Below are 57671 nucleotides of genomic sequence, written 5' to 3'. Positions count from 1 at the left end.
GCCGCCCAGCCCCTGGGCGAACTCCTTGATGACGGCACTCTGCTTGGCGTCGGATTCGATGTTGGTCCACCACAGCTGCCAGCCCACAAAAAGCAGGAGGATAATGCCGGCTGTGATGAGCAGTTCGCCGAGCACCTGCACTGTGCCACGCAGAATCGAAGCGCGCGCGGGCGCCGCACGGGCGGGCCTCCTAGCGGCGCGCCTCGCCTTCTCCTGCACTACCACGCGTTCTCCTCCGGGGTGGCCGCGCTGGGCGTTTGAATGCCCTGAACTACGGCTAGAATTGGCTGCTAGTAAGAATCCAGATTTGACCAAGATCGCGCAGACCGCTGGCAACTTCCTTCTTGCAGGATATCAAGCCCGCGGCGCCGAGCTTGCTCCAGTCCGCCAAGGAGAGCACGTGCCCGAGTCAAAGCCTCGCAAGAAGACTTCCAGCGCCGCGCAGCCCGCTTCCGGGGCGCAGGCGTATAAGCCCAACGCTGTTTGGTTCAAGCCGGTGATGTTCGGCCTGATGATCATCGGGCTCTTCTGGATCATCACGTTCTACATCAGCGAGGGCCGGTTTCCTGTCCAGGCCTGGGAGTCGTGGAACATCGTGGCCGGCTTCGGCATTGCCATCATCGGCTTCCTGATGACCACGCGCTGGCGTTCCTGACCTGACCGCAGGACCCGCATGACTCCCGCTGCCGCCGCCCAGCCCCTAAACGAGGGTGTGGACGGAACAGTCCTGGGCGACGACGGCCTCGCCCGTCCGCCGTGGGCCGCCGTGGATCCGCTGTTGCGCGAGTACTACGACTCCGAATGGGGCCTGCCCGTCCGGGACGAACAAGGCCTGTACGAGCGCATCTGCCTTGAAGGCTTCCAGGCAGGTCTCTCGTGGGCAACGATCCTCCGGAAGCGCCCCGCCTTCCGTCAGGCTTTCCTCGACTTCCAGCCGGACGCTGTTGCCGCTTTTACGGAAGCGGATGTTGAGCGCCTGCTCCAGGATCCCGGCATCGTCCGCAACCGGCTCAAGATCCGTGCCGCCATCACCAACGCCCGGGCCACCATCGCGCTGCGCGAGCGGGAAGGCCTGGTTGACTTCGTGTGGCAGTTCCAGCCCCGGGCCACTCCCCAGCCGGTCACGCACGCGGAGATCCCCACGCAGTCACCGGAATCGGTGGCGCTCTCCAAGGCGCTGCGGACGCAGGGATTCTCGTTCGTTGGCCCCACCACCATGTTCGCGCTGATGGAAGCCATCGGCATGGTGGACACCCATCTTCTGGACAGCCACCGGCGCGGATCCTCAGGCGTCTGGACCGGCTGACCTGCCGCTCCGCGGGGAACTGACCGGACGCCCCGCCGGCGCCTGTTGTCCACAGCTGTTGGGAAAGTTATCCACAATGTGCATAACTTTCCCGGGGCCGGAAGCGATATCCGCCCGTGCAGGCCATGGCGCACGGGACCGGATCCAAAGCGCTCGGACGGACAGTTATTAACAGTGTGGATTGGCTGTGGATAATTCACACCGCCCGAACGGAATGTCCCAGTCAGCGGTCCCGGCGGACCGGATGGTGGCTGGTGATGGACACCCGGTTAAAGGCATTCATGGTGATCACCAGCCAGCTGACCGCCGAAAATTCATCGGCGCTGAGGTGCTGACGCGCATATCCTTCCTCAAGCTCGGTTGTCCGGTGGTCCGGCAGTTCGGTGATGCATTCTGCCAGGGCAAGGGCAGCCCGCTCCTTGTCCGTGAACAGGGCTGTCTCCCGCCACGCCGGCAGGACAGCAAGCCGCTGATGGCTCTCCCCGGCCTCCATGGCGTCCCGTACATGCATGTCGAGGCAATAGGCACAGCCGTTGATCTGGGAGATCCGCACGTTGAGCAGCTCTATGGTCTTGCGGTCAATCCCGGCCGCGTCGGCGGCTTCGCGCACTTTCAGCCCCAGACCGTTGAGAGCGCGCCATACCGCGGGGTGCTGCTTGTCGAGGTAGATGTGCTGGGTTGTTGCGGTGGCGCTCAAGGCGGTCCTCCTGGCTGGAAGCTTGTTGGGTCCGATGCTGCGTAGGAACACCCTCGCACACACACGTGTTATCCACTTACTAACACTGGACTACCCACAAGTTGTCCACAGTTGTGGATAACAATCCACAGGACGGCCCGAGCGGACCCCTCAGCTGCCCCAGTCGGGGAAACACCGAAGGTTAACTACATGTCTGTAAGTTGTTAACACTGTGAATAACCCTGTTGATACGGGCAGGCCGGATCCCCTCCTATGGGCCCCCGGCGCGGGAAATTGCCAGGATATCCACAGGTCGGGCTCAAATGGCTTGTTTTTCCACTTAACCACAGGCGCATCCCCAGGTCTTGTCCACAATTGTGGACAACAGGATGACGAAATCCGGCAAAAGGGCGGACACCCGGGAGCAGGGGCACATCGAAATCCTGAACTACACCCGTGTAAGTTACTAACAGTGTGGATAACCCCTGTGGATAACTTAGGCGCCGTCGTCATGGGCCTGACGCGGACCACGGGCTGCTCGCACGCCGGGACGCACGCAGCAAGTGAACGGGCAGCGCGGTGCGGAGGCCTCACGAGGCACAGAAAAGACCCCGGCGTCCGTTGGGACACCGGGGTCTAAGCGGTCTGTTGGAGCTGGGCCTGAGGACCCGGACGGTCAACCGGCCGTGACGCGGAGCCAGCTCGCCAGGGCCAGCAGGAGAAGGACGGCGACCAGTCCGGCCGCGTGCAGCAGGCCCTGCCGTGGGCCCCGGGGCGTGTATGCAATCACGGCAGCGCAAAGGGCGCCTGCGACGAGCCCGCCCAGGTGCGCCTGCCAGGCGATCTGGGGGACCACAAATCCGATCACGCCGTTGATGGCGATCAGGACCCACAGTTGCCGCGTATCCCCGCCGCGGTGTCGCTGTACCAGCAGCATCGCCCCGAAGAGTCCAAAGATCGCCCCCGAGGCGCCCACCACTCCGGCAAGAGGCACGCCAGGCACGTAGCCGGGGGTCAGCAAGAGATAGCCGACAGACCCTCCGATGGCAGAGATGAGATACAACGCCAGGAAGCGGACCCGGCCCAGAAGCGGTTCGAGTGCCTGGCCGAAAATCCACAGCATGTACATGTTCAGCACAATGTGGAGGATGAATCCCTGGGAGTGCAGGAACGCCGCCGTCAGCATCCGCCACGGTTCGAACTCACCGAATTCGGGAGTGGCAAAAACATTGGCGAACGCCAGGTTCTGGTAGATCCACTCGCCGGGCACCACCCATTGCAGAACGTACATCACCGCGCACAGGGCGATAATTCCAAACGTCACTATTGGTTTTCCGGTTGCCACGGCGCCGCCGTAGACAGTCTTGACCGCCGGCGTCGTGCGCTTTGTTTCGTTGACGCAGTCAACACACTGGAATCCGACGGCGGCCGCCCGCTGGCAGTCCGGGCACGCTGGGCGGCCGCAGCGCTGGCAGCGCACATAGGAGGGCCGGTCCGGGTGCCTGGGGCACACCGGAACCTGCGCGGACGGCTCGGCCGCCGGAATTCCGTAGCTCATGTGATGGGTTAGAGCTGCTCGATGTCGATGCCGTTGATGGTGACGTCCTCAACCGGGCGGTCGCCCATTCCGGTGCGGATGCCCTCGATGGCGTCGACGACCTTCTTGGAGTCCTCGTCAGCAACCTCGCCGAAGATGCTGTGCTTGCCCTGCAGCCAGTCGGTGGGGATGGTGGTGATGAAGAACTGCGAACCGTTGGTGCCCTTGCCCGCCTGGATGCCGGCGTTGGCCATGGCCAGTTTGTAGGGGGCGTTGAAGCTGAGTTCGGGGTGGATTTCGTCATCGAACTTGTAGCCGGGTCCGCCCACGCCGCGGCCCAGCGGATCGCCGGCCTGGATCATGAAGTCCTTGATGATGCGGTGGAAGATGGTGCCGTCATACAGCGGCGTGCCAGTCTTGTCCTCACCGGTCTCGGGGTGGGTCCAGGCCTGCTCCCCGGTGGCCAGGCCAACGAAGTTCTTGACCGTCTTCGGCGCATGGTTGCCGAACAGATTAACGACGATGTCGCCGAGGCTCGTGTGGATGGTTGCTTTTGCAGTTGCGATTGCAGTCATGCCGCCTATTCTTTCACGGCAGGTCAACGTGGAAGGGGCTGGACCGGCAGTTCCGCGCTGGGTGAAATCAGGTGTAAATCCGCGGGAAGAATAGCCCGTGCAGGTCAAGGCACGTAGGCTAACAACAGAACCGTCACATTAATCGGGAGGTAGTTGTGAAGAAATCGGATCGTATTGCCCGTGACCTTGAACAGTCAGTCAACAGCGCAGTTGAGAGCGCCAAGGACTGGGCATCCCCCCGCGTGGAAGCAGCAGTGGATTGGGCAGTTCCCCGCCTGCAGCATGGCCTGGACACCGCATCTCCCAAAATCCAGGAGGGGCTCAAGACCGCGGCCCACAACCTTGCCGACGGCGTCGCAACAGTGACGCCGCGCATCCAGGAGGGGCTCGCCCAGCTCGCCCCGAAAATCCACGACGCCGTTGAGGTCGCCACTCCGCGCCTGTACGAAGCGCTGGACAAGGCCACTCCCGTTATCCAGAACGCCCGGGACCGCGTGGTGGTGGAATACCTGCCGCGCCTTTCGGACCAGATCGGCCACGCGTCCGACGCCGTGCACCGCACCTTGGAAAGCGCGCCGTCCCACGTGGACGCCGTCGCCCAGCGGCTTGCCGATTCCGGCGTCGTGCATTCCCTCCAGGAGCAGGCACAGTCGGCCGGCACGCAGCTCAAGGCCGCCGCGCACGAAGCCGGTAAGGCCGTAGGGGTCCAGATCGCCCAGCCGCAGAAGCCCAAAAAGCGCGGCTGGCTGGTGTTCGGCATCATCGCCGCAGCCGTTGCCGCCGGCGTCGCCGCCTGGAAGGCCTCCAAGCCCGTGGAAGACCCGTGGAAGACCCCTTCTCCTGTCACACCTACTCCGGCGCCGGTTCCTGCCACCACCGTGAACGACGCCAAGGACACGGCCGGGGACGCAGCCAGCAAGGCTGCGGCCGCCACCGCTTCGGCCGCGGACGCCGTGGCCGGCCAGGCAGAGGATGTTGCCGCCGACGCGGAGGACGCGGCCGAGAAGGCCAAGCACGTCGCCGATGAATCGGCAGACGCAGCAGCCAAGGCGTCCACCGATGCCAAGACCGCCATCAAGAACATTGCGGCCAACATGAACGGTTCCGCGGACAAGGGCAGCAACTAGCACTTCCGGCGCCCTCGCGCCGCCCACGGAAGGGGCTCCGCCTGGTGCGGGGCCCTTTCAGTGTTTTCCCAGTGTTTGTCCGGGCTGGACCCAGTCGCTGGCGGGACGAACCCTGATCGGTGCTAAATTTGAACTGATGTCAGCCGATAAATCCTCTGGGGATGCCTTGAACGACGCAGCACAGCTGCCGCTCGTGTCCATTGTCATCCCGGCTTACAACGAGGAAAGTGTCATCCGGCAGTGTCTCATCGCTGCGGTGTACCAGTCGGTGCCGGCCCACGAAATCATCGTGGTGGACAACCTCTCCACTGACCGCACCTCCGCCATCGTGGCGCAGATGCAGCTGGAGTATCCGGAAAGTCCCATCATCCTGCTCAGCCAGGACCGGGACCAGGGCCTGATTCCCACCCGAAATTTTGGCCTAAACCATGCCACCGGCGACGTCCTGGGTCGCATTGATGCCGATTCCGTTGTCGAGCCGGACTGGGTGGAGCAGGTCCAGAAGGCCTTTTTTGATCCGTCAGTCCAGGCAGCCACCGGGCCGGTGGTCTACTACGACATGCCGATGCGGCGGTTCGGGCTCAAGGCAGACGACAAGATGCGTCAGCTGATGCTCAAGCTCGCCAAGCACCAGTACCACTTCCTGTTCGGCTCCAACATGGCCCTGCGGGCTACGGCATGGGAAACCATCCGGGACGAAACCTGCCGGGACGAGAAGGACGAGATGCACGAGGACATCGATCTCTCCCTGCACCTTGCCGACCACGAACTCAAGGTCCAGTACTGGCCCCAGATGGTGTCCGGGATGTCCGCCCGCCGGCTCGAGGATTCACCGCGGGACTACCGGTACTACGTGACCCGCTTCGACCGCACGTACAAGGCGCACAACGTCAAGAAAATGGCCCTCAAGGCACCCATGGTGGTGTTCTTCTCGGTCTACTTCCCGGCGAAGCTCCTGCGGGCCATCCACACGGTCAACACCGCCCAGTCTGTCCGCCGCGGCGGACAATAGGCCCGGTTTCCGGCTGTTGCGCGGCCTCAGTCCGTTCCGAGTTCAGCCAGACGATCCGACGGCGGTTCATCCCCACGCGCGGCGGAACCTTCGCGCCGTTTCCTGAAGCCTGACCGCTGTCCCAGAACCACGACGGCGAGGCCCACGAGGATGAGCCCCAGCCCGCCGTAGGTGCCTGCAGGCAGTGTCTCGTGCAGGAATACCGCGGCCAGCACGGCTGCGCCGGGGATCTCCAGCAGGATGATCATCGACACCAGCAGCGGGCTCATGGTGGCCAGCAGGTGATTGAAGGCTGTGTGGCCCACCAGTTGGGCACACACGGTGATGGCCAGGATCCCCACCCAGCCAACGGCGTCGAACCCCACCAGCGGCTGGCCGCTGAAGAGCGCCAGCACCGCCACAAAGGCAGCGCACATCCCGTAGCAGAGCGTGGTGTATGTTCCCGTGGTCATGGTCTGGCGGGCCTTGCCGCCGGCGAGCGTGTAGAGGCCGGCCAGGGCCCCACCGGCGACAGCCAGCAGGTCACCCAGAAGCGCGTCCGGCGAGGATCCCATGTCGAACCCGGTGATGGTGACAACACCACCAAAGGCGATCCCCAGCCCTGCCAGCACCTGCCAGCGGTGCCTGGTGCCGCGGAACAGCTGGAAGACCGCAATCCAGGCCGACTGCAGGCAGACCAGGGCGGTGGCGGCAGCCACGGAGGTGAGCTGGAGGGACGTGATGAAGCAGGCAAAGTGCAGGGCCAGGGCGACGGCGGCGAGCAGCGACCAGCTGAACTCGGGGCCGGTGATCCGGCCGAACTGCCGGGGTTCGCGGACCACGGTGGGAGTGGCCATGACGGCGGCCCCGATGGCGTTGCGCCAGAAGGCGATGGCGAGGGCACTGACGGTGGTGGCACCGAGGGTCGCGGCGATCAACGGCCCGGACGACGCCACACCCAGGACGCCCACGGCCGCAAGAAGAAAGTTCACCGTTCAACCCTACTGTCCTGCTATAACACTGTGCCGCCTTAACGACAGAATCCCGGACAGCTTTTCAGCTGTCCGGGACTCTCCTTATGGTGGAGGCACGGGGACTCGAACCCCGAACCCCCTGCTTGCAAAGCAGGTGCGCTACCAATTGCGCCATGCCCCCATAAGAAGCAACCCGTCAATCATACCCTAGAACCGTGGAGCCTTTTGCAAGCTCCCGGTCCGGGAATCCGGCCTATTCGACCTTGTCGGTCGACTGGCTCCAGACTGTTTTCCGGGCCTCGGATTCCTGTGCTTTCCTGTAGAGCAGGACGCCTGCGATCGCAGCTGCAAGTACCAGCAACTTCTTCACATGCTCCCCGTTCCGATCCTGCCTGCCGTGAAGCAAACCGAACCTTCCTTCGAACCTGCACAGGTTCCGTGGGCGTACCAGGACTTGAACCTGGGACCTCTTCGTTATCAGCGAAGCGCTCTAACCGCCTGAGCTATACGCCCCGATGCCTCATCGGGCCGAGACATGACTTTACAGCACATCCCGGCCCGATCTCAAATCGAGGCATTTCGCCGGAGAATTTCCGGTGAAATTAAGGGTTTTCAGTCGTCCGTGAGGGTGACGCCGATGCCACCAACAAGCGTTGCGGAGATGTTGTAAAGCACCGCTGACAGCATGGACAGCGCCGTCAGCAGGACAACGTTCACCACGGCGATAATCGTGGCAAAGGAAGCCACCTGGCCCAGGGATGCGACCTTCTTCAGTTCGAACCCGCCGCCTTCGGAGCCTGCCAGGGTGCCCAGGAGGCTGTCCACCTGGTCAAAGATTCCGGTGAGGTCCAGGACAGTCCAGAGGACGATGGCGGCCACCACGGTGACGATTCCCAGCGCCACCGACAGCAGGAATGCCATCTTCAGGACCGACCAGGGATCCACCTTGCTGACCAGCAGCCGTGCACGCCTGACCTTGGCCTTGGGTGCAGGCTTGACCAGGCCGGGCTGGGCCTGCGGAGACCGGCCCTGCACTGGGCGCTGGCTGTCCTGTGCTGCCGCCTGCCTGCCCTGTCCGGCACGCTGGCCGGTCTGGCCTGCCGGAACCCGATCCTGCGCAGGGCGCTGGCCGGGAACGGCCGGCCGCTGCCCCGGCGCGCCTGCAGGGGCCGGTGGGCGCTGCTGCGGACGGACGGGGGCGTTCACCCGGGGTGCGGCCGCGGGCGGCGGCGTTCCGCCGGGTACATTGCTGCTCGGCTTGGGATATGAGTCGGGATTACTCACTCGTTACCTCCGGTGTAGTCTTCGTTCGGCTCAGCGTCGCCGGAGGCGTCCTCTGACTCAACAGCCGGTGATGTTTCTGCCGTTGTTGCTGACCCTGCGGATCCCTCGGGGGACCCGGCCTCTTCAGCCAACGTTACGTCATCGTCCACGGATTCTTCGCCCTCGAGGCCGCGTTCGCTGTTCCTGGCCACTTCAATGATGCGGTCATTCTTGTCCGGCTTCGCGAAGATAACACCCATGGTGTCGCGGCCCTTGGCCGGTACGCCGGCCACGGATGAACGGACAACCTTGCCGCCTTCCATGACCACCAGAACCTCGTCCTCTTCCTGAACAATCAGGGCGCCCACGAGGTGGCCCCGTTCCTCTTGGTACTTGCCCACCTTGATGCCCAGGCCGCCGCGGCCCTGCAGGCGGTATTCCTCCACCGCGGTGCGCTTGGCATACCCGCCCTCGGTGACCACAAAGACGAACGAACCGTCCGTGACGACGTCCGCCGCCAGCAGTTCATCGTCCTCGCGGAACTTCATGCCGGTGACACCGGACGTGGCCCGGCCCATGGGACGCAGGGCATCGTCGGTGGCGGTGAAGCGGATGGACTGGCCCATGCGGGACACCAGCATGAGGTCATCCGTTTCGGAGACAAGCTGGGCGGAAACCAGCTCGTCCTCGTCACGCAGGTTGATCGCGATGACGCCGGCGGAGCGGTTGGTGTCGTAGTCCTCCAGCCGGGTCTTCTTGACCAGGCCGCGCTTGGTGGCCAGCACCAGGTAAGGGGCCTGCTGGTAGTCCCTGATGTCCAGGACCTGGGCGATGTGCTCGTCCGGCTGGAAGGCCATCAGGTTGGCGACGTGCTGGCCCTTGGCATCACGGCCGGCCTCCACCAGTTCGTACGCCTTCGCCCGGTAGACCCGGCCGAGGTTGGTGAAGAAGAGCAGCCAGTGGTGGGTGGTGGTCACGAAGAAGTGCTCCACCACGTCGTCGCCGCGGAGCTGGGCGCCCTTGATGCCCTTGCCGCCGCGCTGCTGCGACCGGTAGTTGTCGCTGCGCGTGCGCTTGACGTAACCGCCGCGGGTAATAGTGACAACCATTTCCTCTTCGGGGATCAGGTCCTCCATGGACATGTCGCCGTCGAAGCCCATCAGGATCTTGGTGCGGCGGTCATCACCGTGCTTGGCCACGATTTCGCCCAGCTCGGTGCTGATGATTTCACGCTGGCGTTCCTCGGAGGCAAGGATCGAGTTGTACTCGGCGATCAGGGCCTCAAGTTCGGAATGGCGGTCCTGGATCTTCTGGCGTTCCAGGGCTGCCAGGCGGCGCAGCTGCATGTCCAGGATGGCCCGGGCCTGCAGTTCGTCGATGTCCAGCAGCTGCATCAGTCCGTCGCGCGCGGCTTCGGTGGTGTTGGACGCACGGATGAGCGCAATGACTTCGTCCAGCGCGTCCAGTGCCTTCAGGAGGGCACGCAGGATGTGCGCCTCTTCCTCGGCTTTGCGCAGGCGGTAGCGGGTACGGCGCGCAATGACGTCCAGCTGGTGCGTTACCCAATGGCGGATGAAGGCGTCCAGGCTCAGCGTGCGCGGAACCCCGTCCACGATGGCCAGCATGTTGGCGGAGAAGTTGCTCTGCAGGTCGGTGTGCTTGTACAGGTTGTTCAGCACCACCTTGGCCACGGCGTCGCGCTTGAGCACAATGACCAGCCGCTGGCCGGTGCGGCCGGAGGTCTCGTCGCGGAGGTCCGCAATGCCGGATATCTTCCCGTCCTTGACCAGTTCGGCGATCTTGATGGCCAGATTGTCCGGGTTGGCCTGGTAGGGCAGTTCGGTGACAACCAGGCACGTACGGCCCTGGAGTTCCTCGACGTTGACCACGGCGCGCATGGTCACGGAGCCGCGGCCCGTCCGGTACGCGTCCTCAATGCCCCTGTGGCCGAGAATGGTCGCGCCGGTGGGGAAATCGGGTCCCTTGATACGGAGCAGCAGCTCTTCGAGCAGTTCCTCGCGGCTGGCCGTCGGATTGGCCAGGTACCACTGGACGCCGTCAGCTACTTCGCGGAGGTTGTGCGGCGGAATGTTGGTGGCCATGCCCACGGCAATGCCGGACGAACCGTTGACCAGCAGGTTGGGGAAACGGGCCGGCAGGATGGTGGGTTCCTGGTTCTTGCCGTCGTAGTTGTCCTGGAAGTCGACGGTTTCCTCGTCAATGTCACGGACCATCTCCATGGCCAGCTGGGACATTTTCGTTTCGGTGTACCGCGGGGCGGCGGCACCGTCATTGCCCGGCGAACCGAAGTTGCCCTGGCCCAGGGCCAGCGGGTAGCGCATGGTCCAGTCCTGGATCAGGCGGACCAGCGCATCGTAGATCGCGGTGTCGCCGTGGGGGTGGTACTGGCCCATGACCTCGCCCACCACACGGGCGCACTTGTTGAAGGACCGTTCCGGCCGGTAACCGCCGTCGAACATCGCGTACAGCACGCGGCGGTGCACGGGCTTGAGGCCATCGCGCACGTCGGGAAGGGCACGGCCCACAATAACGGCCATGGCGTAGTCCAGGTACGAGCGCTGCATTTCCGTTTGCAGGTCCACCTGCTCCACGCGGTCAACCAACACGTCGCCTTCAAGAACGGCTTCCGGAAGATCGGCGGATTCCGCCGGGTTCTCTGGTGTCTCGTCACTCATCGTTTATATTTTCCGTTTCAGGTATATGTCGGGCTTGGAATATCTACTCGGTGAACCGGTCAGATATCCAGGAACCTGACGTCCTTGGCGTTCTGCTGGATGAAGTTTCGGCGGGACTCCACGTCTTCGCCCATTAGTGTGGAGAAGGTCTGGTCCGCTGCCAGGGCATCGTCCATGGTGACCTGCAGGAGGGTCCGGTGGTCCGGGTCCATGGTGGTGTCCCACAGCTCGGTATAGTCCATCTCACCCAGGCCCTTGTAGCGCTGGATGCCGTTGTCCTTCGGGATACGGCGGCCGGCGGCCTGCCCGGACAGGAGCTTGGCATCGCGCTGCTTGTCGCTGAAGACGTAGTCGTGCGGCGCGTTGGACCACTTGATCCGGTACAGCGGGGGCTGCGCCAGGTACACGTAGCCGTTTTCGATCAGCGGGCGCATGTAGCGGAACAGCAGCGTCATGAGCAGCGTGGTGATGTGCTGGCCGTCAACGTCAGCGTCGGCCATCAGCACGATCTTGTGGTACCGGAGCTTGCTGAGGTCGAAGTCCTCGCCGATGCCGGTGCCGAACGCGGTGATCATGGACTGGACCTCGGTGTTGCCCAGGGCCTTGTCCAGCCGGGCCCGCTCCACGTTCAGGATCTTGCCGCGCAGCGGCAGGATGGCCTGGGTTTCAGGGTTGCGGCCGCGTTTGGCGGAACCGCCGGCGGAGTCGCCCTCCACGATGTACACCTCGCAGCGGGCGGGATCCTTCGAGGAACAGTCGGACAGCTTGCCGGGCATCCCGAAGGATTCCAGCGGGCTCTTGCGGCGCGCATTGTCACGGGCCTTCCGGGCGGCCATCCGGGCCTGGGCTGCGGAAATGGCCTTGCGGATGACATCTCGGGCGGGGCCGGGGTTGCGTTCCAGCCAGTCACCCAGGCCGTCGGTGACAACGCGCTGGACGAAGCCCTTGACCTCGGAGTTGCCGAGCTTGGTCTTGGTCTGGCCCTCAAACTGCGGCTCGGCCAGCTTCACGGAGATGACCGCCGTGAGGCCTTCACGGATATCGTCACCGGTGAGGTTGTCGTCCTTTTCCTTGATGATGCTCTTCTCCCGCGCGTAGCGGTTGATGAGGGAGGTCATCGCGGCGCGGAAACCCTCTTCGTGGGTGCCGCCCTCGTGGGTGTTGATGGTGTTGGCGTAGGTGTGGACGCTCTCGGAATACGCGTTGGTCCACTGCATCGCCATCTCCAGCGCGATGTGCCGTTCCGTGTCCTCGGTTTCGAAGGAAATGACGTCCTCGTGGACAACATCAACCTTCTTGCCCGAGTTCAGGTGCTTCACATAGTCCAGCAGGCCGTCGTCGTACTGGTACACCACGGTGCGGTGCTCAGCGGTGACTTCACCTTCGGTGACCACCACGTCAAGGTTAAGGTCCTCATTGGCGTCCGCGTTCGACGCTGCGGTGCGCTCGTCCGTGAGCGTGATCCGCAGGCCCTTGTTCAGGAAGGCCATCTGCTGGAAGCGGGCGCGGAGCGTCTCGAAATCAAACTCAGTGGATTCGAAGATTCCCGCGTCCGGGTAGAAGGTCTGGGTGGTGCCGGTGGTGGCGCTCTCTTCGCCCTTGACCAGCCCGCCCTGGGGCTTGCCGCCGTCGGCGAAGGACATCCGCCAGACGTTGCCCTGCCGCCGGACTTCAGTGTCCACCCTGCTGGAGAGCGCGTTCACCACGGAGATACCCACACCGTGGAGGCCGCCCGAGACTGCGTAACCGCCGCCGCCGAACTTGCCGCCGGCGTGCAGGATGGTCATAACCACTTCGACAGTGGGCTTGTGCTCGGTGGGATGCATGTCCACGGGGATGCCGCGGCCATCATCTACAACTTTGACGCCGCCGTCGGCCTGCAGGACTATTTCGATGTGCGTGCAGTACCCGGCCAGCGCCTCGTCAACAGAGTTGTCCACCACTTCATAGACCAGGTGGTGCAGGCCGCGCGGCCCGGTGGAACCGATATACATGCCCGGGCGCTTGCGGACGGCTTCGAGGCCCTCAAGTACGGTGATGTCGCTTGCGCCGTATTCCCGGGGTGTCACGGCCTCCGCCGGCGTATCGGGGGTAGGGACGTCCTCCGTTGCGCGTTCCACTGCCTGGGTATCTGTATTGTCGTTAGCCACAGGTGCTGTCGACTCCTCTTTTTCGATGATGGCCGGCGGCGGCCTTCCAGTGGAAAGCATCCGCCAACAGGCACAAGCTGATGGCGCTGACGGATACGTCGACGTGCAGGACCGAAGTCCGCCTGCGGAGAGCGTGCGGAAAACGGACTCAGTCAACGTTTCACCGGCGCCCAGTTATCTGCTGTGATTCTATCGTGAAATGGGCCGCAAACCCGCATTCCGGCGGGCGTCGCGGGACCTTGATGTGCCGATGCGAGGCCATTGACCCCGCCTAGGGCGCCCTCGAGGTCCCGCCTCCGGGTGCCTATACGCCCTAAGGCCGTTAGCTCGCCCTACACGCCGCCGGACGAATATTCAAGAGTCGACGGCGGCGGCTAACCGTAGGTATCGCGCGGCCCGCGGCCGTTGACGGTACGTCCGCCCTTGCGCCAGCTGGGTGCTGACGGGCCGAGCACCTGGATGCTGGTGACCACGCCATCGCCCAGTTCCGTGCGGAACTTCTCCAGCAGGCTGTTGCTCAGCAGCCGCAGCTGCGTGGACCAGGCCGTCGAGTCGCAGCGCACGTGAAGGGTGGTATCGGTGAAGCTCTCCGGGGTGCAGTGCGCTGAAATTTCCGGGCCAACCAGCGTGGCCCACTCTGCCATGACCGAACCCACCGCTACTGGCGAGCTCCAGCCGCGTTCGGCCACGAGGCGTCCCACCACTTTGCCGAGCCCCAGCGGATCACGGCCGGTGGAATGGAACTGGCTGAAACCCCGGGTATCCCGGATCCCACCCTTTGTCTTGGCGGCGCCGGCCTTGGGGGGTGCCTTCCGGCGGATTTCGCCGCGTGCGGCCGCGGCCTCACGCATGCGGTTCAGCGCAGCCTGCGGCGCGTCGATGTTGTCAGGATCCCGGCCAGGCTGCAGCCCGCCCTTTTCATCCTTATTCATCGATTCCTCCCGGGACGACCTTCACCCGCCGGCCGGAGAGTTCCTCCGGGATATCGGCGTCGACGGCGGCGGTCACCAGGACCTGTTCCGCGCCGGAGACTATTGCCGCCAGTTTACGCCGGCGCTGCACATCCAGCTCGGCGAAAACGTCGTCGAGGATGAGGATCGGTGCAGACCCGCCGGTCCTCGCGTCATCGAGCATGACGTAATAGGAAGCAAGCCGGAGTGAGAGGCACATCGACCAGGTTTCGCCGTGCGAGGCGTACCCCTTGGCGGGCGCTTCGCCGAGAATCAGTTCGAGCTCATCCCGGTGCGGCCCCACCAGGGAAATTCCGCGCTCAAGTTCCTTGCGGCGGGAGGCTGCAAAGGCCTGGACATAGCGGCCGGTGAGGTCCTCAACGGTGAGGTCCCGCAGATCTTCGGCAGCGGCGGACCCATCCGTCAACGAACCGCCACCGGCACCCGGTGCCGCGCCGCCGTCGTCGTCCATCAGATTTTGGAGGGTGGACCGGTAGAGGGCGTTGGCTTCCTTGGACCCATCCGTGAGCTGGGCATACGCCTTGGCCAGGTGCGGGCTCAATAGTTCCACCAGTTCCAGCCGCGCGTGCAGCAGCTCGGCGCCCGCCCGGGCCATGTGCTGGTCCCAGACATCGAGGGTGGCCTCGTGTCCGGCAGTGAATTTTCCGGCCCGGGCGGATTTGAGCAGGGCATTGCGCTGCTTCAGGACACGGTCATAGTCCGTGCGCGTCGCCGCGTGCCGGGGCATGAGGCTGACCAGCAGCTCGTCGATGAACCGGCGGCGGTTGGACGGATCTCCCTTGACGAGCGCCAGGTCCTCGGGGGCGAAAAGCACCGTCTGGCAGATCCCCAGGAGATCCCTGGCCCGGACGGGATTGCTGCGGTTGATCCGCCCCCGGTTGGCGCGGCTGGCGTTGATCTCAAGTTCCAGGACCGTGGTCTGCCCGCCGCGGACCAGGCGGGCCCGGACCAGCGCGCGGTCCGTGCCGAACCGCAGCAGCGGGGCATCGGAGCTGACCCGGTGCGAGCTGAGGGTGGCCAGGTACCCGATGGCCTCCATGAGGTTGGTTTTGCCGATGCCGTTTGCCCCGACGAGCACGGTGACCCCCGGTTCGAGGGGAAGGTCAACCTGGGCGTAGCTGCGGAAGTCAGTGAGCGAAAGGTGTTCTAGGTACACGCGGTGTTCGACAATTCTCGGAACCGGCGGGTCCCGGGGTGGAGGTTACTTGGCGGGACGGGTGGCATGCCCGCCGAACTGGTGGCGCAGCGCGGAAACCATCTTCATGGCGGGCGAATTCTCCTCGCGGGAGGAGAAGCGTGCGAAGAGTGCAGCCGTGATGGCCGGTGCCGGAACCGCGTTGGCGATGGCTTCCTCAACGGTCCAGCGTCCTTCGCCCGAGTCCTCGACGTAGTCATCGATGGATTCCAGTCCCGGGTCCTCGTCCAGTGCCTTGACCATGAGGTCCAGCAGCCACGACCGGACCACGGTGCCCTTCTGCCAGGCGCGGAACGTACCGGGCAGGTCGTCAACAATGTCCTTGGCGGCCAGCAGTTCGTATCCTTCGGCGTACGCCTGCATCAGGCCGTATTCGATGCCGTTGTGGACCATCTTGGCGTAGTGTCCGGCACCGATTCCGCCGACGTGGACAAAGCTGTCCGCCCGCTCGCCTTCGGGACGGAGCACATCAAAAACCGGCAGGGCCCGCTCAATATCGGCAGCGTCGCCGCCAGCCATGAGCCCGTACCCGTTCTGGAGGCCCCACACTCCGCCGGAAACGCCGCAGTCGGCGAAACGGATCCCCTTCCCGGCCAGCGCGGCACCGTGTTTCTGGTCCTCGGTGAAGCGGGAGTTGCCGCCGTCGATCACCAGGTCGCCGGCGTCGAGCTTGTCCCCGAGTTCGGTGACGACGGCATCGGTGATGTCGCCTGACGGGACCATGACCCAGATCAGCCGCGGGGCCGGAACGGCCGCAATGAGCTCATCCACGGAGGCAACGTCGGTGACCTCGGGGTTGCGGTCAAAGCCGGTAACCTCAATGCCACCCTTGCGCAGGCGTTCGCGCATGTTGAAACCCATCTTGCCAAGGCCGATCAGTCCAATATGCACGGGGGTCTCTTTTCTGCGCGGGGTTGGCTGTTGCTGAACGGGGCAGCCCAACTAGGTCGCACTAAGTGTCGTTATGAGCGCCCATAACGACGTTTTCTGCTACCTAGTTGGGAAGGCGGACGGGCATAACCAGGTAGCGGTAGTCGTCCTGGTCCTCACCGTCGGCGTCTGCCTGAGCCGTGATCATCGCGGGCTTCGGCGCCGTGGTGAAGGAGAACCTGACGTACTTCGTTTCGATGACGCTCAGGCCCTCCACCAGGTAGTGCGGGTTGAAGGCGACGGTGATGTCGTCACCGGAGAGCTGGGCTTCGAGTTCTTCGGAGGCCTGGGCATCTTCGCCGGTGCCGGCGTCCAGGTGCAGCAGTCCTTCGGTGAAGGCGAGGCGTACCGGGGTGTTGCGTTCGGCCACCAGCGACACGCGGCGGACGGCTTCCACAAGTTCCTGCGTTTGGACTGTTGCGTGGATGGGGGTGGAATCCGGGAACAGCGAGCGGATCTTGGGGTAATCGCCATCCACAAGCAGCGATGTGGTGGTGCGGCCGCCGCTTTCGAAACCGATCAGGCGGCTGTCATCGTCAGCAAGGGCGAGGTTGATGTCGCCGCTGTTGCCAAGGGTCTTAGCCACTTCGTTGAGGGTTTTTGCCTTGACCAGCGCACTGGTGGAAATTCCCGGTGTGGTGGGCTTCCACGGCACTTCGCGCATGGCCAGACGGTAGCGGTCGGTGGCCAGAAGCGTGATGAGGTCGTCCTCGATCTCCATCCGGACGCCGGTCAGGATGGGGAGAGTGTCATCCTTACTGGCCGCAATGATCACCTGGGACACAGCTTGGGCGAATGCGTCACCCGGGACGGTGCCGCTGATGGCGGGTAACGCAGGCAGCGGCGGGTATTCGGCCTCGGGCATGGTGGCCAGGTGGAAGCTGCTGCGGCGGCAGGTCAGCGTCACCTTGTTGCCATCGGTCTCCACGACCACCGGAGCGGAAGGAAGGCTGCGGCAAATGTCTGCGAGGAGGCGTCCGGAAACGAGGATGGTTCCCTCGGCGGTGATGTCCGCGGGGATGTCCAGCCGTGCGGAGGTCTCGTAGTCAAAGCTCGAGAGGCTGACGGTGCCGGCTTCAGCCTTCAGGAGCAGACCCGACAGCACTGGAACCGGCGGCCGCGGAGACAACGACCGGGCTGTCCAGGTGACGGCTTCTGCCAGGACGTCCCGTTCGACTCTGAACTTCACGGAAGGGTGCCGCCTTTCATTGCTGCTGCCTTGTCTGAACCGGAAACTCCCACAGGGAGCCCAAAGTAGTGGCGCCCCAACAACGGAACCTGCATGGTTCATCGAGTGCTGAACCACAAAGAAACCCGAGGATGGGAGCGCTGCTGACAGCTTAGCCGGAAGACGGCTGATTAACCCATCCCCGGTCAGGACGCCTGGGGTCCGGAGGCCCTTGGGCCTGGGCCGGTTCGGGTGCGGATCGAGATTGTTATTTGAGGGAAATCAATTTATTGGGATTAGAAGTGTTAATAACTGCTGTGGATACTGTGGATAACTCGATCCGGCCGCAGGATCCAGCGGTTAAGCCCTGTTCATGGATTGTGGGTGACGCAGGTTTTAAACAGGCTGTGGATGGGGATAACAATTTTTGGGTTTTCGCTGATCCACAGGCGGCTTAAGGGTTTTAAGCCCATTAAGTTCGGTTGTCCCCTTAAGTATCCACAGGGTTATCCACATGCACCTGTTAATAAGGTATAGAGACGACGGCTTAGGAGTTGCGCTGCTGCTGTTTGATCCTGTTGGTGAGTTCGGTGACCTGGTTGTAGATCACACGACGCTCAGCCATCAGCTCACGGATTTTGCGGTCCGCGTGGATCACAGTGGTGTGGTCGCGGCCGCCGAGTTCCTGGCCGATCTTCGGCAGGGACATGTCCGTGAGCTCGCGGCAGAGGTACATGGCGATCTGCCGGGCGGTCACCAGCGTGCGGGTCCGGGACTTGCTGCAGAGTTCCTCCATGGTGAGCTTGAAGTACTCCGCCGTCTGGATCAGGATCTGGCTCGACGTGATTTCCTGGGCGCCGTCGTCCGTGATGAGGTCCTTGAGGACCATCTCAGCCAACGCAACATCGACCGGCTGGCGGTTCAGGCTGGCGAATGCCGTCACCCGGATCAGTGCGCCCTCGAGTTCGCGGATATTGCTGGAGATCTTGGAAGCGATGTATTCCAGGGCATCGTCCGGGGCGGAGAGACCTTCGCTGAGCGCCTTCTTCCGCAGGATGGCGATGCGGGTCTCGAGCTCGGGCGGCTGGATGTCGGTGAGGAGGCCCCACTCGAAGCGAGACTTCATCCGGTCCTCGAAACCTGCCAGCTGCTTGGGCGGCAGATCCGAGGTGATGACCACCTGTTTGTTGTTGTTGTGCAGGGAGTTGAACGTGTGGAAGAACTCCTCCAGCGTCCGGTCCTTGCCGGCCAGGAACTGGATGTCATCGATCAGCAGCACGTCCACGTTGCGGTACGTGGTCTTGAAGCTGGCGCCTTCGTCATCGCGGATGGAGTTGATGAAGTCGTTGGTGAACTCTTCGGAGTTCACGTACCGGACCCGGATTCCGCTGTACAGGCGGCGGGCATAGTGGCCGATCGCGTGCAGGAGGTGGGTCTTGCCCAGCCCGGAATCACCGTAGATGAACAGCGGGTTGTAGGCCTTGGCGGGCGCTTCGGCCACGGCCACGGCAGCTGCATGGGCAAAGCGGTTGGACGAACCGATCACAAAGGTATCGAAAACGTACTTGGGGTTCAGCCGGCCGAACTCGTGGGAAGTGCTCGGCAGCATCGGCTGCGGCTTCTGTTCGATCAGCTGGTCCGGCGAGTAGGAAGGTTCGACGACGGGTTCCGGCTCCGTGTGAAGGGGCACCAGATCGGTGTCCACGTCGATTGCGCAGCGGATGTCCTCGGAGAAAACGTTATGCAGGGCGTCATCCAGGGCGTCCTTGACCTGGGTCTGAAGGACTTCACGGGTCAGTTCGTTGGGTACGGCCACCAGGAGGGTGGATCCGATCAGGCCCTGGGCCTGCGCCAGGATGACAAAGCCCCGCTGCCGTGGAGATACGCGGTCGTCCTGCTCGAGCAGGCTCACAACCCGACGCCAGGAACTTCCGACAGTATTGGCGTGGTTGGCTTCGTCTACTGTCATCAATCAGTTCCTCAAACTTGCGTGCCTGCATTACGTGCAGCCCCAAGTCCCGAACCAGGACTCTGGTTCAGCTTCATCCACAGGGTTATGCACAGTCCGTGGATAATCGGCTACTGAGCCACTCTAGGGGAACAAAAGGCCAGAAGATAGCTGGGAAGTAGCTTGTGGATAATTACACCGTTGTGGTTCGAAAACAGGCCTTGTGAGCCACTTCATCCACAGGCTGTGGGGCCAGGTTAACCACAGCCGGGGACAGGGACGCAGGGGTACCCCGGTTTGACTCTGGCAGGCATTTTGCCCTAACGTTGTGAAGTCCTTTGTGTACGCTTTTTGGCCCCTTCTGAATCTCACTGACGCACCGCGTTGGAGCAGCCGGGGGAAGCGTGCATATACAAAACTTAGCGTCGGCCAGTTCTTCCCCTTTTACTGATCGGGTGGGCGCACCTTTGATCCACTGGAGTAACTAACGTGAGCAAGCGGACTTTTCAGCCGAATAACCGCCGTCGAGCCAAGAAGCACGGCTTCCGCCTTCGTATGCGTACCCGTGCCGGCCGTGCCATCCTGGCAGCCCGTCGTGGCAAGGGCCGCACCGAACTGTCGGCCTAGATAACTGACTCGTCGGTTTAACTTTTCTTTGCGAGTTTAAGGTGCTGGCCACCCGTAACCGTTTGAGGACTGCAACCGATTTTTCAACAACTGTACGTTCCGGTGTCCGCAATGGACGCCGGAACGTAGTGTTATATGCGGCAGCTATTGCTGCCGACGAACCCAGCCGGATCGGGTTCATCGTTTCCAAAGGTGTCGGGAACGCTGTGGTCAGGAACCTCGTTAAGAGGAGACTGAGAGAAGCCGGTGCTGCCTCGCTGCGCGAGTACGGTACCGGGTTCGCCATAGTGGTCCGGGCGCTGCCTGCGTCCGCTGCCGCCAGCTGGGATCAACTGCTGGAGGACTACAACGCCGCACTGGAATCAACCATGAGCCGGTTGGGCAGCCGCCTTCCGCGGGCTGCTGTAAACGGTTCGACCGGTACAACACAGGAAGGGACACAGCGTGCGTAAGGTAACTGCCGCCGTCGTCCACTCCCTTCATCCTGTTGCTGCCGCCGTGGGCACCTTCCTCTGGAACCTGCCCAGAAACATTCTTATTCTGCTGCTGATGGCATACCGCAAGGTGATTTCTCCCTTGTATGGCCAGGTCTGCCGTTTCTTTCCTTCCTGCTCGGCGTACGCCCTTGAAGCGATCACTGTCCATGGGGCGGTGAAGGGCAGCTGGCTTGCAGCCCGTCGCCTTGTGCGCTGCCATCCGTGGAATGCCGGTGGTGTGGACCATGTCCCCGCCGGCCACCGCCACTGGCCCGATCACCGGACCCCCACAATTGTTGTGCTGAACAACCCGGACAAGTACCTGGCTGCTCAGACTGATGGAGAAGGCCGCCTTGCGGCCTGACGAATAGGGATATCGTATGGACTTCTTTGAAACAATCATGTTTCCGTTCAAGTGGCTGGTTTCCATCATCATGGTGGGCTTCCACGAGGGCCTGACTGCGATCGGCCTGCCTGCGGCCAACGGCTGGACCTGGACACTGTCCATCATCGGGCTGGTGCTGGTGATCCGTGCCGCCCTGATCCCCGTTTTCGTCAAGCAGATCAAGGCGCAGCGCGGCATGCAGCTGTTGCAGCCGGACCTGAAGAAACTCCAGGACAAGTACAAGGGCAAGACTGACCAGCTTTCCCGCCAGGCCATGGCGCAGGAACAGATGGCCATGTACAAGAAGCACGGGACCAACCCGTTCTCGGCCTGCTTGCCCATGCTGATCCAGATGCCGTTCTTCTTCGCGCTGTTCCAGGTGCTCTCCGGCATCAGCTCCAACGCCAAGGCGGGTGTGGGTGTCGGTGCGATGAGCCACGACCAGGTGGTGCAGTTCGACGAATCCAGCATCTTCGGTGCTCCGCTTTCCGCCACCCTCCTGCATGGAGGAGGAGGCGACGCGCAGTTGGCTGTCAACATCCTGTCGATCGTGATGATCCTTGCGATGACGGCTTCGCAGTTCATCACGCAGAAGCAGATCATGGCCAAGAACATGTCCGAAGAGGCCATGGCCAGCCCTTTCATGCGCCAGCAGAAAATGATGCTGTACATCCTGCCGCTCGTGTTCGGCGTGGGTGGCATCAACTTCCCCATCGGTGTCCTTATCTACTGGACCACCACCAACCTCTGGACCATGGCGCAGCAGTTCTTCGTCATCCGCCGCATGCCGACGCCGGGATCCCCAGCCGCCAAGGCACTCGCCGAACGCCGTGCGGCCAAGGGCCTGCCGGTCCTGCCCATTCTGGGCGGGAAAAAGGCCGACGCCGAAGCGGAGGCAGCTGCCGCAGCTGCGGTCCTCGAGCAAAAGGGACAGCGCGTCCAGCCACAGCGTAAGAACAGGAAGAAGAAGTAATGTCAGCCGAGAGCACCGAACACGCCCTTTCCGACGAGATCATTGACGATCAGGACGAAGCCTCGACCGACGCCGATGCTTCGCCCAAGGGATCCGCTGCCAGCCGCCTCGAAGAGGAAGGCGACGTTGCCGCCGATTACCTGGAGGAACTCCTTGATATCGCTGACATCGACGGCGACATTGACATTGAAGTCCGGAACGGCCGCACTTACATTTCCATCGTTGCCGAGGAAGGAACTGATGGTCTCGACAGCCTCGTAGGCGAAGACGGCGAAGTCCTCGAAGCCCTTCAGGAACTGACCCGGCTCTCTGTTCTCTCCGCAACGGAGAACCGTTCACGCCTGGTCCTGGACATCAACGGCTACCGTCAGCAGCGCGCCGTCCACCTGCAGAAGATCGCCGAGGATGCGGCAGCTGCGGTCAAGGAGTCCGGCAAAGCCGTGGCACTGGAGCCGATGAGTGCCTACGAACGCAAAATCGTTCATGACGCCGTCGCTGACCTGGGACTCGTCAGCGAGTCCGAGGGCGAAGGCGCCGGGCGTCACATCGTAGTATCCGCAGACTAGAGAATGCTGAACCGCTAATCATGGTTGACATCACGGCAGCAGAATTGCTGGCGGCCGAGAAGATTTTCGGTGACCGCCTGGACCTGGCCAAACGCTACGTGGAGCACCTGGCCACGTCCGGAACCGAACGCGGGCTGATCGGGCCGCGTGAGATCCCACGGTTGTGGAGCCGGCATGTCCTTAACTGTGCCGTTATCGAAAGCGAGATCGCGCACGGCAGCCATGTTGCCGACGTCGGAAGCGGAGCCGGACTTCCCGGACTTTGCCTCGCGATCGCGCGTCCGGATCTCCAGCTGACACTGATCGAGCCGCTGGAGCGCCGGGTGATCTGGCTCCAGGAAGTGGTGGACGATCTCGGCCTGACAAACGTCACGGTGATGCGGACGCGCGCGGAGCTTGCGGTTGGCATGGTGGACGCTGATGTTGTGACTGCCCGGGCTGTTTCCGCGCTGAGCAACCTCGCCGGTCTGACCATCCCCCTGCTCGCCGGCAAGGGTGAAGTTGTGGCCATTAAGGGACGCAGTGCAGGCGAGGAAATCGAAAAAGCAGCGAAGGTCATCCGGAATCTCGGTGGCGTCCAGACTTCTGTAGTGACTGTCGGTGAAAACCTCCTGGAGGAACCCACCACGGTGGTACGGATCGTCGTTAACAAGTCCCGAAAGTTCTCCTAGTCCTGGCCCGGTAGCCTTGGTCTGCAGGGCGAAGCGGTTAGGCTAGACAACGGCAGCAAAAGCCGAACGAGAGTGAGTGTGTCCCAGTGACCAGTAGCGAAGCCTCCACACAACGGATACCCCCGTTTGTGTCTTTGGGGTCAGCACGATCAGTTGCTGGCATGGGCATGGGTTCCGCGCCCGGACGAGGGGAAAGTCACCCTAATCCGGTTGCGGAAATGGCAATTCTTGCGTCTGTTTCACGTGAAACAACAACGGGTGGCCGGATCAACGTTATGGACACCATGGACGATTCCAGTCCTATCGCCCGGGAACTCGCGCACGAGACCAGGCGCCGCGAACGGCTGGTTGGCCGGAAACTTCCCAGGCCGGAGAAGACCCGTATCTTTACGGTGTCCAACCAAAAAGGCGGCGTGGGCAAGACCACCACCACCGTGAACATCGCTGCTGCCCTGGCCGCAGCCGGCCTGAACGTCCTGGTCATTGACATCGATCCCCAGGGCAACGCCTCCACCGCCCTCGGCGTCGAGCACCATGCCGATGTGGACAGCATCTATGACGTCCTCATCAACGATTTCCCTCTCGCTGACGTCGTGGCCCCCTGCCCGGACATCAGCAACCTGATCTGTGCTCCTGCCACCATTCACCTGGCCGGCGCGGAGATTGAGCTTGTTTCGCTTGTGGCCCGTGAACAGCGGCTCCGCCGGGCGATCGACGTCTATGCCAGGACCCGGGCAAAGAACGGCGAAGAACGCCTCGACTACATTTTCATTGACTGCCCGCCCAGCCTCGGGTTGCTCACGGTTAATGCCTTCTGTGCTGCCGGTGAGGTCCTTATCCCTATCCAGTGTGAGTACTACGCACTGGAAGGCCTCAGTCAGCTCCTCAAGAACATCGAGATGATCCAGAAGCACCTGAATGCGGATCTGGTGGTCTCCACTATTCTCCTCACGATGTATGACGGACGGACCAACCTTGCAGCCCAGGTGGCAGCCGAAGTTCGCCTGCACTTCCCCGAGCAGGTCCTTGGTGCTGTAGTCCCCCGCTCCGTGCGGATTTCAGAAGCTCCGAGCTACCAGCAAACCGTCATGACGTACGATCCTTCCTCCAGTGGAGCCCTGTCTTACCTGGAAGCCGCAGCCGAAATCGCTGAACGCTAGAATCTTCAAGAACTGCAACAACCGGAGTCCGGCAAGGTCTGACTCTTCCATCGGAGGGATTTATCCATGAGCGAAAAGCGACGTGGCCTAGGCCGCGGTCTTGGCGCACTCATTCCAAGTTCCGCCGGTAGTGCGTCGGGCAACGGCGGCGCTGTGTCGCGGCCTGTGGATCTCTTCTTCCCTGAAGGCCGTAAGAAAGTCGTGTCCCCTGATGACGCTTCAGGAAATGGTGGGGCAGCTTCAGATGCTTCATCTTCGGAGTCGGTTGCTTCCGAGTCGGATGCGCCGGCCCAGGCCAACGACGCATCGGTAACGAAGAAAGCAGCTGCGCCGAGAACAGCCTCCCCCGCGAATCCGCCAGCCAAGGCAGCAGAGAAGCTGCCGGCCGCAAAAGCTCCTGTAAAGGGCGGTGCAGCTACATCAACGGTGGACGGTTCGCCCATGCCGGTTGAAGGCGCGACTGGCGAGTCTGTGTCCGAGGCACCTGTATCCCAGAGCAGTACGCCGGATAACGGTGTTGACCTCGTGGAAGTCCCCGGCGTGCGTTTTGCTGAGATTCCGGTCACCGACATCCATCCGAACCGTAAACAGCCCCGTTCAGTCTTCGATGACGATGACATGGCGGAGCTCATCCACTCCGTGCGCGAAATCGGCGTCCTCCAGCCAATTGTGGTTCGTACTTCAACCGAAGAAGGTGGAGAACCGTACGAGCTGGTGATGGGTGAGCGTCGCTGGAGGGCAGTACAGGCGGCCGGGATGGCGACCATCCCTGCCATTGTCCGGGACACCACTGATGATGACCTCCTCAGGGATGCACTGCTGGAGAACCTGCATCGCAGCCAGTTGAACCCGCTCGAAGAGGCAGCGGCCTACCAGCAACTGCTTGAAGACTTCGGAACCACTCACGAGCAGCTTGCGGACCGCATTGGCCGTTCACGTCCCCAGGTTTCGAACACGCTGCGTCTCCTCAAACTTCCGCCCCTGGTTCAGCGTCGTGTGGCGGCCAGCGTTATTTCCGCTGGCCACGCGCGCGCGCTGCTCGCCCTGCCGGATGCAGCAGCCATGGAACGCCTCGCCCAGAAAATCGTGGCTGAAGGCATGTCTGTTCGGGCAACCGAAGAGGCCGTCACTCTCTATCAGGATCCTGCGAAGCCTGCCAAGAACAACATCCCTCGTCCGGGAGCCCGCCATGAGCGCCTGGACTATCTGGCATCCTCGCTGTCAGACCGCTTGGACACCAACGTCAAGATTTCCCTGGGTGTCCGCAAGGGGCGTGTCAGCATTGAATTCGCCAGTGTTGAAGACCTGAACCGCATCATGGAAGTTCTTGCGCCAGGATCTGAAAACTAGCGTTCTCTGTTCAAAGAAGGGCCTGTTTCACGTGAAACAGGCCCTTCTTTCGTCTGTATCGATGCCATCTTTGCATTCCGGAGCTGATACTGGCGTGGCCATGGTGGTTGTGACGCGCCCCGGGCTCGAGCCCGCGGTCCGCATGGCGTACCCCTCTGGGCCCGATGAAATAGTTCCGTTGTGGGACGCGAGTTTGGCACTGTCTGCTGCCTTCGACTCCTCTAAAGACTGGAGTCCTCCAAAGACTGGTCTCCTCCAACGACTGTCGTCTCTGCTTGTGTTCCCGCTGCAGCGGTGGACTTCTGTGGCTCCGGGTTGTTGACGCACTGGAGGTGGGCACTGAGGGCGATGTAGATGGCGGAGCGCGAACTCTCGAGACGGCGATCAGGCAGGAGTGGTGGATTCGACGGATCGCTGGACACTCCGATGCGACTCGTGATGCTTGTCACCCAATGGGTTCCGTTGCTCCGAAGCAGTGAAGAATGCGTCGATTCGCACATTTCCAATCAGTCCGTGCGGTGCTTATCCTGCCAAGCGGCGGGAACACCGTCATCGTTGCGCTTGCCCCGATCTGTTCCAGGGATCTGGTGTGCAGCGTACGTACCCGTGCAGATGTTGGCCTTAGCCTGCGGCTAACTCGTTGACTACGGGGATGCGCCAGGGTGGACGTCTCCCCCGGAGACCTGTCGCGAGATAGTCTTCTGACCTTCAATCTGCTTCGGCAACATCCGGGTGGGTTCGGCAACGTCCGGGTTCGGCAACGTCTGGTCCAGATGGGAAGGCGCCTCGCGGTTGCTGTTTCACGTGAAACATCAACAGGGTATGCGCCGGATCTAGGCGGCGGCGCCATCGAGAACGAACATGAAGTTGGTATCATCTAAAGTCCTCGGCCAGTGATGTCGCCGGCGCGTCACCTACGCTGCGGCTGCGGAAGTGAATTCGGTTTTCCAGCATCCGAGGGGCTTCGCCCGCAGCCAAAGCGGTGGCTAAAAAACTCCTGCAGAAGCAGTTCACCAAGCTTCGTGAGGGTAGCCGAGATTGCTGAGCAGGTTCGGCCTACGCCCAGCCGTCTTCTAAATGGTTTCACGTGAAACATCGTGACGAGTCCAGCTCACCGTGCCTGGCATCTCCCCACGGCCCCGACACACCGATACCCCGACGTCCTCACGGCGCCGGCGAGCTGGCTGCGTCTCGGATTGTAAACTTGCAGCCCAAGCGCCCTCCCATCTCGATCGCCGTGGGAACAGAGACAATTCCCAGACCTTGGAGTTGACGGCTTAGAGCCTACTATGGCCTCTTCACGCCTCGAGGATAATGCCGCCCCCAATCCCCCGGCCGGCAGTGACGCCCGCCACTGGTTATATCCTGCTGACCCAGCGCATGCCCGCCCAGGGTTCTGGGAGCTTGGGAAGCCGTCCAGAGGACTAGTATCCAGCGGAGAGCCATGGCCGGGGTCCAGCATGTCCCGTTCCGTGGTGGCCCCAACCCTGACGCCTGAGTTCCACTCGCCGGGCAGTTAGCCTGAACAGATAGCTTCCTGGCGCATCCGAGGACTTTTGAGCTGGCGCACGCCGGCGCACCGGTAGCATCGGTTGAGGCAGGCAGGCAGGCAGGCAGGCAGGCAGGCAGGCAGGTACGACCGCGGCCCCCAACCGGGCCTTTCATCAAATAGTCTTCTGTGGAGACGGTACGTCGACGAATTGAATCTGCAGGGCGCCTCGATACACACCAATCTCAGGAGGGCGCATCGATCCCCTGGCTGGGCCAACAGTGTCGCCGGCTGCCTCATACGGGACCACCACCCTGGGCAGGACTGCGACACTCCAAGTCGTTACAGCATGACTCTGGCAGTGCGCCATAGTGCGTCTCTGGACCAGCTCCGCAACTCGGCTTCGCCCCTCTAGGACCTGACCGCGGGGTGCACAGAATTGGCCCAGTCCGGGAGTGTCCGGGAGTGGAAGGAATTGGTGCAAGCCGAGTCGTCTTGCTGTGCAGCAGTTTGAGACAGGCGGGACCGTCCGGAAAGGTTCGGATCCGACGGGGAAGCGACCACAACTGCAACCACGTCAGATCATGGCCCGGCTGAAGATGAATCAGCTAGCCAGGCGGACAGCAGCCTGGTTTGAGGGAAAGGGAGTATCCGAAAGATTATGTTTCCGTGGCCCACTCTTCATCATCGTGTGCGGCAAACTTGCCACAACAAGAGATGGAGCCAGGACAGGCTTGGGCCCGTAGGTGTGAATTGCATGGTGGATATCGTTGTGGATAACTTTGTGGATAGATTGCTTGGTGGCAGGCATCAGGAAGAGATTTGGCCCACACGAGCGGATCCTGCAACGAGCGGTACGCACGAGCATTGGATAGCGCCTGCAGTCCCGTTTCACGTGAAACATTACCAAGGTCGATTCAGACTCTCTTTCGGGACGGAAAGCGACTTCAATAGTTGGATTTCCGGCGATATTTCCAGTCCAACGTGAGCATGCGCTTCGTCCGTGGTAGTTGTCCTGGAGCAAAGCCGGCTCGAGGGTGTCGGCTGATCTAAAGGACGGCACTAGGGGTCCTGCATCCACGATTTGCAGACCGGTGGATAAGCCTGTGGATATCAGTGTGGATATCAGTGTGGATATCAGTGTGGATAACATTTGGGGATAACTTCGAAGTCGGTGGACATCAACGCGATTGAACCCTCCAGTCGAACCGAACAGTCACACTTCCGATGGATACGATTCCGTCATCCGCTGACATTCGTCACCTGCTCTAGGTCTTTGGGGTGGAGTTGGTCGGGCACCTAGGGCTCCGCCCTTCGGACAGGAAAGTCGGTATTGGCCAGCTGGCTCATGACCTGCCCACGCGTGTTGTTCCGGTCGGGAGCTGCAGTGCGGACTGACATGTTAAGACCGAGTAGGCGGTTCCGATACCGTCCTTCGCTGACAACCGAGCAAGTTGGCTCTGGTTCTGTCCTGCGCTGACTGGACGGCAACCGTAGCGATCTTGCGAACAGAGATGTGCGTAGCGGCGAAGCCACAACGCCTATTTTGGCCACGGGCAGGTACACGGCGATCACCTTCGTCCAGTCCTGGTTCAGGCTGACGGTCCCCCATCGACGCAGCAGGCCGGAGGGCTTGGGCGAGGGCTCAGCCGTCACGCAAGCGTCTATAGAGCCCGGTGGCAGGATTGAGGGCGCCCGGCAGTGTCTAGAATTCCTGCGGTGAGGAGAGTATTCCTCGTGTGCCTGGGCTGTGTACGGGTTGTCCGGGTGTCTACGACGTGTCGGTCGTGGAGCAACCAGGTTGACGTGGGGATGCGGCCAGTTGGCAGTTGGCCTCAGAAGATAGCATCGAGCACATGCGAAGCCGGCGTCCTTAGCATCCATCCCGGGAAGCTTGGTCGGAGATTTCGCTCAGTTTGTTTCACGTGAAACAGTACGCTCGAGGTCTTGCCATCCGCGAAGCCGTCGCCGGGGCGGGACTGTTTCACGTGAAACAGTCCGGCGTAGAAGAACATCCGTGTCCTCGTGCCGTCTTTGCCGGCCCGCACCCGTGGCGCGCATGAGGTCTTCTGGTATGGCCCGTCTCTTGGCATGGGCCCGCTGAGACGACCACGGCGTTGTGAAGGGGTGCGGCCCCAACAAGTGGGTGTCGAGACCGGCGTGGGCTGCGGCCGAGGGCAATATCGGGCTTGGACAATCTCCGCATGTGCTTCCCATTCGGGCCATCGGCATCAATGGACATCTCGGACAATACGAACGACGATCCCGATGGACCCACCAGCGCAGCGAGTACAGACTGAATGCGCTGCGCGTGCCCTATCCGTACGGCCCCTGAATTACCACCCGAGGCTGTAGGTATCGGCGGAAGGGCATAGTGAGTCTCCAGGCCGACGGTCTCGAATTCGTCCGCAGGCACCTTGTCTGTGCTGGCGGGTTCCCAACGCTGTGTGAGTATGCTCCCGGGGGTCGCTGAATCTTGAGTTGCGCGCTGCTGTGTCGTCGACATGCTGTGGACAAGACTGGACTGTTGAAACTGGTCAGGCTGGCACTGAACTGGATACCGTCGTGGCAGGATACCGACGTGCTGTGGTTTGGCGATGAGACTTGTGCGCATTTTCGATCAGGAAGTTGTTTTCGAGAGTGGCCAGTCAGTTACGAGGGGACGGTGCCATTTGATGTCGGGGATCTATTCCAATTGCTCGGATCCTAGCGTCATAACGGTCACCTGGCGTCCCCGGCGTTCCTTGGCTTCCCCCGTCCAGCGACGACTCCCCCGACCAGCCCCGATTCCTCCAACCACCGGCGTTGACTCTGACCACACCCTTGGAGCCGTGATCTTCTAGGCGTCAACTGCGAGAATCGGCGTTTGATTTAGCCCATGGACGGCCAGCGAGGCTGGAACGCCGGCCTGGTCAGGGTGCTTCCGGTAGTCTGATGCTCCGGTTCCATATTGTCCTCCGCAAGGTGAAATGGGGCGTCAAGGCCACTAGGCCACCTAATCTAATTGGCATTCGCTGCTCAGAGTTCGATCCAATCTCTGAGTGCGCCGCGGGTATTTTCCTCAGCGAATGGACGGGACGCAATACGGCGACATCGCGTGAACCAGATCCTTGAGGACTGGCTCCAAATGCCGTCGGGCAGGCCAATAGGACTGAAGGGAGCAGACTCACGCAGGCTTCGGCCGTGTTTCACGTGAAATATAGTGCGGGGTACGCATCAGTGCGCAGAGTGTGACCGTCACGAAAGTGGAAGCCTGGGTTGATTGATTTACCGTCGTGAGCCGAACTGAACTTAGCTGAGTTCAAGTATGTCGAACTGAATCGCTGCGGCATTGTCGTGCGGCAAGGACACTCGGATGTAAGGATCAGCATGCACTGACGCCGAAGAAATTTCGTCCGTCCGGCGAGCATGGCCACACCGTACGCCGCTTGGCTTGGCGAATCGTCGATGTTCGCATGAATCCATGTTTCGCGATCGCTAATGTTTCACGTGAAACAACAATCCGAATCCGGAAAGGCGAACTCTAGGATGGCGCCGGGGACGTCTGACCGGAATTTACAGCCCACTCTCCCTCATTGATAAGACACTCATCCCTGTACTGGGTCTCCTGGAGCGACTCTGAGCAATCAGTCAAGTTAGGAAACAATTGACGGTTGATTCAATGTGGTTGTGCTTCCACGGGCCAGGTCTTAAAGGCCCGTGGCCACCGCTTCATGGAAGCAGTGGCCACAGGACGGTGTCACTGGTCACATGGGACCGAAGTCCCCTACCTGATTAGGAAAGGACGTCCGCAAATTCCTTTTCGAAGAACTGCTTCGGCCTCGCGCCGATAACAGTGCTCTTCACCTGGCCGTCCTGGAAGAGGTAAACGGCGGGGATGGACGTGATTCCGTACTCGGCGGCGATGGCGGGGTTGTCGTCGACGTTGAGCTTGACGACACTAACCTTCTCGCTGTATTCGACCGAGATCTCGTCGAGGATGGGTCCCAGCTTGCGGCAGGGGCCGCACCATTCAGCCCAGAAGTCCACAATTACTGGCTTGTCGGCGGACAGTACGTCCGCAGCAAAACTTGCATCTGTTACGTCTTTAGCGTTGCTCATAACCTTGTCTCTCTCTTCGAACGGCGGGTACGCGGATTTACGCGTGAAGGTCTGCGAGGTAGTGTTCCACGTCGATCGCGGCAACACATCCGGAACCGGAGGCCGTGATGGCCTGACGGTAGGTGGGATCAACAACATCGCCGGCGGCGAAGACGCCAGGGATGCTGGTCTTGGAACTCCGGCCCTCGACGGCGATGGTACCGGCCGCCGTGATCTCCAGGGAGTCCTTGACCAGGTCGGTGCGGGGGTCGTTTCCGATGGCGACGAAGACGCCGGTGACGGCGAGGTCGGACACGGTGCCGTCCTTTAGGTTCTTGATCTTGAGCCCGGTGACTTTGTCCGATCCGATGACGTCGTCAACGGAGCTGTTCCAGATGAACGAAATCTTGTCGTGGGCCAGAGCACGGTCCGCCATGATCTTGGAAGCTTTGAGTGTGTCGCGGCGGTGCACAACGGTGACGGACTTGGCGAATTTGGTCAGGAAGAGGGCTTCTTCCATGGCCGAGTCTCCTCCGCCGATGACCGCAATGTCCTGGTCCTTGAAAAAGAAACCATCGCAGGTTGCACACCAGCTCACGCCGTGGCCGGAGAGGCGCTTTTCGTTCGGGAGGCCCAACTCACGGTAAGCGGATCCGGTGGACAGGATGATGGCCCGCGCACGGAAGGTCTCGCCGGTACCGATGGTGACAGTCTTGATGTCGCCGTTGAGGTCCAGTGCTGTGACGTCCTCGAACTGGATTTCCGTTCCGAACCGCGCTGCCTGCTTCTCGAAGTTCTCCATGAGGTCCGGCCCCATGATGCCTTCGGGGAAGCCAGGGTAGTTTTCGACGTCGGTGGTGTTCATCAGTTCGCCGCCGGCGGTAACTGATCCGGCCAGAAGCAAGGGCTTCAGGTTGGCGCGCGCCGTGTAGACAGCGGCCGTGTACCCGGCCGGGCCCGAGCCGACGATGATGACATCACGTACTTCGGACGCGGTGTTTTCTGCGTTGCTCACTGAACGGTGAACCTCTTCCTTAGTCGATGCGCCGGCTTTTGCGGCCAGCCACATGGCACAACTGAATCTAGGTGGTGAATATTCCGGGCGTCGCGCAAACGGAGGAACCATCAGCGGTCATAGCCCCGTCATGTGGACGGGACGCCCTTCCAGATTACCGTCTGAAAACAGCTGAGCCGCGTCTGATACTTCGGAGCAATACTCCGGGCAGAACAGACGCGGCTCAACGGGAACGACGCAGGTGTGGTCCTACTGGATCTTGATCTCCGCCAGGCGGATGCCAAAGCCATAGCGGGTCTTCGGGGCGGCCAGCTTGGGAAGCGTCTTGATGGACACGATCACGTACTGTGCCTCCACCGGCTCGGCCAGCGGCATGGTCAGATCTGTTGACGTGAAGCTGTTGGTCCCCACCAGCCTGGCTCCGTCCAATGACGGACGGTCATTGGTGAAGACACTGAGATTGCCGCCCGAGGCCCCGAGCTGAGTCAGGGTGATGGATGAAACCTTCGCCGGATTCTTGAGCTTGACGAACAAGGGCACGCCATCGGTTGCGAGGCCGCCCCAGCCCTCGGTGGCAAATTCCATGTCTGACCAGTAGCTGGCTGCGTTGCCGTCAAACGCCTTCACAAGATCCACGTCGTAGGTGCCTGCGAAGTCAAAATCCCCCTGGCGGGTGATGCTGTCGATGGCAGGCGGTGCCGCCGGCGGTGCGGAGCTCGGGTTAGGGGAAGCCGACCCGGAGTTTGGCTGGGTGGAGCCCGTCGAATTGGAGGTTGGGGCGGCCTGGGGGCCAGATTTGAATAGACTGCCCAGGTTTGTGACCGCAAAGACCAGCCCGGCAATCAACACCACGGCGAGCAGCCCGCCAACCAGCCAGCGCATCGAGCGGGGCTCACGCTCGGGCTCGTCGTCATCGTAATAGTCATCCGTCCCGCCGGAAGGCGGTACTGCGGCCGCCGGAGACACTTTCCGGGCAACCGACGGGAAGGCGCCCGCTGCGCGATCGGAGTGTTCCGGCGCTCGGGAGACCACGGGTTCGTCGTAGGATGCGTCCTGGGAGCCGTTGGAATAGTCGTCCTCAGACCACAGGGAGACCTTGGGCGAATCGGATCCGGCACCTGCCTTGGGCTCGGCCGGTCCGGAAACTGGCCGGTTCTCCGCAGCCTGCACCGGTTGCGGCGCAGTGACGTGCTGATGTGCGGCAGTGGCGCCAGCAGCGGCGGCGCCTGCTCTAACGGCCCCGGCCTTGGCAGGGCCCGACGCCGGAAGGACCGCCGGGCGGAGCGGCGGACGGGCCGGAACAACCGGGGGTACAAGCGGCGGAGCAAGCGGTGCGGCAGACCGGAATGGGTCAACCTGGCTGGGGTGATTGTCCGAATAGTTGATATATCCGGCGTCGACGTTCTCTTCGTCGTCGTACGGTTCCGGTTCGTGTGAACGCACCTGGCCGAAAATTTCGCTGCCCAGGGTATCCGTGAAGAACGGCTCGACGTAAGGCGCGTCGGAAGCGACCACGAGGTCCAACAGGTCTGCCGCGGACGTGTGGTTGGTGATGAGGTACGTGGTGGCCTCAGTGACCCCAAGGTCCAGGACCTGGACGTTACCCGGGCGCTCACCAGTAGCCACCTCGCGGGCGCTCTGGGCCACCTGTTCGGTGTTGTCCGGGCCGGCGACCAGAATGCTGACCGGTCGGTTGAGAACCTGGTCCACCCCGTCCAGCACCAGATCCTGGTCGTGTGAGGTCAATACCGTGGCTGTGACCTTGTAGCGGCCGCCGAGTACTGATCCAACGTCGATCGGGTGGGACACTTGTTCCTCCTAGACTGTCCGGGAATGCCGGCGTAGATGATGCCACCGCCGGTCAGAAACCGGCTAAAAGCCAGCCGGCGAGCCGGTCTGCGCTTGCCTGCAACTACCCCTGTTCACTGTCGATCCTAGCCGATCGGCTAGGACCGCCGTGGTCGACAGGCAACCAAAAACCGCGAGAAGATCACTTTTTTCGAGGCCGGCGTGGCCTGAAATGGGGGTTCTGTCCGGCCTGGCCCTGGAACGTGCGCCGGCCGGGAAGGGGAATCTCGTCGCGCAGCAGCCCGCCCCGCGCTGTGCCGGGCACGTCCTCTGCGGGAAGGTATCCCGCGGCGGTTTCAGTGCCCCCGCTAGACATTGCTTCAGTTTCCCCTTGTGCGCCATCAGCTGGCGCCGTAGGCGCTGCCTGGCGTTCCGGTACGGGTCCTGCGCGGAAAGAGGCGGCGTCGAATTCGCCGGAAATCCGGGGAATCAGGCCGGTGTCCACCGCGACCGTGGCGCGTTCCGGCGTCGGACGTTCCGTTCCGGAAACGTCGGCACCCGCAGCCGACGACGGCGTTCCCCCGCCGCCGGACCGTCCCGTGCCGCGTCCCAGCCGTCCCAACAGGGGGCGCATGAGGTCCCGGAGCTCGGCGACGTGGAAGACCTTCAGCAGGAAGACATAGGCAACCAGCATGATGGGTCCGACGACGATAACGGTCACCAGGGCGGCGAGCCGGTCCTTCCAGGCGAAGCCGTCGGCGCTGTAGCTGCCCATCAGCCACAGGGCACCAGCGCCCGCCATCGCAGAACCGAGCGCTGCATAACCCATCCGGATGTAGGAGTTGGCGATCCGCGGCCCGTCGAGGTGGCCCAGGAGCCGGCGCAGGAAATAGGCGCTGATGACCACCGAAAGTATATTGCCCACCATATACAGGAGGGCGATTGCGTAGATGATCTGGCCCACCGGCAGGAACTGGATCCCGAAGGCACCGGCCACATAGACCACGGCAAGCAGCAGTTGGATATGGAACGGCGTGCGGGCGTCCTCATTGGCGTAGAAGACCCGCGACATCATGAAGTTGGCGCTCATGAACGGGGTGCTGAGAGCGAGGATGGTGAGCGTCTGGGCCAGCATGACGCCGTCCTGGCGCGGACCACCGGAAAAGAACATGCCAAGCGGGCCCGCCAGCGCGAAGAGTGCCAGCGCGCCAAAGACGGTGGCCACCGCCATCGTGCGGAGGCCGTGCGAGAGGGCGTCGCGGAGTTCCGCGCGGTTGCCATCCTGCGAAGCGCGGGTCATCCGGTTAAACAGGACAGTGGCGAGCGAGAGCGCAATGATGGAGTGCGGCAGCAGGTACAGCTGGCTGGCCACCTCCAGGACTGCGTTACCGGGCAGCATCTCGGCCGCCGGATCCCCCGCTTCCTTCAGCCGGAGGCGCTCAGCACCGGGAATTGTGGCGATGCGCATGACATACAGGAACGCCAACTGCCCCACGGCGGCCGTCAGGAGCGTCCAAACGCTCAGCCTAGCGGCCTGGCCAAGGCCTACTCCGCGCCAGCCAAACCGGGGCCGGAGACCCAGCCGCAGGCGGATCACCGGGATCAGCAGGATGGCTGTCTGGGCCACCACGCCTATGGTTGAGAAGCCGGCCACAAGCAGGGTCTGGGACGGGCCCCAGTTGTCCAGCGTGTGCGGGTTCATGCGGTTCTCGCCGAAGATCCAGATGAACATGCCCAGGCCGCCAATGGCCACCAGGTTGTTCATGATGGGGGCCCACATGGCAGGCCCGAACGCACCATTGGCGTTGAGGACCTGTGTCAGCAGCGCGTAGAGGCCGTAGAAGAAGATCTGGGGCAGGCACCAGAAGGCGAACGCGACTGCCAGGGCCTTCTGCTGCGGCGAATAACCCTGGGTGGTCAATTCGATGACCCACGGAGCAGCGAGCGTGACCAGCGCGGTGAGGCCCAGCAGTAGGAGCACGGCCAGCGTCAGCAGCCGGCTGATGTAGTCCGCTCCCCTGTCCGGGGCCTTGCTCGCTTTGATGATCTGCGGGACCAGGACGGCGTTGAACACACCACCGGCCACCAGCAGGAAGATCAGGTTGGGCAGGTTGTTGGCATTGATGAACGTGTCGTTAACCGTGGAGCCGAGGCCCAGCGCGGCACCCAGCATCCAGGTCTTGCCGAAGCCCAGGAACCGGGACACCAGGGTGCCAGCAGCCATGATGGCGCTGGACCGGGTTTCACTCGCTGTTCCGCTCGGGGCGGCGGGGCCGGCTTTGTCGGAGGGGGGATTGGTAGCTGACATCGAGTTCATCGTCTCACCCGGACGCTGTTTGTACCGCAACGGACAGGCTATATGCCTGTATAGGCATATACGCAGCTTCGGCGGAGACGGCCTTAGAGGTGTTCTGGCAGGACGTCCCGGGCCAGATCCGCGATGCGCCGCTCGTTGGGGAACGAGAGCTTCCGTGCGAGTTCCTTGATGGGGACCCATGCGACGTCCACGGCTTCGTGGTCCGGATCGTTTTCGATGGTGAGTTCGCCGCCGGTGGCGCGCAGCAGGTAGTGGTGGACGGTTTTGTGGACGCGGTGCCCGCTGACAGTGAACCAGTAGTCGATGCTGCCGAGCGGGGCCAGGATGTCGCCCTCGATGCCGGTTTCCTCGGCAATCTCGCGCACTGCTGCCTGCTCGTTGTCTTCCTTGCCTTCCGGATGGCCCTTGGGAAGGCACCACTCCAGCCGTCCGCCCCTGTTAAGGCGGGCAATGATCGCAACCCTTAGTTCGCCGTCGGACGTGTCCACCACAACGCCGCCGGCGGAAATTTCCTCCACCGTGGGAAGCGAGGCCGGGGCCGAGTGCAAGGCAGGCGCGACGTGGGCACCAATTGCCGACGGCAACGGTGCGTTTGTCCTCCTGCCGGGAGCGCTCGGTACGGGATGGGCCATGGAGTCCACTCTAACGACTCTTGTCCGATCATGATTACCGGAACATGACATCAAAGTGGACTGCGTATGACGCACTTTGAGGGGCTGCAGGCGAATAGGAGCGATCTTGAGGAGATTTTGGCCTGCCAAGCCGCTGGTTTCTGACAAGCTTAAGTAACTATGGCGCACGCACATCACAAGATTGATTCCAACACCGTCGATTTCCAGGTTGACCCGGTGGTCCTGGAGCTCGGGCAGCGCTTTGTCGACGCCGGCCACGAGCTGTCCCTGGTGGGCGGTCCGGTACGGGATCTCTTCCTGGGACGCGCCTCGCCGGACCTGGACTTCACCACGGACGCCACGCCGAGCCAGACAGTTGCCCTGATCAAAAAGTGGGCGGACAACTTCTGGGAGATCGGCCGGGCCTTCGGGACGATCGGGATGCGGAAGGCCGGCTTCCAGATCGAGATCACCACGTACCGGGCCGATGCTTACGATCCGGAGTCGCGCAAGCCCGTGGTGGCCTTCGGCACCTCCCTGACCGACGATCTCCTGCGCCGCGATTTCACGATCAACGCCATGGCCCTGCGGCTCCCGTCGCTTGAACTCATTGATCCGTTCGGCGGCGTCCGGGATCTCAACGCCGCCGTCCTGGCAACGCCCGCTTCACCCGAGGCCTCCTTCTCCGATGATCCCCTCCGTATGATGCGCGCCGCCCGGTTCGCATCGCAGCTGGGCATCTCCGTGCACGACGACGTGCGGCTTGCCATGAGCCAGATGGCCGAGCGGATCAAGATCATCTCGGCTGAACGGGTCCGTGATGAGTTGGTCAAACTCATCTGCGGTGCCCACCCCCGAGTCGGTGTGGACCTGCTCGTGGAAACCGGCCTCGCCGAGTTCGTGCTGCCTGAGGTGTCCGCCCTGCGGCTGGAATCTGACGAGCACCACCGCCACAAGGATGTCTACCAGCACTCCCTTCAGGTCCTGGAACAGGCCGCTGCCCTGGAAACGGACGCCGACGGCGCGTTGCCGGCTCCCGACTTTGTGCTGCGGTTCGCAGCACTGATGCACGACGTCGGCAAGCCGGCTACGCGGCGCTTCGAACCGGGCGGCGCGGTCAGCTTCCGGCACCACGACATGGTGGGATCCAAGCTCACGGCAAAGCGGATGAAGACTCTCCGCTTCGACAACGACACCATCAAGGCCGTGGCCCGGCTGGTGGAGCTGCACATGCGTTTCTACGGTTACGGTGACGCCGGGTGGAGTGATTCGGCCGTCCGCCGCTACGTTACGGACGCCGGCCATCTCCTGGAACGGCTGCACCGGCTGACCCGCTCTGACGTCACCACCCGCAACCAGCGGAAGGCCGAACGGCTCGCCTTCGCCTACGACGACCTGGAAGACCGGATCGCCGTTTTGCGCGAGCAGGAGTCTCTGGACGCGGTCCGGCCCGATCTGGACGGCGCCAAAATCATGGCCATCCTGAACCTCAAGCCTGGTCCCGTGGTGGGCCGTGCCTACAAATTCCTGCTGGAGGAACGGATGGAACACGGACCCCTTCAACCGGACGATGCCGAAGCGAGGCTGCTCGCCTGGTGGGCGGAGCAGCCCGAGGCAGCACCCCCGGTTCCGGAAGCAGCAGAGCCTCCCGCCGCCGTCGAACTTTCCCCGAACGAGGAGTCCAAATGATTAACCCGATGACCGCGCCCCGCCCCCAGCTCTGGATCCTGCGCCACGGCGAGACCGAGTGGTCCAAGAGCGGGCAATACACCGGGCTCACCGACCTGCCCCTGACCGTGGAAGGCGAGCAGCAGGCCGTGGAGGCCCGAAAGGTGCTGGACCAGGTGGACTTCGACCTGGTCCTGACGTCCCCACTGCGCCGCGCGCGGCGCACCGCCGAACTGGCAGGTTACCCTGACGCGCAGCATGAGCCGCTGGCAGTGGAATGGAACTACGGCGACTATGAGGGCATCAGTTCGGACCTGATCCGCAAGGACAACCCGGATTACCTGATCTGGACGCATGGTGTGCCCAACGGCGAGACCCTGGACGAAGTGGCAGCCCGCGCCGACAAGATTGTGGCCAGTGTGCTGGAATCCGGCCTGGACAACGTGCTGATCGTGGCGCACGGGCACTTCTCCCGGATCCTCACCGCGCGCTGGCTGGAACTGCCGCCCGCCGAAGGCCGCCATTTCATCCTGGGAACCGCGAAAGTCTGCACGCTCGGCTGGGATAAGCGGACACCGGCCATTGTCCGCTGGGGACTCTAACGGCGCATTCATAAACTTTCTTGAAAAACTTTGCTAATTAAGTGGCGCATTGCTCTATTCGTAGGGTAACTTTATTCCTGACCCCAGAGCGTCTTTGCCGGGGTCGCGGCGCGCGTTGTCCGGCTAGTCAGCCGAGGCGGCGGCATAACGGAAAAGGAGGTTGGGAAAAATGATTACTTTGACTAGCGGATGGAAGATGACCATCACCGCGAACCCGGCCTCTGCTGCTTTTGCGCGCCGTCTTAACGGAGTGTCTGCCTCCTAACCTTCTTGCAACTGATGACGCCCCCGCGGCGGCGTCACTTGCAACGAGGTATATCCAGGCCACTTCCTTCTCGGATGGCTCGCGCTAGTGGCTCGCTCTAGGCGACGCCTGCTGGAAGTCTCCTGTCGGCGCAGCTTCAGGGCTGGTCCTCGCGGCGACGCGGCATCCCCATAGTTCGGAACTCAGCTTCTTTGTTGGGGTCTGCACCCGCCGCTGCTAGTAGGGTCCTTCTTCGCATTTGCGAACAATTCATAAATACCGGGCATTTCCCTGCCTAATTATGCCGTTATTGCTCTGGCACTAAATGGCCTTAATTGTCATGCCCAATTTTACGCCGAAAGGAGGTGACCACCATGATCAAGAGAATCAAGAAAGCATTGTTCTCCCTGCGGCGGCCTGTCCGGAATGATCGTCCTTTCCGGGATGGCCGCCGGGAATTCAACGGGCAGCTCCTGGACCGGCGGCGCGAAGAGGTTTTCGTCCTGTTGCACCAGCAGATGGGCGGTATGAACTGAAGGCTAGTGCCGGATATCAAGTCCGGTCCGGCGGGGCAGCGTCCCGGGTAAGCTCTCAGACATGCAGGAGACGAAGCCACCGGCGCACCCACGGCGCGCCCGCTTGGTTGTTCCGAGCCGCAGCGACCTGCTGCTGAAGAACTTCACGGAACTGATCGGCGGGCCGATGGGTGCCCGGTCGGCGCCCGGCCTCGTCTCCCCCGGCGTTTTTACCGTGGAACGTGTCCTGATCATCTTGACCGTCGTGGCGGCGCTGGCCAGCCTCGCCATCAAGGGCTACTGCCGGGCCAATGGCTGGTCGAGCCCCGGCCAGTTCTATTCCACGTGCTATTCCGACTTCCCGGAATTCTTCCGCAACCGAGGCCTGGGGGACGGCACGTTCCCGGTCCTGAGCCCGGGATCTCTCTTTGAAGACCCCGTCCTGATGGGACTCATTGCCGGGGTGACTGCCTGGATGGTCCCGGGCCAGGGCATCAGTGACGCGCGGATTCTTGGCTACTTCGACGTTAATGCCACTCTGGTTGCAGCCGTATGGATTATCACCGTGCTGGCTACGGCCCGGATGTCACAGCGGCGCCCCTGGGATGCGGCCATGGTGGCGCTGGCACCTGGCATCGTGCTGGCCGGAACCATCAACTGGGACATGTGGGCCGTGGCGTTGTTGGCGCTGGGGATGCTGTGTTTTTCGCGGGAAAGGCTGGTCCTCGCCGGCACCCTGATCGGCCTCGCCTCAGCGACGAAGCCCTATGCCGCCCTGATTCTCGGAGCCGTTCTGCTGCTGGCCCTGCGGACCGGGCGGATCCGCGCGTTCGTGGTTACGGCCGTTGCCGGCGCCGCGGCCTGGCTGGCCATTAACGTGCCTGTTGCGGTCTCCAACCCGTCCGGCTGGGGGTACTTCTTCAGGTTCACCGAGACGAGGGAAGCCGGCTACGGGTCGTTATGGTTCGCGTACAACCTGGTGGCTCGGCGCCTGCGCTGGCCGGTGCTGGATCCCGCAACCATCAACTGGCTGGCCCTGGCTGTGTTCCTGCTGGCCTGCACCATGATTGCCGCGGTGGCGCTGACAGCAGCACGCCGGCCGCGGCTGGCCCAGTTGGCGTTCCTCATCGTGGGTGCTTTTGTCCTGACCAGCAAGGTCTATTCGCCACAGCATGTCCTGTGGCTCATCCCGCTGTTGGCGCTGGCCCGGCCGCGGTGGCGGGATTTTCTCATTTGGCAGGGCGTTGAAGGCCTGCACTGGGCAGCCGTCTGGATGTACCTGGGCCAGGTGGCCAGCCAGGGCCCGACCCAGCACAATATTGACATGCCCTACTACGTCCTGGCCGTGGCAGCACATATGCTTGCAACGGCATATTTGATGTTCCGGGTTGTATGGGACATCTACGATCCGGACTACGATCCCGTCCGCCGCCATCGCCTCGATGATCCACAGGGAGGGCCGTTCGACGGGCTCCCGGACTGGTTGCGGTTCAGCCCCCGCCATCCCTCGCACGCGGTGCTCCCTTGGCGGGCGAAACACCATGCCTGACGTCGCCGTCGTCGGGTCCGGACCCAACGGTCTGGCTGCAGCCGCCGTAATGGCGCGCGCCGGCCTCTCCGTCGAAGTCCACGAGGCGGCGGACACCATCGGAGGCGGTACCCGCACCGCCGAACTGATGCAGCCGGGGCACCTCCATGACATCTGCTCGGCCGTGCATCCCATGGCGCTGGCATCACCCTTCTTCCGCGACTTCGAGCTGGCACGCCGGATAGACCTGGTGGTCCCGGAGCTTTCATTCGGATCACCGCTCGACGGCGGACGGGCGGCCCTCGGATATCACAGCCTCGAACGGACGGTCCAAGGCCTGGGCCGGGACGGCGACGCCTACCGCCGGCTTCTTGGCCCGCTGGTTGACCGCATTGACGGCGTGATGGATCTGACGCAGCACCAGCTGATGAGGATCCCCCGGGATCCCCTGGCGGCGGCGCTTTTCGGGCTGCGGACACTGGAGCAGGGATCGCGGCTGTGGAACGCGCGGTTCCACGAGGACCTTGCGCCCGCACTGCTCAGCGGCGTGGCCGCCCATGCGGTTTCGCAGCTGCCCTCGCTGGCCTCTGCAGGCGCCGGGCTCATGCTCACCGCACTGGCTCACGCCCAAGGCTGGCCGATTCCGCTGGGCGGATCGGCCTCCATTGCGGCCGCGCTGGAGGCCGACATCCGTGCCCACGGCGGGGTGATCCATACGGGGGCGACGATCGAGAGCCTCCAACAACTCCGCGGCGCGCGGGCCACTCTGCTGGACGTGGCCCCACGGGGCCTGCTGAACATTGCAGGCGACAGCCTCCCGGCCAGGTACCGGCAAGCCCTGGAGGGGTTCCGCTATGGGAATGGTTCCTGCAAAGTGGACTTCATCCTGTCCGGACCCGTTCCGTGGGCAGCAAAGGAACTGGGGGACGCCGGAACGGTGCACGTCGGCGGCACGCGTGCTGAACTTGCCCGTGCCGAGAACGAAGTATCCGCCGGGAAACACCCGGAACGCCCTTACGTCCTGGTGGCCCAGCCATCACGGTTCGACACGGGCCGGGCGCCGGCCGGCCGGCAGATCCTGTGGGCATACTGCCATGTGCCTGCCGGATCAACCCGCGACATGGGCGAGGCCGTCACCGCGCAGCTGGAGCGCTTCGCGCCCGGGTTCCGGGATGTGGTGATGCAGGCCCGGGTGACTACTGCGGCGGAACTGGCCAGCTACAACCGGAACTACGTGGGCGGGGACTTCAGTGCCGGCATCATGGATGTGCGCGGACTTATCCAGCGCCCTGTGGTTTCCAGCGTTCCATGGCGGACGCCGGTGCCCGGCGTGTATCTCTGTTCCTCCTCTACGCCGCCCGGCCCTGGGGTAACGGGCATGCCAGGGTTCTTCGCCGCGAAACATGCCCTTAAGGACATATTTGGTCTTGGGGTCCCTTCGCTCGGCCTCTGAACCCCGCCTCTATCCCGGCGCGAATGGACACTTAAGCCCCTGGCAGCGGTCCTCAAGTGTCCTTTCGCGCAAATCATTGGGGCGCCAAGTGTCCGTTCGCGCGGGATGGGTGACAGCAAGCGCGTTCCAAATCGGGGCATAATAGCGCCGTGGGGAACTCAAAGAAACTATCGCTTGCCATAGCTGGACTCATCCTCGGCGCCTCCTTGGTTGCCTGCGACGACGGCAGAGGGGGTGCCGAAAGCGCGGCCAAGCAGTTTGCGTCCGCTCTTTCCACGCTCGACGTCGGCTCGGTCGCCTTTGATGGCAAGGACTCCCGGGTGGCCAAGCAACAGGTCCAGGACGTTTTCAAGGCCCTGGAGCCGGACAAGCCCACAGTGGCGACCGGCGAGCTCACCCTGGACGGCGACACTGCAACCGTCCCGCTGGACTACACCTGGAAAATCGGCACCGGCGAGTGGAAATACACGGTCTCCGCAGAGTTCACGAAGTCAGGGGACAAATGGCTCGCGGTCTGGAACCCGGCAGCTCTGGTCCCCGGACTCGCCGACAACGAAATCCTCAGCAAGGGCACCCAGTCGCCGCAACGCGCCGACATCCTGGGCGCAGGTGACGCGAAGCTGGTCACGTACCGTCCCGTGGTCAACGTGGGGATCGACAGACTGCTTCTGGGATCCGCGGACGCCGCCACGTCAGCCACCAAACTGGCCGAACTGGTGGGCGTGGATCCCGCCGCCTACGCCCAACAGGTTGCGGCCTCCGGCGCCGAGGCGTTCGTCCGGGCCATCACTCTCCGTGATGAGGGCCGCACCGTCACGGACGCGCAGATCACGGCCATTCCCGGTGCCCGCGCCATCCCGGAAGCCCAGCCGCTGGCACCCAGCCGCACATTCGCAAGGGCAGTCCTCGGCACCGTCGGCGAGGCCACGGCCGAGCAGATCGAGGCGTCCGACGGCGTCCTGACCGCCGGCGACGTGACTGGCATCGGCGGGCTCCAGCAGCAGTACGACGCGCAGCTCCGCGGCACAGACGCCGTGGTGATCCGTGCCCAGCGGGCCGACCTGACCCGCGAACAGATCCAGGCCGCCGGAACGGATCCCCGCAGGGTGGTCTTCGAGATGGCCCCGACACCGGGCACGCCGCTGAAAACCACCCTTGATCCGAACCTCCAGTCACTCGCCGAGAGCACCCTTGCCGGTGTAGGTCCGGCGTCGGCCATCGTGGCGCTCCGCCCCTCCACGGGGGCCGTTCTCGCCGCGGCCTCAGGCCCGGGAAGCAACGGCTACAACACGGCCATGCTGGGCCAGTACGCGCCCGGGTCAACCTTCAAGATCGTCGATTCGCTTGCCATGCTCCGCAACGGCCTGACGCCCGATTCGAAGGTGGAATGCACACCCACCCTTACCGTGGACGGCCGGACGTTCAAGAACGCGGAAGGTTACCCGGAAACGTCTCTGGGGTCCGTGGCACTCCGCGATGCCTTTGCCCACTCGTGCAACACGGCGTTCATCGCTGCGCGCGACACAGTCACTCAGGCCCAGCTCGAGGCTGCTGCCGTCGCCATGGGCGTGGCGGTGGAGGCCCCCGCGCTGGGCGCCGCGGCCTTCCTGGGGTCCGTTCCGGGCGACGCGGCGGGCACCGAACATGCCGCCTCGATGATCGGCCAGGGCAAGGTGCTCCTGTCCCCGCTGGCAGCGGCCATCATGGCCGGTTCCGTGGGCAAGGGATCCCCCGTCTCACCGCAGCTGGTCCTGAACCCCGACGCCGGGGCTGCCGCGGCAGACACCTCCGACGAGACGACCGCGGAGGGCGCGTCGCCGTCGTCGACCGTTACGCCGGAGGCACCGTCCAAGGCGTCCGGCCAGCCCATCACCGCCGCCGAGGCCGCGGCGCTGTCCGACATGATGCGGGCTGTAGTCACGTCCGGCCACGCGGGTTTCCTGTCCACCGTTCCGGGCGCGCCGGTGGGCGCCAAGACCGGCACGGCGGAGTTCGGCAAGGAGAACCCGCCCAAGACGCACGCCTGGATTGTGGCCGTCCACGGTGACATGGCGGTGGCCGTGTTCGTCGAGGACGGCGGCCTCGGAGCCACCACGTCCGGGCCGCTGCTCAAGCAGTTCCTGACCGCCGCCGGCTAGGTCCCCCAGTTTTGTCTAGATAATGCGCGCCGAACTGCCTCGAAGGCCGATTATCTGGACAAAAACCCGGGTAGGGCGGGCGTGGGAAGATTGATGGCGTGGCCCACATAGACATTTCCGGCATTGACTACTTCCTCTCCGATGGCACCCAGCTGCTCAACGGCGTGACTTTCAAGGTCCCGGACGGTACCAAAACCGCCCTGATCGGCCCCAACGGCACGGGCAAGACCACCCTCTTCCGGATCATTTCCGGCGACCTCGTACCGGACGAAGGTGTGATCGGGCGCTCCGGAAACATGGGCATCATGCGCCAGTTCGTGGGCCAGGTCCGGGACGATTCCACCGTCCGAGATCTGCTGGTATCCGCCGCTCCGCCGGCCCTGGCCGCCGCGGCCAGGGAGGTGGACGAGGCCGAGCTCGCGATGGTGGAGCAAGACAACGAGCCCAGCCAGATGCGGTACGCGCAGGCCATCGTGGACTGGGGAGATGCCGGCGGTTATGACGTGGAGACTGTCTGGGACGAGGTCTGCATGGCCGCGCTGGGACTGCCCTTTGACCGCGCACAGCACCGCCCGGCGTCGAGCCTTTCCGGCGGCGAGCAGAAGCGGCTGGTGCTGGAGGCCCTGTTTGCCGGACCTGACCAACTCCTGCTCCTGGACGAGCCGGACAACTACCTCGATGTGCCCGGCAAGCGCTGGCTTGAGGACAAGCTCAACGAGTCCAAAAAGACTGTCTTCTTCATCAGCCACGACCGCGAGCTGCTCAACAATGCCGCCGGCCGCATCGTGACCCTTGAGCCGGGCATCAACGGAGCCGGCGCCTGGGTGCACGGCGGCGGCTTTGGCTCCTACGTGGACGCCCGCGCTGACCGGAACGCCCGCTTCGAGGAGCTCCGCAAGCGCTGGGACGAGGAGCACGTGAAGCTCAAAGAACTCGTCAATATGTACAAAAACAAGGCCGCCTTCCGCTCCGACATGGCCAACCGCTACCAGGCCGCCCAGACTCGCCTGGCCAAGTTCCTCGAGGCCGGCCCGCCGGAAGCATTGCCGATCGAGCAGAATGTGCGCATGCGCCTGAAGGGTGGCCGGACCGCCAAGCGGGCCGTTGTGGCTGAGAAACTGGAACTGACCGGGCTGATGAAGCCGTTCTCCACCGAGGTGTGGTTCGGGGACCGCGTGGGTGTGCTCGGCTCCAACGGCTCCGGCAAGAGCCACTTCCTGCGCCTGCTCGCCACGGGCGGGACGGACCCGGAACGGGAGCACCTTCCCGTGTCCGACGTCGATATTGCTGAAGTGCCGCACGAGGGGACCGTGAAACTCGGCGCCCGTATCCGGCCCGGCTTCTTCGCCCAGACCCACGTCCGGCCCGACCTCCTGGGCAAGACCCTGCTGGAGATCCTGCACCGCGGCGACGAGCACCGGTCCGGCCTGGGCCGGGAGGCAGCCGCCGGCGCATTGGACGGCTACGGCCTGGCGTCGCAGTCGGAGCAGAAGTACGAATCGCTCTCTGGCGGCCAGCAGGCGCGGTTCCAGATCCTGCTGCTACAGCTCTCCGGCGCCACGCTCCTGCTGTTGGATGAGCCCACGGACAACCTGGACCTGCATTCGGCCGAGGCACTGGAAAAAGCCATCGACCACTTCGAGGGAACCGTCCTGGCAGTCACCCACGACCGCTGGTTCGCCCGCACCTTCGACCGGTTCCTGGTGTTCGGTTCCGACGGCCGCGTCTACGAATCCGCCGAGCCTGTGTGGGACGAAAAGCGGGTTGAGCGCGCCCGCTGACGCTCTCTCACTTCCTGCAGGTTTCCGGCCGACGCTCTCTCACTTTCTTGAGGAGAGTGAGAGAGCGTTGGTGATTTTCCTGCGTTAAGTGAGAGAGCGTCGGGTGGTGCTCTGTGCATATGATCATAAATTGCTATCATATGAGCATGAAGACTGAAGAGCGGCACCGCCTGATCGGGGAGCTGCTTCGCCACCAGGCCGAAGTCTCGGTGGAAGAGCTGACCCAGGCGTGCGACGCATCGGGCGCCACCATCCGCCGCGACCTCGAGCTGCTCGCATCGCATGGAGTGCTGCGTCGGGTCCATGGCGGTGCCAGGAGCCTCATTGCCGGCGGCGAAAACCCGGGCTACGGCCAGCGCGAACTCGAAGACCAGGGCGTGAAGGCCAGGATCGCCGCCGCCGTGGCAGGCCTGCTGGGAGATCGCGAACACGTGTGGCTGGACAGCGGCACCACAGCCACGGAAATTGCCCGCGTCCTCCGTGGGCGCGAACTGACGCTGATGCCCATGTCCATGCGCTCCCTGACGACGGTCACCGACGACGACCCGCATGCCGGCCAGCGTCCCGCCCTGCTGCTCCCGGGCGGAAGCCTGGTTCCCGGCGAGCTCTCCTTCCGCGGCCCGCTCGCGGAAGCCAATATCCGGTCCCTGCGCTTCGACACGGCGGTGGTCACCCCCTGCGCCCTGAACCTCAGGGACGGTCTCCTGGCCCATGATTTGGAGGACGCCGCAGTGAAGCGGGCCGGACTCGAATCCGCGGCGCGGGTGATTGTTGCCTGCGCCGGCGCCAAATGGAATGCCACCGCGATGGCCCTGGTTGCCCCCTTGGACGCAGTGAACGTGATAGTTACGGACAAAGACCTGAGTGCGGACGAACTCGCACACCTCAACAAGATCTCGGTGGAAGTAGTCAAAGCATGAGCATCAACACCAGCACGACGGCCGGACCGTCCCTCAGGGCAGCAGCCGCCGCCACTTTTGTGGTCTTTGGAATCAACGGCTTCGTCTTTGCCAGCTGGGCCGCCAGGATCCCCGCCGTCACCGAGACGCTGCACCTGACCTCCGGCCAGATGGGCACGCTTCTGCTGTGCATCGCCGTCGGCTCACTGCTGGCCCTTCCGACGGCGGGACTTGTGGTGGGGAGGATCGGCACCGCCAACGCGGTGCGGGCAGGCGCCCTGCTGTCAGCCCTGGCCGGGGTAGGCATTGCCCTTTCCCTGTCGGCGGAATCGGTCCCGGGCACTGCCGTTTCGCTGTTCTTCTTCGGCATCGGCGTCGGGCTGTGGGACGTTTCCCAAAACATTGAAGGGGCGGACGTTGAGCACAAGCTTCGGCGCACCATCATGCCGCAGTTCCATGCGGCCTTCAGCGGCGGGGCCTTTGTGGGGGCGCTGATTGGTGCGGGCCTGTCAACGCTCGGCGTCGGCCTGCCGTTGCACCTGCTGGTCATCGCCGGTGTGGTGGTGGTGGTAGCCCTCGTGGCGCCCCGCTATTTCCTCCCCCACGCGGCCCAGGCCGCTCCGGTCGAGGGTGAACCGACGGCTGTGAAGGGGCCATCGGCCTGGCGTGACAGCCGCACCCTGCTGATAGGCGTTGTGGTCCTGGGCGCAACACTCACCGAAGGCGCCGGAAACGACTGGATCGCCAAGGCCACTGTTGACGGGCTGGGCAGTTCGGAATCCACCGGTGCCCTAATGTTCGCCTTGTTTGTCCTGGCAATGACGGCGATGCGGCTCTTCGGCGGCCGTGTGATCGACACCTACGGCCGCGTTGCAGTGCTCCGGGCCAGCATGGCCGCGGCCACGGCGGGTCTGTGCCTGTTTGTGCTCGCGGGGAACATCTGGCTGGCCGGGGTTGGTGCTGCACTGTGGGGCGTGGGCTCAGCGCTGGCCTTCCCCATGGGAATGTCAGCCGCCGCCGACGATCCGAAGCATGCGGCCGCCAGGGTTTCGGTTGTATCCACCCTGGGGTATGTTTCCTTCCTGGCCGGCCCGCCGTTGCTTGGCTACCTGGGCGACCTCACGGGAATCCATCTGGCACTGCTCGCGATCCTCGCCCCGATCCTGGTGGCACTGCTCCTTGCCGGCGCCGCGAGGCCATTGGCCTCCAAGCCCCAGTTCTCCAAGGTCCCGCCCTCCAAGTAGGGAGAACTCACCGGTTATAGGGTGGGGAGATGTACAGAGTGTGGCGCAAGGGACCGGGCTGGATCAGCCGCATGGACCGGCACCTTGTCCGCGGCGTGTCGTCGTTCCCGGGTGGAAACCACGATGAGTTCTTCCGCCGCATTTCGGCCTCCGCCACCCACGGCAAACTGTGGATCGGGGCAGCGGCGATCATGGCCGCCTTCCCCGGCAAGCCCCGCCGGGCTGCCCTGCACGGGCTGATCGCCCAAGCGGTGGCATCGGCGGTGACCAACGTGGTGTTCAAAACCCTGTTGCCGCGGGCACGCCCGCTCCCCGAGCACCTGCCGGTTTTCCGGTTCGTCCATCCGCAGCCCACCAGCTCGTCCATGCCATCGGGGCATTCGGCCTCCGCCATCGCCTTCGCGCTCGGCGCCGGCCTGGTCAAGCCGGTTGTCGGTGCGGCACTTGCGCCGGCGGCGCTGGGAGTGGCCTACTCCCGCGTCCACACGGGGGCCCACTGGCCATCGGATGTGTTCTTCGGTTCGGCCATCGGCGCAGGGGCGGCGCTGGTGACTCGTAAGTGGTGGCCCGTCCGCCCACCGTTTCCCGGAGTATCGCGCACGGCAACCCAGGCCCCGGAGTTGCCGGGCGGTGAAGGTCTCAGCATCGTGGTGAATACCCTCGGCGGCTCCTTCACGGAACAAACGGCAGGCGCACTTCAGGAAGTATTCCCGAAGGCGCATATAAAAACGGTAGAGCTGGGAGAGAGCCTGGAGGAGGCCATCCAGGCCGCCGTCTCCCGCCCGGGTACCCGCGCCCTGGGCGTGTGGGGCGGCGACGGTACCGTTGGCACCGCCGCCGCAGCTGCCGTCGAACATTCCCTTCCCCTGCTGGTGCTCCCGGGCGGAACGCTCAACCACTTCGCGCGGGACACAGGGACTGCCAACCTGAAGGACGCTGTGGCAGCCGCGGCCGCGGGTGAAGCGGCGCGGGCCGACGTCGGCGTTGTGACCGTGGAGCGCGGGCTGGCGGGCAACCCCGAAACGGCTGACCTGGTCATGCTGAACACGGCCAGCATCGGCCTGTACCCCAACCTGGTCCGGCGCAGGGAGCAGTTGCAGCCGGCCCTCGGCAAACCGCTGGCCGGCGTGGTGGCCATGTTCCGGACGTTCGCCGCGGGTACACCCACCACCCTGACCGTGGACGGTGTCCGGCACAAACTCTGGATCGCGTACATCGGACGCGGTCGCTACTACCCCCGGGACCACGCGCCCCTGTCGCGGCCCGTGCTGGACGATGGCGTCCTGGATGTCCGCATGATCACTGCCGACGAATCTTTTGCCCGGCTCCGGCTCCTGTGGTCGGTGTTGACCGGCACGGTGGCGACGTCCCGGATCACCCATCTGCGGGAGGCTACCGAGGTCCGGATTGAGTCGGAGGGTTCCCCCTTGGCGCTTGCGGTCGACGGCGAGGCGCTGGCGGGCGTGCGCAGCGTCCGGTTCCGGGTGGAACCGCGTGCCCTGACGTACTACTCGCCCCGCACGTAAGGCGCCTGCGCCCCCTGAGGGGACCCCTGATCATCCGTGCGGACTACCCTGATTCGACCCTGAATCATCCCTGAGACAGGCGAGATCCGGCTGTGCCGTCGGTAGCGTGGAGCGTACACACGAAAACGTCCCCGCATCCCGCAGCCACCCGGCTGCTGTTCTAAGGAACATTTCCATGATTGAGGCAACAGGCCTGTCAAAGGTCTACGGCAGCAAAACGGCGGTTGAAGGCGTCAGCTTCACCGTCAAAGCAGGGCAGGTAACGGGCTTCCTGGGCCCGAACGGTGCCGGCAAATCCACCACCATGCGCATGATCATGGGACTGGACCGGCCGACGTCGGGCACGGTCACAGTCAACGGCCTGCACTACGCCGATCACAAGGCCCCCCTGCACGAGGTGGGGGCGCTGCTGGACGCCAAGGCGGTCCACATCAGCCGCAGCGCCTACAACCACCTGCGGGCCATGGCGGCGACGCACAACATCCCCACATCCCGGGTGCACGAAGTCATCGAAATGACCGGGCTGGAGGCAGTGGCGCGGAAAAAGGCAGGTGGCTTCTCGCTGGGCATGGGGCAGCGCCTGGGCATTGCCAACGCGCTCCTTGGCGACCCGCAGACCCTGATCCTGGATGAGCCGGTCAACGGCCTCGATCCGGAAGGTGTGTTGTGGGTCCGCAACCTGGTCCGCTACCTCGCCGGGCAGGGCAAGACCGTCTTCCTGTCCTCACACCTCATGAGCGAAATGGCCCAGACGGCAGACCACCTGATCGTGATCGGCCGCGGCAAGATCATTGCGGACGCCCCCGTGCAGGACATCATTGCGGGCACCCGTCAGGTCAAGACCCTGGTCCGCACGTCCGCAGCCACCCAGCTGTCAGCCCTGCTGTCCGGCGATGGCGTGACCGTGGACCAGGGCCAGCCCGAAACCCTGGAAGTGACAGGCCTGGACGCACGCAAGATCGCCCAGGTGGCACTGGACAACCGGGTGCTCGTCTACGAACTCACCCCGCAGCAGTCGTCTCTGGAAGACGCCTACTTCGACCTCACCAAGGACGAAGTGGAATACCACTCACACCTGACCGGTGGACCCGCCGGCGAGTTCGCCCCGGAAACCGCCCCGGCAACGGCAGGAAAGTAAGGACGATGACCACCATGACTGAAACCCAAACTTCCCGGGTCCGCTCCACCGCTGGTACCAAGGGCGTGACCTTCGCCGGTGTGCTGCGGTCCGAATGGATCAAGCTGTTCTCCCTGATGTCCACCCGCATCCTGCTGCTCCTGACCCTGGTGGCGATTATCGGCGTCGGGGCCCTCGCGGTCCTGATCCGGTTCTCCTTCCTGGACGAAATGGCACGGCAGGCCCGGGACCAGGGCCAGACCCTGACGCCGGAAATGATGTCGCAGACTTTCCCGCCAGGATCAGGCTTTGACCTGTACAACCTGCCCAATGCAGGCCTGCAGATCGGCATCCTGGTGCTGGGCTCGCTGGCTGTCCTGTTCATCTCCTCCGAGTACGCCACGGGAATGATCCGTTCCACCATGAACGCCGTCCCGCGCCGCACACCGGCCTTTGTGGCCAAGGCAATCCTGCTCGCCGTGATCTCCTACGTCATCACCACCATCGCCGCCGTGGCCACGTTCCTGATCGCCATGCCGGTCTTCCAGGGACTGGGCTTGGACCTGGACTGGTCCACGGACGGGGTGCTGTACAGCGTCTTCACGGGCGGCCTCTACGTTGCCGGGGTGGCCCTGATCGGCCTGTCGCTCGGCGCACTGCTGCGCAACTCCGCGGGCGGAATCACCGTGCTGGTGGGCCTGTTCTTCGTCCTGTCCATTGCGGCGAGTTTTATGACCTTCATCCCCGGTGACTTCTGGAAGTATGTGCCCCAGTACCTCCCCAGCGACGCCGGCGGACGGTTCCTGTCCATTGGTCACACCGACGGCGTCATCGATCCCTGGCAGGGCGGCCTGATATTCCTGGGCTACGTTCTGCTGTTCCTGGTACCGGCCATGATCGTGCTCAAGAAACGCGACGTCTAGGCGGACACTAGGCTCAGAGCATGAATGAAGCGGCACTCGTGAGGGACGTGCCGGCCAGCCAGGCCGACGCGTCCTTTGCCGAAATCACGGCCAAGCGCCGCGGCATGCTCCGGCGCTACCTTTACCAGCATCCCCGGGTGATGGACGGTGTGGTGGTGTTCAGCTACGCGCTTCTGGTGGCGCCGACCGTGGTGGACGCGATCATGTCCGGCGCCTGGCTGGCGGCGGCGCTCCTCTTCGTGGTCGCCGGGGCCCTGTTCTTCCGGCGCTCCCACCCCGTGGCGTTGGCTGCCTTCGTCGCGGTGATGGAAGTGGCCGTCACGCTGCTGCACCCGTGGGGCTCCAATGTCTCAGCGGGCCTGTGGTTCTCGCTGTACGCCGTGGCCGTGGTGCACACGCGCCGGTTCGCGCTGGTGTCCATGGCCGCCGCCACGGCGCCGCTGGCACTGCTGTACCTGCTGGCCGCCGTTGGTCCCATGGAGAATTCCTTCATCCACGACGCTGGCGGCAATCCCGGCGACTTCCACCTCCTGACCAGCATCGCCACCGGCGCCACCATCGCCCTGTCCAACGTCATCGCCACCGGGATCGGAATCTCGGTGCGGCAGCGGCGGGAGCATGAGCAGGAGATCGCCGCCTGGGCGGCGCGGACGGCCAGCCTGGCGTCCGTCAACGAACGCAACCGGATCGCCCGCGAAATGCACGACGTCGTGGCGCACTCACTGACGGTGATGGTCAGCCTCTCCGATGGCGCCGCCGTCGTGGTCCGGAAAAGTCCCGACCGCGCCGGGGAAGTGCTTGGTGAACTGTCGCGGACCGGCCGGACCGCCCTGGCGGACATGCGGCGAGCCCTGGGCGTACTCCGGGACGACGCCGGCGGCACGGCGCCACGGCAGCCGCTCGCTTCGGGCGACAACCTGGCTAAGCTCCTGGAAGGCTTCCGCACCGCGGGCCTGCCGCTGCACTACTCGCACACCGGCCCGGCGCTGCCCGACGACGCGGCCTTCCAGCTCACGGTCTACCGGATAGTTCAGGAGTCACTGACGAATGTGCTCCGCTACGGCCGGTCGCTGGGACGGGTGGACGTGGCCATTGTCCGGGCCGGCTCCACGGTCACCATTGAAGTGCTCGACGACGGCGCGGGAGTCCCGGGTCCGGGCACCTCCGACGGCGGCGGGCCGGGTTCAGGACTCCCAGGCGCCGGCGTCGGGCCCGGTTCCGGCCAGGGGCTGGCGGGGATGGCCGAACGGGCGCGCATCTATGCAGGCACCGTGGTGGCCGGGCGGCGCGGCCGCGGCTGGCGCGTGTGTGCCGTCCTGAACTGGCCGGCCGACGAACCAGCGGAAACCCCACACCCGTCCACCTCGACTGCAAGGCACACGTGACTGAAACCCAACCCATAACCGTCCTGCTGGTTGATGACCAGCCGCTGCTGAGGATGGGGTTCCGCCTCATCCTCGAGGGCGAGGAAGACCTGCATATTGTGGGCGAGGCCTCCGACGGTGCCGAGGCGGTCCGGCTGGTCCGGGATCTCAAGCCGGACGTGGTGCTGATGGACGTCCGGATGCCCGTGCTGGACGGTATCGAGGCAACCCGCGCCATCACCGCCTCCGGATCGTGCGCCCGGATCATCATCCTCACCACCTTCGATGTGGACGAGTACGCGTTCGCCGGGCTCCAGGCAGGCGCGTCCGCCTTCCTCCTCAAGGACGTGGCGCCGTCGGATCTGGTCAATGCCGTCCGGGTGGTGGCCAGCGGGGATGCCGTGGTGGCTCCGCGTGTTACGCAGCGGCTGCTGGAGACCTATGTCCGCGGTGCAGCCGTGCCGGCCCCATCCGCCTCGCCGCGGGATTCCCTGCTCGAAGACCTGACGCCACGCGAAACAGAAATGCTCGAAGCCATGGCGGAGGGTCTCTCCAATGCCGAGATCGCGCACCGGTATTTCCTCTCCGAAGCAACGGTGAAGACCCACGTCCGCCGGATCCTGACCAAGCTCCACCTGCGGGACCGGGTCCAGGCAGTTGTTTACGCCTACGAGACAGGCCTGGTGGTCCCCACCAATCCGGATTACTGACGCTGGCGCGGCCTACTGACGCACAGGTTCCGCACAGGAAGGGCCTATGCAGGGGATAGGCGGGGCGCGTTGGATGGAGCCATGAGCAACCACCTTCCCCACCCCGACCACGACCGCGGCCTTGAGTTTGATCTGTCCACCATGATCAGCCGCCGTTCCCTCGGAATGTTCTTCGGCGCCGGCGGTGCGGCAGCGGCGCTGGCAGCGTGCACTCCCGGCGGGTCAGGCACCACAGCCGGGACGTCGACGTCGGCCGCCACTGCCACAGCCACCGCAAGCGCCGCCAGTACGACGGCGACACCCACCGCCAGCCCCACGCTTACCCGGGCGATCGCGGAGTGCGGCGTGGAGATTCCGCAGGAAACTGCAGGTCCTTACCCCGGTGACGGCTCCAACGGCCCCAACGTCTTGGCAGCCTCCGGGGTGGTGCGGCAGGACATCACCTCAAGCTTCGGAACCGGGTCTGCTTCGGCTGAAGGCGTGCCGCTGACGTTCACCCTGACCCTGCTGGACAACGCCAACGGCTGTGTACCCCTGGCCGGCGCGGCCGTTTACGCCTGGCACTGCGACCGGGACGGCAGGTACTCCATGTACGATTCCGGACTCGCAAACGAAAACTACCTCCGCGGCGTCCAGGAAGCGGACGCCAGCGGCCAGGTCACCTTCACGTCCATTTTCCCCGGAGCCTATCCCGGCCGCTGGCCGCACATCCACTTCGAGGTGTTCGAGTCCATGAGCAACGCCACCGCCGCCGGACAGGTGCTGGCGGTATCGCAGATCGCCCTGACGAAGGCCGCCTGCGACGACGTCTACGCCACTCCCGGCTACGAGGCCAGCATCGCGAACATGAAGCGGACCACCCTGCAGTCGGACAATGTCTTCAGGAATGACGGCGGTATCTACCAGCTGGCCACCAGGATCGGATCGGCTTCGGCCGGCTACACCGCCGGGCTCAATGTGACCATCTAGACTCGGAACCATGCCTTCGCCTTCCGTTGCCGCCGCCTCCAAAGCCGTTGACCACATCCAGGACCTTGGCGCGTATGTCAGCGCATCGCCGTCGAGCTTCCACGCCGTCCACGAGGCCGCCCGGCGCCTGGACGCCGCAGGGTTCACGGGCCTGGACGAGCGTGAGCCCTGGGCCGGCGGGGCTGGTTCGTTCTACCTGGTCCGCGACGGCGCGCTGATCGCTTGGGTGGTCCCGGAAAATGCCGGGCCCACCACAGGGTTCAACCTCCTTGGCGCGCACACGGATTCCCCGTCCTTCAAGCTCAAGCCGCAGCCCACCACGGGAGCGTTCGGCTGGCTGCAGGCCGGGGTGGAGGTCTACGGCGGGCCGCTGCTCAACTCCTGGCTGGACCGCGAACTTCAGCTGGCGGGCCGGCTGGTCATGCTGGACGGCACCGAACACCTCACCGCCACCGGGCCCATGCTCCGCTTCCCGCAGCTGGCCATCCACCTTGACCGTGCCGTGAACGACGGCCTGACGCTGGACAAGCAGCGGCACATGAACCCTGTGTGGGGCCTGGGCGATCCCGCCGATGTTGACCTGCTGGCGGTTTTGGCATCGCATGTGCCTGGCGGCACTTCTGTTGATCCGGCGCGGATTGGCGGGTACGACGTCGTTATTGCAGACACGCAGCCACCCGCGGTTTTCGGGGCCAACAGCGAGTTCTTCGCCTCCGGGCGCCTGGACAACCTTTCCGCGACGCACGCAGGGCTGGCGGCGCTGATCGCGCATTCTTCTGCTGCGTCTGGCGGCGCGGCCGGTGGGCCGATCGGCGGCGCCCCGATCGCCGTTCTCGCGGCGTTCGACCACGAGGAAATCGGCTCCAACTCCCGATCCGGCGCGTGCGGGCCCATCCTCGAAGACGTGCTCGTGCGCGTCTCCGACGGCCTCGGCGCAACGGTGAGCCAACGGCGGCAGGCGCTGGCGGCGTCGTTCTGCGTTTCCGCGGACGCCGGCCACGCCGTCCACCCCAACTACCCGGAGCGGCACGATCCGGCCAACCACCCGGTCCTGAACGGCGGCCCGCTGCTGAAGATCAACGCCAACCAGCGGTACGCGACCGACGCGCCGGGCGCGGCATTCTGGGCCAGACTGTGCGGGGAGGCGAAGGTGCCGTACCAGGAATTTGTGTCCAACAATGTGATGCCCTGCGGCTCCACCATTGGCCCGCTGACCGCCACGCGCCTGGGGATCCGGACGGTCGACGTCGGCGTGCCCCTACTCTCGATGCACTCCGCCCGCGAGCTCTGCGGCGTGGCGGACCCGCACCGGCTGGCAACGGTCACGGAGCTTTTCTTCCGGACGGCGGTGTAGGCAGGTTCTAGGTTGCCGGCTTCAGGGCCGTCCACCAGACGGCAACGGCCCGGGCTGCACTCATAGTCCACGTGGCCGTGCCGCTGGCTCCTGCTGTGGCCTGAACGTGGCCGGCCAATTCGGCTATCTGACCCAAAGACGGGATTGTCGATGGAGGCAGTTTTCTCCACTTGGAAATCGTCAACCTGAAGTCCCTTATGCGCGCTAGCCCAGATACAGCGGTCAAATCCCTAAAATATGGGCGGAATGAGAACCCCTATACCTAATATTCGGACCGGCGGCCAAACCCCTGTACTTGGGTAGGAAGCGTATATCCGGCGCTCAAAAGTGAGTACCTGCCACTGGTGACAGGCGCCTCAGGCCAGCCATAGGCTCATCTTCACGGCCAGAGTCGAAGGCTAAATGAGAGCTGGGGCCAGAGACCAGACCCATGACCGGATGTAGCGCTAGTGCCGCGCCCGACTTCCGAGCCGAGTGCGGAGTTGACTAAATCCGCAAGCGTCATGAAGTGGTGAGGTATTTGTCTATTTCAACCCAGCTCCCAATAACATTCCCGATGCTGGCCTTCGAAGCTCCGAGGGCGTCAGTCAGTGTCGTCATTCCCACCCTGAACGAGGCGAG

The 57671-nt window shown here is 63.7% G+C and carries 47 protein-coding genes and 2 tRNA genes (1 of these 49 running past the window's edge); 28 read left to right on the top strand and 21 right to left on the bottom strand.

The genetic code is table 11. The features are described from left to right. Window positions 1-225: the 5' end (the start) of a class E sortase gene (locus NG698_RS17675; RefSeq protein WP_374209947.1), read on the bottom strand. The gene continues 576 nt to the left of window position 1, outside the view; 225 of the gene's 801 nt are visible here — the first part of the coding sequence; it begins with the start codon at window positions 223-225; its stop codon lies off the left edge, out of view. A gap of 175 nt (window positions 226-400) precedes the next feature. Between NG698_RS17675 and NG698_RS17670 the strand changes: the two genes are divergently transcribed. Both NG698_RS17670 and NG698_RS17665 read left to right on the top strand, forming a co-directional pair. Then, a complete protein-coding gene (locus NG698_RS17670; protein WP_056342777.1) occupies window positions 401-655 on the top strand; it encodes a cell division protein CrgA in 255 nt (84 codons plus the stop codon). A gap of 18 nt (window positions 656-673) precedes the next feature. Next, on the top strand, window positions 674-1306 hold the full coding sequence (locus tag NG698_RS17665) for a DNA-3-methyladenine glycosylase I (RefSeq protein ID WP_252600924.1): 633 nt from the start codon (window positions 674-676) through the stop codon (window positions 1304-1306). 223 nt (window positions 1307-1529) lie between these two features. On the opposite strand, the gene NG698_RS17660 is transcribed toward NG698_RS17665, so the two are convergent. The 3 genes from NG698_RS17660 to NG698_RS17650 form a co-directional block, all read right to left on the bottom strand. Continuing rightward, window positions 1530-2003 (bottom strand): carboxymuconolactone decarboxylase family protein, encoded by a 474-nt coding sequence (locus NG698_RS17660; protein WP_252611319.1) that lies wholly within the window; start codon window positions 2001-2003, stop codon window positions 1530-1532. A gap of 655 nt (window positions 2004-2658) precedes the next feature. Beyond that, on the bottom strand, window positions 2659-3540 hold the full coding sequence (locus tag NG698_RS17655) for a rhomboid family intramembrane serine protease (RefSeq protein WP_252600918.1): 882 nt from the start codon (window positions 3538-3540) through the stop codon (window positions 2659-2661). A gap of 8 nt (window positions 3541-3548) precedes the next feature. Next, a complete protein-coding gene (locus NG698_RS17650; RefSeq protein ID WP_252611317.1) occupies window positions 3549-4094 on the bottom strand; it encodes a peptidylprolyl isomerase in 546 nt (181 codons plus the stop codon). Between the two features lie 155 nt (window positions 4095-4249). Between NG698_RS17650 and NG698_RS17645 the strand changes: the two genes are divergently transcribed. Together NG698_RS17645 and NG698_RS17640 are read left to right on the top strand one after the other, a co-directional pair. Then, window positions 4250-5221 (top strand): hypothetical protein, encoded by a 972-nt coding sequence (locus NG698_RS17645; protein WP_252611315.1) that lies wholly within the window; start codon window positions 4250-4252, stop codon window positions 5219-5221. A gap of 136 nt (window positions 5222-5357) precedes the next feature. After that, the gene (locus NG698_RS17640; RefSeq protein ID WP_252600910.1) at window positions 5358-6233 is read left to right on the top strand and encodes a glycosyltransferase family 2 protein; all 876 of its coding nucleotides are present in this window, start codon (window positions 5358-5360) and stop codon (window positions 6231-6233) included. A gap of 26 nt (window positions 6234-6259) precedes the next feature. Here NG698_RS17640 and NG698_RS17635 read toward each other — a convergent pair whose 3' ends face one another. The 12 genes from NG698_RS17635 to dnaA form a co-directional block, all read right to left on the bottom strand. Beyond that, window positions 6260-7204, bottom strand: coding sequence for a DMT family transporter (locus NG698_RS17635; protein ID WP_252600908.1), 945 nt, complete (start codon window positions 7202-7204; stop codon window positions 6260-6262). Window positions 7205-7291: 87 nt separating this feature from the next. Then, window positions 7292-7367: transfer RNA gene (locus tag NG698_RS17630), tRNA-Ala, on the bottom strand. Between the two features lie 72 nt (window positions 7368-7439). Beyond that, a complete protein-coding gene (locus NG698_RS17625) occupies window positions 7440-7556 on the bottom strand; it encodes a DLW-39 family protein (protein WP_210412373.1) in 117 nt (38 codons plus the stop codon). 69 nt (window positions 7557-7625) lie between these two features. Then, a tRNA-Ile gene (locus NG698_RS17620) sits at window positions 7626-7699 on the bottom strand. Between the two features lie 99 nt (window positions 7700-7798). Beyond that, complete coding sequence (locus tag NG698_RS17615; RefSeq protein WP_252600906.1) at window positions 7799-8470, bottom strand: DUF3566 domain-containing protein; 672 nt, start codon at window positions 8468-8470, stop codon at window positions 7799-7801. Then, entirely contained in the window at window positions 8467-11145 is a 2679-nt protein-coding gene (gyrA, locus tag NG698_RS17610; RefSeq protein WP_252600904.1) for a DNA gyrase subunit A, read from the bottom strand. Before gyrA ends, NG698_RS17615 begins: the two co-directional genes overlap by 4 nt. Window positions 11146-11204: 59 nt before the next feature. Next, window positions 11205-13295 (bottom strand): DNA topoisomerase (ATP-hydrolyzing) subunit B, encoded by a 2091-nt coding sequence (gene gyrB, locus NG698_RS17605; RefSeq protein ID WP_252600903.1) that lies wholly within the window; start codon window positions 13293-13295, stop codon window positions 11205-11207. A 374-nt stretch (window positions 13296-13669) separates the two neighbouring features. Then, on the bottom strand, window positions 13670-14227 hold the full coding sequence (locus tag NG698_RS17600) for a DciA family protein (RefSeq protein ID WP_056342749.1): 558 nt from the start codon (window positions 14225-14227) through the stop codon (window positions 13670-13672). Next, entirely contained in the window at window positions 14220-15422 is a 1203-nt protein-coding gene (recF, locus tag NG698_RS17595) for a DNA replication/repair protein RecF (RefSeq protein ID WP_252611313.1), read from the bottom strand. Before recF ends, NG698_RS17600 begins: the two co-directional genes overlap by 8 nt. A 45-nt stretch (window positions 15423-15467) precedes the next feature. Further along, complete coding sequence (gene gnd / locus NG698_RS17590; protein ID WP_252611311.1) at window positions 15468-16352, bottom strand: phosphogluconate dehydrogenase (NAD(+)-dependent, decarboxylating); 885 nt, start codon at window positions 16350-16352, stop codon at window positions 15468-15470. A gap of 103 nt (window positions 16353-16455) precedes the next feature. Next, window positions 16456-17580, bottom strand: a complete 1125-nt coding sequence (gene dnaN / locus NG698_RS17585; RefSeq protein ID WP_058930635.1) for a DNA polymerase III subunit beta — start codon at window positions 17578-17580, stop codon at window positions 16456-16458. A 526-nt stretch (window positions 17581-18106) separates the two neighbouring features. Continuing rightward, entirely contained in the window at window positions 18107-19528 is a 1422-nt protein-coding gene (gene dnaA / locus NG698_RS17580) for a chromosomal replication initiator protein DnaA (RefSeq protein ID WP_056342735.1), read from the bottom strand. Between the two features lie 468 nt (window positions 19529-19996). On the opposite strand from dnaA, the gene rpmH reads away from it, so the two are divergent. From rpmH to NG698_RS17540, 8 genes are all read left to right on the top strand, one after another. Continuing rightward, window positions 19997-20134 (top strand): 50S ribosomal protein L34, encoded by a 138-nt coding sequence (rpmH, locus tag NG698_RS17575; protein ID WP_003800212.1) that lies wholly within the window; start codon window positions 19997-19999, stop codon window positions 20132-20134. Window positions 20135-20175: 41 nt separating this feature from the next. Continuing rightward, a complete protein-coding gene (rnpA, locus tag NG698_RS17570) occupies window positions 20176-20586 on the top strand; it encodes a ribonuclease P protein component (protein ID WP_252611309.1) in 411 nt (136 codons plus the stop codon). Next, window positions 20579-20974 carry a membrane protein insertion efficiency factor YidD gene (gene yidD, locus NG698_RS17565; protein WP_252600890.1) on the top strand — a complete coding sequence of 132 codons (396 nt, stop codon included), beginning with the start codon at window positions 20579-20581 and terminating at the stop codon, window positions 20972-20974. Before rnpA ends, yidD begins: the two co-directional genes overlap by 8 nt. 16 nt (window positions 20975-20990) lie before the next feature. Beyond that, the gene (gene yidC, locus NG698_RS17560) at window positions 20991-21968 is read left to right on the top strand and encodes a membrane protein insertase YidC (RefSeq protein ID WP_252600888.1); all 978 of its coding nucleotides are present in this window, start codon (window positions 20991-20993) and stop codon (window positions 21966-21968) included. Beyond that, window positions 21968-22534, top strand: coding sequence for a Jag family protein (locus NG698_RS17555; RefSeq protein ID WP_252600885.1), 567 nt, complete (start codon window positions 21968-21970; stop codon window positions 22532-22534). Before yidC ends, NG698_RS17555 begins: the two co-directional genes overlap by 1 nt. A 20-nt stretch (window positions 22535-22554) precedes the next feature. Further along, window positions 22555-23205 carry a 16S rRNA (guanine(527)-N(7))-methyltransferase RsmG gene (gene rsmG, locus NG698_RS17550; RefSeq protein WP_252611307.1) on the top strand — a complete coding sequence of 217 codons (651 nt, stop codon included), beginning with the start codon at window positions 22555-22557 and terminating at the stop codon, window positions 23203-23205. Window positions 23206-23291: 86 nt separating this feature from the next. After that, the gene (locus tag NG698_RS17545; protein ID WP_252611305.1) at window positions 23292-24365 is read left to right on the top strand and encodes a ParA family protein; all 1074 of its coding nucleotides are present in this window, start codon (window positions 23292-23294) and stop codon (window positions 24363-24365) included. A 66-nt stretch (window positions 24366-24431) separates the two neighbouring features. Beyond that, on the top strand, window positions 24432-25715 hold the full coding sequence (locus NG698_RS17540) for a ParB/RepB/Spo0J family partition protein (protein ID WP_252611303.1): 1284 nt from the start codon (window positions 24432-24434) through the stop codon (window positions 25713-25715). A gap of 5263 nt (window positions 25716-30978) precedes the next feature. Here NG698_RS17540 and trxA read toward each other — a convergent pair. The 5 genes from trxA to NG698_RS17515 all read right to left on the bottom strand — a co-directional run bounded on the left by trxA (window position 30979) and on the right by NG698_RS17515 (window position 37036). Then, a complete protein-coding gene (gene trxA / locus NG698_RS17535) occupies window positions 30979-31305 on the bottom strand; it encodes a thioredoxin (RefSeq protein ID WP_252600874.1) in 327 nt (108 codons plus the stop codon). Between the two features lie 37 nt (window positions 31306-31342). After that, window positions 31343-32299, bottom strand: a complete 957-nt coding sequence (trxB, locus tag NG698_RS17530) for a thioredoxin-disulfide reductase (RefSeq protein WP_252600871.1) — start codon at window positions 32297-32299, stop codon at window positions 31343-31345. Window positions 32300-32548: 249 nt separating this feature from the next. After that, the gene (locus NG698_RS17525) at window positions 32549-34108 is read right to left on the bottom strand and encodes a protein kinase family protein (RefSeq protein ID WP_252600867.1); all 1560 of its coding nucleotides are present in this window, start codon (window positions 34106-34108) and stop codon (window positions 32549-32551) included. A gap of 181 nt (window positions 34109-34289) precedes the next feature. Next, the gene (murJ, locus tag NG698_RS17520; protein WP_252600865.1) at window positions 34290-36395 is read right to left on the bottom strand and encodes a murein biosynthesis integral membrane protein MurJ; all 2106 of its coding nucleotides are present in this window, start codon (window positions 36393-36395) and stop codon (window positions 34290-34292) included. Window positions 36396-36487: 92 nt separating this feature from the next. After that, window positions 36488-37036: an NUDIX hydrolase gene (locus tag NG698_RS17515; RefSeq protein WP_246848665.1), complete on the bottom strand. Its 549-nt coding sequence runs from the start codon at window positions 37034-37036 to the stop codon at window positions 36488-36490. Between the two features lie 159 nt (window positions 37037-37195). On the opposite strand from NG698_RS17515, the gene NG698_RS17510 reads away from it, so the two are divergent. From NG698_RS17510 to NG698_RS17435, 16 genes are all read left to right on the top strand, one after another. Next, complete coding sequence (locus tag NG698_RS17510) at window positions 37196-38704, top strand: CCA tRNA nucleotidyltransferase (protein WP_252600862.1); 1509 nt, start codon at window positions 37196-37198, stop codon at window positions 38702-38704. Beyond that, window positions 38701-39285 (top strand): histidine phosphatase family protein, encoded by a 585-nt coding sequence (locus NG698_RS17505; RefSeq protein WP_252600859.1) that lies wholly within the window; start codon window positions 38701-38703, stop codon window positions 39283-39285. The genes NG698_RS17510 and NG698_RS17505 overlap by 4 nt, the downstream gene beginning before the upstream one ends. 618 nt (window positions 39286-39903) lie before the next feature. After that, a complete protein-coding gene (locus tag NG698_RS17500) occupies window positions 39904-40065 on the top strand; it encodes a hypothetical protein (protein ID WP_252611300.1) in 162 nt (53 codons plus the stop codon). Window positions 40066-40126: 61 nt separating this feature from the next. After that, on the top strand, window positions 40127-41593 hold the full coding sequence (locus tag NG698_RS17495; RefSeq protein WP_252611298.1) for a glycosyltransferase family 87 protein: 1467 nt from the start codon (window positions 40127-40129) through the stop codon (window positions 41591-41593). Next, the gene (locus tag NG698_RS17490; protein ID WP_252611296.1) at window positions 41586-43025 is read left to right on the top strand and encodes a phytoene desaturase family protein; all 1440 of its coding nucleotides are present in this window, start codon (window positions 41586-41588) and stop codon (window positions 43023-43025) included. Before NG698_RS17495 ends, NG698_RS17490 begins: the two co-directional genes overlap by 8 nt. Before the next feature lie 149 nt (window positions 43026-43174). Beyond that, window positions 43175-45163 carry a penicillin-binding transpeptidase domain-containing protein gene (locus NG698_RS17485; RefSeq protein WP_252611294.1) on the top strand — a complete coding sequence of 663 codons (1989 nt, stop codon included), beginning with the start codon at window positions 43175-43177 and terminating at the stop codon, window positions 45161-45163. A 98-nt stretch (window positions 45164-45261) separates the two neighbouring features. Next, on the top strand, window positions 45262-46944 hold the full coding sequence (locus NG698_RS17480) for an ABC-F family ATP-binding cassette domain-containing protein (RefSeq protein ID WP_252611292.1): 1683 nt from the start codon (window positions 45262-45264) through the stop codon (window positions 46942-46944). A 146-nt stretch (window positions 46945-47090) separates the two neighbouring features. Then, the gene (locus NG698_RS17475) at window positions 47091-47864 is read left to right on the top strand and encodes a DeoR/GlpR family DNA-binding transcription regulator (RefSeq protein ID WP_252611290.1); all 774 of its coding nucleotides are present in this window, start codon (window positions 47091-47093) and stop codon (window positions 47862-47864) included. Then, window positions 47861-49087, top strand: coding sequence for an MFS transporter (locus tag NG698_RS17470; protein ID WP_252611288.1), 1227 nt, complete (start codon window positions 47861-47863; stop codon window positions 49085-49087). Before NG698_RS17475 ends, NG698_RS17470 begins: the two co-directional genes overlap by 4 nt. Window positions 49088-49158: 71 nt before the next feature. After that, entirely contained in the window at window positions 49159-50613 is a 1455-nt protein-coding gene (locus tag NG698_RS17465; protein ID WP_374210035.1) for a bifunctional phosphatase PAP2/diacylglycerol kinase family protein, read from the top strand. Window positions 50614-50788: 175 nt separating this feature from the next. Continuing rightward, window positions 50789-51751 (top strand): ABC transporter ATP-binding protein, encoded by a 963-nt coding sequence (locus NG698_RS17460; protein ID WP_252611287.1) that lies wholly within the window; start codon window positions 50789-50791, stop codon window positions 51749-51751. Between the two features lie 14 nt (window positions 51752-51765). After that, window positions 51766-52653 carry an ABC-2 transporter permease family protein gene (locus NG698_RS17455; RefSeq protein ID WP_248763448.1) on the top strand — a complete coding sequence of 296 codons (888 nt, stop codon included), beginning with the start codon at window positions 51766-51768 and terminating at the stop codon, window positions 52651-52653. Window positions 52654-52673: 20 nt separating this feature from the next. Continuing rightward, window positions 52674-54038, top strand: a complete 1365-nt coding sequence (locus NG698_RS17450) for a sensor histidine kinase (RefSeq protein ID WP_252611285.1) — start codon at window positions 52674-52676, stop codon at window positions 54036-54038. Next, window positions 54035-54727 (top strand): response regulator, encoded by a 693-nt coding sequence (locus NG698_RS17445; protein ID WP_252611283.1) that lies wholly within the window; start codon window positions 54035-54037, stop codon window positions 54725-54727. The genes NG698_RS17450 and NG698_RS17445 overlap by 4 nt, the downstream gene beginning before the upstream one ends. Window positions 54728-54808: 81 nt before the next feature. Continuing rightward, window positions 54809-55696: an intradiol ring-cleavage dioxygenase gene (locus NG698_RS17440; protein ID WP_252611281.1), complete on the top strand. Its 888-nt coding sequence runs from the start codon at window positions 54809-54811 to the stop codon at window positions 55694-55696. Window positions 55697-55706: 10 nt separating this feature from the next. Next, on the top strand, window positions 55707-57050 hold the full coding sequence (locus NG698_RS17435) for a M18 family aminopeptidase (protein ID WP_252611279.1): 1344 nt from the start codon (window positions 55707-55709) through the stop codon (window positions 57048-57050). The last annotated feature ends 621 nt before the right edge of the window (window positions 57051-57671 follow it).

The organism is Pseudarthrobacter raffinosi, from assembly GCF_023913735.1.
GTDB classification, from domain to species: Bacteria; Actinomycetota; Actinomycetes; order Actinomycetales; family Micrococcaceae; genus Arthrobacter; species Arthrobacter raffinosi.
Note: the sequence above shows the minus strand (reverse complement) of the source record. Positions and strands in the feature narration are given on the sequence as shown.

What these genes read in the sequence shown, in the direction of transcription:
- NG698_RS17665 (WP_252600924.1), top strand. Translation starts at nt 674, where the DNA reads ATGACTCCCGCTGCCGCCGCCCAGCCCCTAAACGAGGGTGTGGACGGA.
- NG698_RS17655 (WP_252600918.1), bottom strand. Translation starts at nt 3,540, where the DNA reads ATGAGCTACGGAATTCCGGCGGCCGAGCCGTCCGCGCAGGTTCCGGTG.
- NG698_RS17650 (WP_252611317.1), bottom strand. Translation starts at nt 4,094, where the DNA reads ATGACTGCAATCGCAACTGCAAAAGCAACCATCCACACGAGCCTCGGC.
- NG698_RS17640 (WP_252600910.1), top strand. Translation starts at nt 5,358, where the DNA reads ATGTCAGCCGATAAATCCTCTGGGGATGCCTTGAACGACGCAGCACAG.
- gyrA (WP_252600904.1), bottom strand. Translation starts at nt 11,145, where the DNA reads ATGAGTGACGAGACACCAGAGAACCCGGCGGAATCCGCCGATCTTCCG.
- NG698_RS17600 (WP_056342749.1), bottom strand. Translation starts at nt 14,227, where the DNA reads ATGAATAAGGATGAAAAGGGCGGGCTGCAGCCTGGCCGGGATCCTGAC.
- dnaA (WP_056342735.1), bottom strand. Translation starts at nt 19,528, where the DNA reads ATGACAGTAGACGAAGCCAACCACGCCAATACTGTCGGAAGTTCCTGG.
- yidC (WP_252600888.1), top strand. Translation starts at nt 20,991, where the DNA reads ATGGACTTCTTTGAAACAATCATGTTTCCGTTCAAGTGGCTGGTTTCC.
- NG698_RS17555 (WP_252600885.1), top strand. Translation starts at nt 21,968, where the DNA reads ATGTCAGCCGAGAGCACCGAACACGCCCTTTCCGACGAGATCATTGAC.
- rsmG (WP_252611307.1), top strand. Translation starts at nt 22,555, where the DNA reads ATGGTTGACATCACGGCAGCAGAATTGCTGGCGGCCGAGAAGATTTTC.
- NG698_RS17540 (WP_252611303.1), top strand. Translation starts at nt 24,432, where the DNA reads ATGAGCGAAAAGCGACGTGGCCTAGGCCGCGGTCTTGGCGCACTCATT.
- trxA (WP_252600874.1), bottom strand. Translation starts at nt 31,305, where the DNA reads ATGAGCAACGCTAAAGACGTAACAGATGCAAGTTTTGCTGCGGACGTA.
- murJ (WP_252600865.1), bottom strand. Translation starts at nt 36,395, where the DNA reads ATGTCAGCTACCAATCCCCCCTCCGACAAAGCCGGCCCCGCCGCCCCG.
- NG698_RS17515 (WP_246848665.1), bottom strand. Translation starts at nt 37,036, where the DNA reads ATGGCCCATCCCGTACCGAGCGCTCCCGGCAGGAGGACAAACGCACCG.
- NG698_RS17510 (WP_252600862.1), top strand. Translation starts at nt 37,196, where the DNA reads ATGGCGCACGCACATCACAAGATTGATTCCAACACCGTCGATTTCCAG.
- NG698_RS17505 (WP_252600859.1), top strand. Translation starts at nt 38,701, where the DNA reads ATGATTAACCCGATGACCGCGCCCCGCCCCCAGCTCTGGATCCTGCGC.
- NG698_RS17500 (WP_252611300.1), top strand. Translation starts at nt 39,904, where the DNA reads ATGATCAAGAGAATCAAGAAAGCATTGTTCTCCCTGCGGCGGCCTGTC.
- NG698_RS17495 (WP_252611298.1), top strand. Translation starts at nt 40,127, where the DNA reads ATGCAGGAGACGAAGCCACCGGCGCACCCACGGCGCGCCCGCTTGGTT.
- NG698_RS17490 (WP_252611296.1), top strand. Translation starts at nt 41,586, where the DNA reads ATGCCTGACGTCGCCGTCGTCGGGTCCGGACCCAACGGTCTGGCTGCA.
- NG698_RS17475 (WP_252611290.1), top strand. Translation starts at nt 47,091, where the DNA reads ATGAAGACTGAAGAGCGGCACCGCCTGATCGGGGAGCTGCTTCGCCAC.
- NG698_RS17470 (WP_252611288.1), top strand. Translation starts at nt 47,861, where the DNA reads ATGAGCATCAACACCAGCACGACGGCCGGACCGTCCCTCAGGGCAGCA.
- NG698_RS17465 (WP_374210035.1), top strand. Translation starts at nt 49,159, where the DNA reads ATGGACCGGCACCTTGTCCGCGGCGTGTCGTCGTTCCCGGGTGGAAAC.
- NG698_RS17460 (WP_252611287.1), top strand. Translation starts at nt 50,789, where the DNA reads ATGATTGAGGCAACAGGCCTGTCAAAGGTCTACGGCAGCAAAACGGCG.
- NG698_RS17455 (WP_248763448.1), top strand. Translation starts at nt 51,766, where the DNA reads ATGACTGAAACCCAAACTTCCCGGGTCCGCTCCACCGCTGGTACCAAG.
- NG698_RS17450 (WP_252611285.1), top strand. Translation starts at nt 52,674, where the DNA reads ATGAATGAAGCGGCACTCGTGAGGGACGTGCCGGCCAGCCAGGCCGAC.
- NG698_RS17440 (WP_252611281.1), top strand. Translation starts at nt 54,809, where the DNA reads ATGAGCAACCACCTTCCCCACCCCGACCACGACCGCGGCCTTGAGTTT.
- NG698_RS17435 (WP_252611279.1), top strand. Translation starts at nt 55,707, where the DNA reads ATGCCTTCGCCTTCCGTTGCCGCCGCCTCCAAAGCCGTTGACCACATC.